This is a genomic window from Microbacterium sp. H37-C3 (assembly GCF_027157935.1).
GTDB lineage: Bacteria > Actinomycetota > Actinomycetes > Actinomycetales > Microbacteriaceae > Microbacterium > Microbacterium plantarum.
Genome location: NZ_JAPVLR010000006.1, coordinates 113,635 through 157,807 on the forward strand (window position 1 = coordinate 113,635; position 44,173 = coordinate 157,807).

The 44,173-nt window shown below is 66.0% G+C and carries 41 protein-coding genes and 2 pseudogenes (1 of these 43 cut by a window edge); 19 read left to right on the plus strand and 24 right to left on the minus strand.

Translation table 11 applies throughout. From position 1 onward, the window contains the following. Positions 1-267, plus strand: the 3' end of a protein-coding gene (locus tag O1W71_RS14880) for an AAA family ATPase (protein ID WP_269268615.1). The gene continues 1,752 nt to the left of window position 1, outside the view; only the last 267 of its 2,019 coding nucleotides appear in the window; the start codon falls outside the window, past its left edge; it ends in the stop codon at positions 265-267. Between the two features lie 3 nt (positions 268-270). Here the strand turns inward: O1W71_RS14880 and O1W71_RS14885 are convergent, their stop codons facing one another. The 4 genes from O1W71_RS14885 to O1W71_RS14900 form a co-directional block, all read right to left on the minus strand. Continuing rightward, positions 271-1,548, minus strand: coding sequence for a hypothetical protein (locus tag O1W71_RS14885; RefSeq protein ID WP_269268616.1), 1,278 nt, complete (start codon positions 1,546-1,548; stop codon positions 271-273). Positions 1,549-1,842: 294 nt separating this feature from the next. Next, positions 1,843-5,130, minus strand: coding sequence for a helicase-related protein (locus O1W71_RS14890; protein ID WP_269268617.1), 3,288 nt, complete (start codon positions 5,128-5,130; stop codon positions 1,843-1,845). 354 nt (positions 5,131-5,484) lie between these two features. Beyond that, on the minus strand, positions 5,485-6,228 hold the full coding sequence (locus O1W71_RS14895; protein ID WP_269268618.1) for an HNH endonuclease family protein: 744 nt from the start codon (positions 6,226-6,228) through the stop codon (positions 5,485-5,487). After that, positions 6,225-6,515: a hypothetical protein gene (locus tag O1W71_RS14900; RefSeq protein WP_269268619.1), complete on the minus strand. Its 291-nt coding sequence runs from the start codon at positions 6,513-6,515 to the stop codon at positions 6,225-6,227. Before O1W71_RS14900 ends, O1W71_RS14895 begins: the two co-directional genes overlap by 4 nt. Positions 6,516-6,883: 368 nt before the next feature. Between O1W71_RS14900 and O1W71_RS14905 the strand changes: the two genes are divergently transcribed. The 5 genes from O1W71_RS14905 to O1W71_RS14925 are packed head-to-tail and all read left to right on the plus strand — an operon-like array spanning position 6,884 to position 11,346. Further along, complete coding sequence (locus O1W71_RS14905) at positions 6,884-7,687, plus strand: hypothetical protein (protein ID WP_269268620.1); 804 nt, start codon at positions 6,884-6,886, stop codon at positions 7,685-7,687. A 1-nt stretch (position 7,688) separates the two neighbouring features. Next, complete coding sequence (locus O1W71_RS14910; RefSeq protein ID WP_269268621.1) at positions 7,689-7,880, plus strand: hypothetical protein; 192 nt, start codon at positions 7,689-7,691, stop codon at positions 7,878-7,880. After that, on the plus strand, positions 7,877-10,681 hold the full coding sequence (locus O1W71_RS14915; protein WP_269268622.1) for a hypothetical protein: 2,805 nt from the start codon (positions 7,877-7,879) through the stop codon (positions 10,679-10,681). The genes O1W71_RS14910 and O1W71_RS14915 overlap by 4 nt, the downstream gene beginning before the upstream one ends. Then, the gene (locus O1W71_RS14920; RefSeq protein ID WP_269268623.1) at positions 10,678-11,022 is read left to right on the plus strand and encodes a hypothetical protein; all 345 of its coding nucleotides are present in this window, start codon (positions 10,678-10,680) and stop codon (positions 11,020-11,022) included. The genes O1W71_RS14915 and O1W71_RS14920 overlap by 4 nt, the downstream gene beginning before the upstream one ends. 12 nt (positions 11,023-11,034) lie before the next feature. Beyond that, entirely contained in the window at positions 11,035-11,346 is a 312-nt protein-coding gene (locus O1W71_RS14925) for a hypothetical protein (RefSeq protein ID WP_269268624.1), read from the plus strand. Positions 11,347-11,351: 5 nt separating this feature from the next. Here O1W71_RS14925 and O1W71_RS14930 read toward each other — a convergent pair whose 3' ends face one another. Then, the gene (locus tag O1W71_RS14930; protein WP_269268625.1) at positions 11,352-11,717 is read right to left on the minus strand and encodes a hypothetical protein; all 366 of its coding nucleotides are present in this window, start codon (positions 11,715-11,717) and stop codon (positions 11,352-11,354) included. A 13-nt stretch (positions 11,718-11,730) separates the two neighbouring features. Next, positions 11,731-12,084 carry a DUF3846 domain-containing protein gene (locus O1W71_RS14935; RefSeq protein ID WP_269268626.1) on the minus strand — a complete coding sequence of 118 codons (354 nt, stop codon included), beginning with the start codon at positions 12,082-12,084 and terminating at the stop codon, positions 11,731-11,733. A 299-nt stretch (positions 12,085-12,383) separates the two neighbouring features. Here O1W71_RS14935 and O1W71_RS14940 point away from each other — a divergent pair, with 299 nt between their 5' ends. From O1W71_RS14940 to O1W71_RS14950, 3 genes are read left to right on the plus strand one after another with little or no spacing between them, the layout of a single operon-like run. Then, positions 12,384-12,815 carry an HD domain-containing protein gene (locus O1W71_RS14940; RefSeq protein ID WP_017831627.1) on the plus strand — a complete coding sequence of 144 codons (432 nt, stop codon included), beginning with the start codon at positions 12,384-12,386 and terminating at the stop codon, positions 12,813-12,815. Then, entirely contained in the window at positions 12,808-13,632 is an 825-nt protein-coding gene (locus tag O1W71_RS14945; RefSeq protein WP_269268628.1) for a hypothetical protein, read from the plus strand. Before O1W71_RS14940 ends, O1W71_RS14945 begins: the two co-directional genes overlap by 8 nt. Before the next feature lie 39 nt (positions 13,633-13,671). Further along, on the plus strand, positions 13,672-14,217 hold the full coding sequence (locus O1W71_RS14950) for a hypothetical protein (protein WP_269268629.1): 546 nt from the start codon (positions 13,672-13,674) through the stop codon (positions 14,215-14,217). A gap of 87 nt (positions 14,218-14,304) precedes the next feature. Here the strand turns inward: O1W71_RS14950 and O1W71_RS14955 are convergent, their stop codons facing one another. From O1W71_RS14955 to O1W71_RS14985, 7 genes are all read right to left on the minus strand, one after another. Beyond that, positions 14,305-15,012 (minus strand): DNA polymerase, encoded by a 708-nt coding sequence (locus O1W71_RS14955; RefSeq protein ID WP_269268631.1) that lies wholly within the window; start codon positions 15,010-15,012, stop codon positions 14,305-14,307. Beyond that, entirely contained in the window at positions 14,999-15,475 is a 477-nt protein-coding gene (locus tag O1W71_RS14960; RefSeq protein ID WP_269268632.1) for a hypothetical protein, read from the minus strand. The genes O1W71_RS14955 and O1W71_RS14960 overlap by 14 nt, the downstream gene beginning before the upstream one ends. 796 nt (positions 15,476-16,271) lie before the next feature. After that, the gene (locus O1W71_RS14965; protein ID WP_269268633.1) at positions 16,272-16,643 is read right to left on the minus strand and encodes a hypothetical protein; all 372 of its coding nucleotides are present in this window, start codon (positions 16,641-16,643) and stop codon (positions 16,272-16,274) included. Between the two features lie 145 nt (positions 16,644-16,788). Continuing rightward, positions 16,789-17,310: a hypothetical protein gene (locus O1W71_RS14970; RefSeq protein ID WP_269268634.1), complete on the minus strand. Its 522-nt coding sequence runs from the start codon at positions 17,308-17,310 to the stop codon at positions 16,789-16,791. Between the two features lie 1,265 nt (positions 17,311-18,575). Beyond that, positions 18,576-18,905: an L-rhamnose mutarotase gene (locus O1W71_RS14975; protein ID WP_269268635.1), complete on the minus strand. Its 330-nt coding sequence runs from the start codon at positions 18,903-18,905 to the stop codon at positions 18,576-18,578. Further along, complete coding sequence (locus O1W71_RS14980) at positions 18,902-19,888, minus strand: aldo/keto reductase (protein ID WP_269268636.1); 987 nt, start codon at positions 19,886-19,888, stop codon at positions 18,902-18,904. Before O1W71_RS14980 ends, O1W71_RS14975 begins: the two co-directional genes overlap by 4 nt. Next, positions 19,888-20,760, minus strand: a complete 873-nt coding sequence (locus tag O1W71_RS14985) for an amidohydrolase family protein (RefSeq protein ID WP_269268637.1) — start codon at positions 20,758-20,760, stop codon at positions 19,888-19,890. The genes O1W71_RS14980 and O1W71_RS14985 overlap by 1 nt, the downstream gene beginning before the upstream one ends. Positions 20,761-20,809: 49 nt before the next feature. Here O1W71_RS14985 and O1W71_RS14990 point away from each other — a divergent pair, with 49 nt between their 5' ends. Continuing rightward, entirely contained in the window at positions 20,810-21,550 is a 741-nt protein-coding gene (locus O1W71_RS14990; protein ID WP_269268639.1) for a FadR/GntR family transcriptional regulator, read from the plus strand. Here O1W71_RS14990 and O1W71_RS14995 read toward each other — a convergent pair. From O1W71_RS14995 to O1W71_RS15005, 3 genes are all read right to left on the minus strand, one after another. Further along, complete coding sequence (locus tag O1W71_RS14995; protein ID WP_269268640.1) at positions 21,514-22,848, minus strand: L-fuconate dehydratase; 1,335 nt, start codon at positions 22,846-22,848, stop codon at positions 21,514-21,516. The genes O1W71_RS14990 and O1W71_RS14995 overlap by 37 nt on opposite strands. Before the next feature lie 87 nt (positions 22,849-22,935). Further along, on the minus strand, positions 22,936-24,471 hold the full coding sequence (locus O1W71_RS15000) for an alpha-L-fucosidase (RefSeq protein ID WP_269268642.1): 1,536 nt from the start codon (positions 24,469-24,471) through the stop codon (positions 22,936-22,938). Then, positions 24,468-25,904, minus strand: a complete 1,437-nt coding sequence (locus O1W71_RS15005; RefSeq protein WP_269268644.1) for a sulfatase family protein — start codon at positions 25,902-25,904, stop codon at positions 24,468-24,470. Before O1W71_RS15005 ends, O1W71_RS15000 begins: the two co-directional genes overlap by 4 nt. Before the next feature lie 153 nt (positions 25,905-26,057). Here O1W71_RS15005 and O1W71_RS15010 point away from each other — a divergent pair, with 153 nt between their 5' ends. The 5 genes from O1W71_RS15010 to O1W71_RS15030 all read left to right on the plus strand — a co-directional run bounded on the left by O1W71_RS15010 (position 26,058) and on the right by O1W71_RS15030 (position 33,162). Beyond that, complete coding sequence (locus O1W71_RS15010) at positions 26,058-27,368, plus strand: ABC transporter substrate-binding protein (protein WP_269268645.1); 1,311 nt, start codon at positions 26,058-26,060, stop codon at positions 27,366-27,368. A gap of 27 nt (positions 27,369-27,395) precedes the next feature. After that, positions 27,396-28,358 (plus strand): carbohydrate ABC transporter permease, encoded by a 963-nt coding sequence (locus O1W71_RS15015; protein WP_269268647.1) that lies wholly within the window; start codon positions 27,396-27,398, stop codon positions 28,356-28,358. Next, positions 28,358-29,263, plus strand: coding sequence for a carbohydrate ABC transporter permease (locus tag O1W71_RS15020; RefSeq protein ID WP_269268648.1), 906 nt, complete (start codon positions 28,358-28,360; stop codon positions 29,261-29,263). The genes O1W71_RS15015 and O1W71_RS15020 overlap by 1 nt, the downstream gene beginning before the upstream one ends. A gap of 96 nt (positions 29,264-29,359) precedes the next feature. Next, on the plus strand, positions 29,360-31,828 hold the full coding sequence (locus O1W71_RS15025; protein WP_269268649.1) for a glycoside hydrolase family 2 TIM barrel-domain containing protein: 2,469 nt from the start codon (positions 29,360-29,362) through the stop codon (positions 31,826-31,828). A gap of 2 nt (positions 31,829-31,830) precedes the next feature. Further along, a complete protein-coding gene (locus O1W71_RS15030; RefSeq protein ID WP_269268650.1) occupies positions 31,831-33,162 on the plus strand; it encodes a sulfatase-like hydrolase/transferase in 1,332 nt (443 codons plus the stop codon). A 55-nt stretch (positions 33,163-33,217) separates the two neighbouring features. Here O1W71_RS15030 and O1W71_RS15035 read toward each other — a convergent pair whose 3' ends face one another. Genes O1W71_RS15035 through O1W71_RS15060 form a run of 6 tightly spaced genes read right to left on the minus strand, consistent with a single transcriptional unit; the run spans position 33,218 to position 37,379 of the window. After that, on the minus strand, positions 33,218-33,451 hold the full coding sequence (locus tag O1W71_RS15035) for a hypothetical protein (protein ID WP_269268651.1): 234 nt from the start codon (positions 33,449-33,451) through the stop codon (positions 33,218-33,220). Next, positions 33,420-34,103: a FadR/GntR family transcriptional regulator gene (locus O1W71_RS15040; RefSeq protein WP_269268653.1), complete on the minus strand. Its 684-nt coding sequence runs from the start codon at positions 34,101-34,103 to the stop codon at positions 33,420-33,422. The genes O1W71_RS15035 and O1W71_RS15040 overlap by 32 nt, the downstream gene beginning before the upstream one ends. Continuing rightward, entirely contained in the window at positions 34,009-34,974 is a 966-nt protein-coding gene (locus O1W71_RS15045) for a sugar kinase (RefSeq protein ID WP_269268654.1), read from the minus strand. The genes O1W71_RS15040 and O1W71_RS15045 overlap by 95 nt, the downstream gene beginning before the upstream one ends. After that, positions 34,967-35,593 carry a bifunctional 4-hydroxy-2-oxoglutarate aldolase/2-dehydro-3-deoxy-phosphogluconate aldolase gene (locus O1W71_RS15050; protein ID WP_269268655.1) on the minus strand — a complete coding sequence of 209 codons (627 nt, stop codon included), beginning with the start codon at positions 35,591-35,593 and terminating at the stop codon, positions 34,967-34,969. Before O1W71_RS15050 ends, O1W71_RS15045 begins: the two co-directional genes overlap by 8 nt. Then, positions 35,590-36,354 (minus strand): 2-dehydro-3-deoxy-D-gluconate 5-dehydrogenase KduD, encoded by a 765-nt coding sequence (gene kduD / locus O1W71_RS15055; protein ID WP_269268656.1) that lies wholly within the window; start codon positions 36,352-36,354, stop codon positions 35,590-35,592. The genes O1W71_RS15050 and kduD overlap by 4 nt, the downstream gene beginning before the upstream one ends. Next, on the minus strand, positions 36,351-37,379 hold the full coding sequence (locus tag O1W71_RS15060; RefSeq protein WP_269268657.1) for a zinc-dependent alcohol dehydrogenase: 1,029 nt from the start codon (positions 37,377-37,379) through the stop codon (positions 36,351-36,353). Before O1W71_RS15060 ends, kduD begins: the two co-directional genes overlap by 4 nt. Positions 37,380-37,575: 196 nt before the next feature. Between O1W71_RS15060 and O1W71_RS15065 the strand changes: the two genes are divergently transcribed. The 4 genes and pseudogenes from O1W71_RS15065 to O1W71_RS15080 all read left to right on the plus strand — a co-directional run bounded on the left by O1W71_RS15065 (position 37,576) and on the right by O1W71_RS15080 (position 41,633). Further along, entirely contained in the window at positions 37,576-39,024 is a 1,449-nt protein-coding gene (locus tag O1W71_RS15065) for a sulfatase family protein (RefSeq protein WP_269268658.1), read from the plus strand. Continuing rightward, positions 39,021-39,818, plus strand: a pseudogene (locus tag O1W71_RS15070) (SDR family NAD(P)-dependent oxidoreductase). The gene O1W71_RS15065 and the pseudogene O1W71_RS15070 overlap by 4 nt, the downstream one beginning before the upstream one ends. A gap of 28 nt (positions 39,819-39,846) precedes the next feature. Beyond that, positions 39,847-40,668, plus strand: coding sequence for an SMP-30/gluconolactonase/LRE family protein (locus tag O1W71_RS15075; protein ID WP_269268659.1), 822 nt, complete (start codon positions 39,847-39,849; stop codon positions 40,666-40,668). 71 nt (positions 40,669-40,739) lie between these two features. Further along, positions 40,740-41,633, plus strand: a complete 894-nt coding sequence (locus O1W71_RS15080; RefSeq protein WP_269268660.1) for an aldo/keto reductase — start codon at positions 40,740-40,742, stop codon at positions 41,631-41,633. A 44-nt stretch (positions 41,634-41,677) separates the two neighbouring features. On the opposite strand, the gene O1W71_RS15085 is transcribed toward O1W71_RS15080, so the two are convergent. Both O1W71_RS15085 and O1W71_RS16440 read right to left on the minus strand, forming a co-directional pair. Next, positions 41,678-43,513 carry a glycoside hydrolase family 2 TIM barrel-domain containing protein gene (locus O1W71_RS15085; RefSeq protein WP_442924563.1) on the minus strand — a complete coding sequence of 612 codons (1,836 nt, stop codon included), beginning with the start codon at positions 43,511-43,513 and terminating at the stop codon, positions 41,678-41,680. A 115-nt stretch (positions 43,514-43,628) separates the two neighbouring features. Then, positions 43,629-44,171: pseudogene (locus O1W71_RS16440) on the minus strand (glycoside hydrolase family 2 TIM barrel-domain containing protein); the annotation flags it as partial. Positions 44,172-44,173: the final 2 nt, after the last annotated feature.

The window sequence follows — 44,173 nt, forward strand, 5'->3', positions numbered from 1 at the left end:
CGCGCTGAGATCGAGGATCTGCTGCGGCAGACACTGGCTCAGGTCGCCCGCGACGAACTCGGATGGGACAGCCTCGCGACGGTACAGCAGCAACCCGCTCGCCCTCTCATGGAGATCCTCGTCGCCGAGCATCCTGGAGCTTCCAAGTGGAAACTCGCTCGCGCATTCGCGAAATGGTTGAGCGCGAATGGAACTGCAGCACTTGATGCATCGGAACGCGAAGCGTGGCGATCGCTCTCAACTGCCGTCAACAAGGCGCTCGGCTGACCGCTACGCGGCCAGATAGAACTGCCTTGGCGCGCTCGATTCACTGTCTCGTGAGACATCCGACTTGCGCATAATCACCGGGTCGATGACGCGTATGGCGGTGAGGATCTGCCACGCGGCCAGCGCTTGCTCTGGGGCGTTCAGCTGGTCGATCGTGTCGACCGCGAGCTGCTCGAGGTCGATGTTTTCGGTGACTGCTCGGTCTACGGAGTCGATGTGCCCGGACTTGGCTGCAGCGAGTAGCTTGGCGTGCTCGTTGCGCCGCCGGTCGGTTTCCCACCAGGTCTCTCCCGGGAGCCCGAGATCTTCGCTGGCGGGACCGTCCCACAGAGGTCGGCGCCGAGCCGTGCGCTGCGCCTCAATCTCGGCCGGCAGCGGCTCGTCGGTCCCCCATGCCAGGCTTGACCAGATGTACCGTTCGGGAGCTTCGCGAAGGTAGCGCCATGGGTTGACTCCGGTGCGGTCAATCAGGCGCTCAAGGAACACGGGCACGATGGCGTTGCTGGCCATGAAGTGCGTGACGTCTTCCTTCGTGTAGTAAGCGCCTTTGTCGGAGCCGCGGTTGTCGAGGCTGTCCTTCTCGTTGACGAACTGCTCGAAGATGTAGCCGAGCACGTCGGGATTGATCTCGTTCTGAGAAGCTGTCGGGCGATCGTCGAGATGCCACTGGAAGCGGTCGAACAGGTCGAAGATCGAGGTGAAGATCTCGTCGGGGATCTCAATGGTGTTGTCGTGTTCGAGCTTGTGCTCGGCGAAGATTCCCCCGTTGATGTAGGGCACGTCTCCGACCAAGTCGGCGACAACATCGTTGGGATACCTCCGTGAATCAGCCTTCTGGCCCAGCCCCTCGTGGAACATCGGGAGCAGGAAGTCGCGATAGAACCCGTAGAACTGGCCTGTGCCGACCAGATCGCGGAGCTGGTTGAGTCGATTCCGCAGATAGTCGGTGTCCTGGTCCATGAACGACTTCTTCTGCATGAAGTAGATGAACATCAGTCGGTTCATCATCAACGATGAGTACCACTCCCGCTCGCTGTCGTCGGGGATGCCCTGGATGGCGACGGTGAGTGCGCGCTGCCTGCGGACGAACTGGTCGTAGAACCGCTTGGTGACGATGTCGGCATCGAAGGCTGCGCGCATCTTGCGCAGCACCTCAATGAGGGTGGGACTCTCGTCGATCTTGATCTCGATGGTGCCGAGTCGCTGGCTGAGAGCCTCGTTGGTTGTGCCAACGGTGTGCCGGTGCAGAGCCAGGCGCGGCTGGCTCTGCACCGTCGGCATCCGCCGATTGCAGCCATCGCCACTCCTGCCGGGTGTGATCGGCGAAGATGAGCAGTCGCGCATCGGAGACCTTGCGTACCTGCTGGTCGATCAGTCGTTGCGTGCGTGAATCGGGCAGTTCGTTGCAGAGCCACACTCGCAGGCCCGAGTAACCGGCGACCTGCTGCAACGTATAGGTCTGCTCGTCGACGGTGATGCGTAGTGGTGCGAGGTCTGGCTTGTCCCAGCCGAGCTCCTCGAGGAAGAGGGTCTGAAAATCACCCGAGTTGACGAGCTTCATCCTGGTTGACGCGCTCATGATGCCACCCCCATTGAGCACACGATGTGGATCGGATCGGCTGCGGCGATGTCGATAACGAGCCGCTTGTCGCGATGGAGTAGCACGAGAAGGTCTGCCAGGTCGTCGACGTCGCTGCGCGCAGCCAGCGCGGTCGTGAATCGCTTCTCGGCCTCCTTGGTGAGAGGGCGGGTGAAGATGGCCTCGAGTGCGTCGGCGACATCGCCCTTCCCGGCCACCAGGGCGCCGTTGAGACGGTTCCATACTCGCTTGCGAACACCGCTGAGGCGGCCTTCGATGTTTCCGCTCTGGATGAGATTCCCTTGTGCCATCTGAATCAGGAGCGGGAAGTGGTCCGCGCGGGCGGGTAGCGCCGGGGTGTCGATTTCGCATCGGAATCGGCTAAGCGCCTCTTGCCCGGTGAGCAGACGGATACCCTCGGCGGATCCGAAGCCGAACCCGTCGTTGTCGTTTTCAGTGCGGACGTAACAGACCACGCCGTCGACGTCTCGGTCGGATAGTGATGGCCTGGTCGCGTAGACGAGGTCGGGCAGTGATTTGACGCGGTCGGCGAGCTCGGGGTGCTCTTGCTCGGCGGAGTTCCACACCTCATAGGCGAGGCTGGATGCGTCAACCTCGTTGTCGATCTCGTTGTCGTCGAGCTTGCCCTTGTAGAGATCCTCGATGATCTTCACCTCGTCCTCTGAGCCGAAGAACTGTTCGTCCGATCCGAATACCTCGGCGTTGGCGTGGAGGCGGTCAGCGATGCGCTGGCGGAGGTTCAGCACCTGCTCCACGCCGTCGTGCCATAGCGAGTAGATGATCACCTCATCCGACTTCTGACCGACGCGGTCGACGCGGCCGGCACGCTGGATCAGACGGATGATCGCCCACGGGAGGTCGTAGTTGACCACGATGTGCGCGTCCTGGAGGTTCTGCCCTTCGGAGAGCACGTCGGTCGCGACGAGCACTCTGTACTCGGCTGCGGGGTCGATGATCTTGTTGAGCTCGATGTCGGTGAGTGTCGCGGAGCCGAGCATGTTGGACAGGGGGGCGAATCTGCGGGCGACGTCGGTCGGGTTGTTGGTGTCGCCGCTGGCGATCCCCACCCGGTCGACACCTGCGGCCTTGATCGCTTCGGCGACGTAGTTGGCTGTGTCTTTGTACTCGGTGAAGATCAGCACCTTCTCGTCGGGGTGCGTCTCAGTCAGAAGCTTGAGGATCTCGGCCAGCTTCGAGTCCGCATCCGCCGTCCACGCGCCGAACTCGTTGAGCAGCCCAGTGAGCGTTGCCGTGTCGGCCTTAAGGTCGTCGAGCATGTTCGGGGTGAAGATGGAAGGGCGGATCCACCGCACCGACTTTGGTGCAGATGCGCGAAGTGCTTCGTATTCGCTCTGGCCATCCCCGGAGGTCGGCGGCTCGATGTCCTCGTAATCCTCTTCGGCGTCGTCGTCGCTCTCGGACGAGGTGAGCATGACATCCAGCAGTGTGCCCAGCGGGAGGTCGAGGTCGTTCTCGACGGCGTAGATGTACAGCTGGTTGCGGGCGATGTGGCGCTGCAGCGACAGCATGAACGAGTACCCGCAGCTGGACAGCCGCTTGTAGAGCCCACTGCGTACGAACCCGATCAGGTGGCCGCTGCCGCGTTCGAAGCGCTCAACGATCACCTTCTCCTCGGGCGTGAGCGTGAGCGACTTCCGGAGATATGCGGACAGGTTGTAGCGCGGCAGGTTCAGATTGTCGATCGCGTCGAGGGTCTCGACGGACTCCATCTTGGCTGCGGGGTCGTGCTCGCCGAACGAGTGCACGAGCGGCTTGGGCACACGGGCCGGGAACGTGAACCTCGTCCCGTTCGCGAAGGTGAGGTACTCCTTGCCCTGCTCGTCGACGAGCGCATAGTTCTTCCGCACGAACGAGCGGGTGCGGCGGATTAGGTGCTCGCTCATCAGCCGCTTCCAGTCATCGGGCTCCTCGCTGCGCTTGAACGCCTCGAGCGTGCTCGTCTTGCCGTCGAGCCTCTCCGCGAATCGGTCGTCTAGCGTCATCGCGACCACGGGCTGCAGCCCGAGATCGTCGTCGGGGTCGATGTACAACCCCAGCTGATTTCCGACGTCCTTGAAGCGGATGTTGTATGGCGTCGCGGTGAGTAGCAGCACCCGGCAGTCGTAGTTGCGGATGTAGTCGTAGAGCGCCCGGTAGTCCTGGCGGGTGTCGTTGCGCAGCGTGTGCGACTCGTCGACGATCACGAACTGGTAGCGACCGAGGTTGGGCAGGCGCTTGGCCGCCATGCTGTACGGGACGACAGTGGCGTTCAGCGCGTAGCGCTCTTTGTATTCCTCCCACATCTTCACCAGGTTGACGGGGCAGACGATGAGCGTGCGGTAGCCCTCAGCCTCATTGAGCATCATCGCGGTGGCCGTTGCGGTGATCGTCTTGCCGAGGCCGACGACGTCGCCGAGCATGGCACCGCCCTTGGTCATGATGCGACGGGACAGCGTCTTCACGGCGCTCTCCTGATACTCAAGCAACTGGTCGCGCATTGACGGCGGCAGTGTGTACTCGATAAGACCCTCGCGCACATCGCGGGAGAGGTGCCAGCAGACCTTGAGGTAGACCTCGTAGGGGGTCAGCGGTGTCTCGCTTGCCCAGGACTCGTCGATGATCTCGATGAGGTCGGCGGTGACGTCGATGGAGAACTTGTCGTCCCATCGATCCTCGAACCAGCCGTCGAGTTTCGCGGCTCCGTCCGAGTCGACCACATCGACGTTGAGCTCGTAGTTGTTCGCGAGGCCAGCGATCGTGAGATTGGATGAACCGACGTAGGCGACGATCGGTGTGATCTTGTCGTCCCGGTGGCAGATATAGGTCTTGCCGTGGAGGGGGCGGCGGGTGAACAGCTTGATCGCGACCCGACCGTCCGCCAGCTGCGCGCGAAGTTCCCGAATGGTGGCCTCGTCCTGCGCGGTGGGCGCCCCGCGCATCAGCTGCTGCCGGAACTTGAGCTTGGCCTGCTGCTGACGTGCCTGCGCGGTCTTCCGATCGATCACGTCCTCGAGTGGGCCTCCCTCGAGTGTGCGCTGCAGGTGGTCAAGCACCTGTTCCTCTGGCTCGCCATGAACCATGCCGATCAGCACTCGAGCGATCGGCGGGCCACCAGCGGAACGTCCGTGGACGACGTCACCGAACAGCTTCCAGCCGCGGATATTGAAGTACCCGACAGCGGCATCGATGCGGTTGGACTCGGACAGCGTTTCGACGAGGTGGCCACCGAGGTTCAACTCGATGTTGTCGAAGATTCGGGTCATTATGCTCCTAGCTCATTGAAGGGAGCCAGAACGCGAGATCCTCATCCTCCTCATCGTCCTCAGGCTATAGGCCGGCAGTCGACTGTCCGGAAGCGCCGGCGGCGTCGCGCAGGATCGGCCACGATCGTACGCATGACGGCGCCCGGCGGGAATGGCGGGAGTTGGAGGAGCGTCTTGTCAGGGATCACTTCTCAACCGCCACACCCAGCCGGGCGTCTTCCGAAGACAGTACTGCACGCCCCCGACATCTCGCTCGCAGGCTAAGCCGCGAGCCTCAGCAGGGGTGCGTTTGCAATGCGGATTTCGTGCTTCGGAGGGATAGTCGGCGCCGCCTGGTCGCCGCAAGGTGAGCGCTTAGCTGCAGTCGGCGAGTGCCGAGTAGAGAGACAATCGGTCGGCCTTCGTCAGCTCAATCCCGTAGGTGGCGGCGACGAGAACGAGCCGTGCCGCGTATGTGCAGCGGTAGCTCTGATTCGGGGGGAACCACTCCGGCCCGCTGTCGCTCTTGGACTGATTCGTGGGCCCGTCGACGGGTGTGAGGTTGAGAGGGTCGTTCGCGAACTCGAGTCGCTTCTGGTCGCTCCATCCGTCGGCGCCGCGCTGCCAAACCGCAGCCAGGGGCCAGAGGTGATCGATCTGCACTGCCTCGCTGGTTCCCTGCCCCCGGGTAAAGGTGATCGTCTGACCGGTGAAAGGGTCTTCGAGCGTGCCGTTAAGGACAACGCAGTTGTTGGTCTGGGGCTTGAAGGTGATGTCACTCATCCATGCCGCGAGCTCGTCGTTGCGGGTGTCGCAGCCATTGCGATCGACATCCGCCCACCGCTGGCCGAAATAGTCCCGGTCGTAAGGGCCCGTGGTCTCTTCGGTCGTATCGACGGGGAGTTGTTCGAGGGCGGCAGTGATCGCCGTGGTCTCGTAGGAGACAGCATCATTTTCGATAGTCACGTAACCGGCGTCCGTCAGTGCCCGGAGATCGGGGGCCGGCACGACCTGATCAACCTCGGGGGTGAACTGCGTGACGGCGAGAGCGATTGCGGCCGCCGCCGCTGCGGCCGCTGCGGAGTAGATCGTGAACGCACGCCGTCGAGTTCGCATCATGCTGCGAGTCGCCGACCATTGGGGATATCGTCGATGAGTTCCTGGAAACCCGCCGCGGCGTCGAGCATGATCTGAGCGTCGTCGGTCAACCGCTGGACGGCGACACCATCCGTTTCTGCAGCGGAATGATTCAGCTGAACAACGAGGGCGGCCGCGTTGTTCAGCGCCAGCAGACGAGACTTCTCCAGGCGTCGCGCCTCGATCTCGGGAGTACCGCGCTTGGTGGCGGTGGGGTTGGCTTGCTTGTGCAGCACCTTCATCACCTGCATCGCTGTCTGATTCGCCATCTCAACACCTCCTAGTAACTATCCCTGTCAGTTACATTCTAGCGCATTTGGGTTGATGATGCACGCCAATGCTGCGCTCGTCAACGCGAGGGCTTGCGGTCGTCGAGAGGCAAAGCAGGCGGTTGGACTGCGCCAAGGCGAGCATCGAGATCCGGCCGGTGTTCCGCGATCCAGAGGCAGACCTCGGCCCATTCGACGGACGGGTAGGAGCCACGATCGAGCATGCGGTGAGCATAAAGGCCGGCTACGACGGGTCAGGACTGTCGTGGCCCGGGCGGAGGATGCACCTGGGTAAAGAAGCTTGCGACCGAGGTCGAAAAATGCCTAATATGTAACTAACAAAGATACCAATAAGGGGGTCTGGGAGAGTGACTACTCAAGCAACGGCCGGACGTCTGGAATCCGTCAGCTCCTACATCGACCCGTACCCGGGCAGGAAGGGCCGTGAACGCATCGTTGAAACGTGCGGAAGATGTGGCGGTACGGGCGTCTACAACGCCCCTAGCAGGGTCACCTTCTACACCTCTGCAGTCAACGACATCACGACGGGGTGCTTCTCCTGTGCCGGCACCGGTGTCCGTTCCTTCCTCGTCTCCTCCGCACGTCAGACCGCCCGACGCCGCGCCAAGGAGGCCGATCGTTCTCGTGGCATCGCCGCACAGATCGCCTACGCGCGAGAAGCGTTCATGGCCCGCCACGGCGCAGTCTACGAATCGCTCGCAGAACAGCATGCGCAGCTTCGACACAACGACCCACTCCGCAGTCGCATCGGCCTACTGCTGGAATCGGCCGAAGAATCACACACGGGCAAGACCGACATCAACGATTGGCGGGCAGCAGCTGAGGCGGTCCTTGAGGAGATCGCCATCCGCGAGGAAGCAAAACGCCCAGTCCCGACCGGCCGCATCGAAATCGAGGCTGAGGTTCTCTCCACGAAGTGGGTAGAGAACGACCACGGCGGGTCGCTGAAAATGCTCCTCGCCGGCGCCGGATGGAAGGTGTGGGGCACTGTCCCGAGATCTCTGGACTTCAACGACCGCCCCCCACGCGGCCACCGGATCGCCCTGACCGCGACCATCGAAGTCAGCGCCGACGATGAGGCGTTCGGGTTCTTCTCTCGCCCGACGAAAGCACGCATCGTCGCGGTCCCACACATCGCCGAGGAGGACTGACATGGCGCACACATTCACTTTCACCATCACCGTCGAGCTGGAACGCGAGCAAGGAAAGTTCGCGACCCGCGACGAGATGGCCGAGGCGATCATCGAGTGGCTGGAGAACGCCGACGAAGGCTCCATCTACGGCATCGGTGCCGACGGAGACAGCACCTACAACACCACCATGTGGGAAGTCGAGCAGGCATGACCGGCAACGAGCTCACACCGCACGTCGGCTCCGATGCGGTCTCCACCCGGGAGTCGCTCGTCGCTGCACGGACCGAGCTCGCCCGTCAACGTGCGTCGTTGGAAGCTGAGCAGGAACAGCAACGTACAGACCTCGAGCGGCAGCGCAAGGAACTGGAGGCCCAGTTCGACAAGGCGCGCCGTGAGCTCGAGGCGAGGATGGCTCCGCTAAAGGCGCAGCTGGAACAGATGGCGGAAGTGCTGTGGACCGTTGACCTCTACCTCGGCCGAGACGAAGAACTCCAGCTCGTGCGCGACGGCAAGCCGGCGCCTGCAGAGACCCCTATCACGTTGCGCCAGAAGGTGCTCGTGATGGCGGAGGAGTCGCTGATCATGATGGGCGGCACCTGCACCGGCCTGACCGCTGACAACATCCCCGAGTTCATCGACTGGCTCGTCTCCGACGCCGCCCACCTGGACCGTGTTCTCCCGGAGCCCAAGGGCGTCGTCGTGCTGATCCCCACCAAGGTGGAGTCCCGATCGGGGAACCCTTGGGAGGACGTCGGTCGCAACGCCGCGAACCAGCGCAGCTACTGGCTGCTGCGCAACGGCGAGAAGCTGTACCTACTCACGGTGGATCCCGAGCTCAGGATCCGGGACCGCGTGCTCCCGCGCAGGCGGGAGTTCGTCGAGGTCTTCGACCGCGGCCTGTTCGGCTTTGGGCGGGCATCCGGAGACCCCGTCCAACCGGGCAGCGAAGAGTGGTTCGCGATCGAGAAGATCGCCGACGCCCGACGCCGGCACTACATGCGGATCATGCTCGTGCTGCAAGGCCTCGTCGACCGCACGCCCGTATGGCACCCACTCCCACCCGCAGGGGTCAGCTTCCTCTCAATCGCCGACCAGGACGCCGGCAAGATCCAGCTGATCCAGGACGACGAAGACTCCATCCAACTGGGCGAGGGCGGCGAGAGCTTCGAGCAATGGCAGCGACGCCTCAATAGAAAGCTCCGCCCCGGGCTGCGCGTCATCGGCAACTGGGGCGTGCGGGACTTCCGATCCCTCTACGTCGACGGGGACCGCTGGACTCGCGGGTATCACCCCCGCATTCACCCAGGCAACGCCGAGTATCCGGACGCGTACGTACCGCACCTGATCGAAGGGCGCCGTGACGGCGGATTCGTCATCCGCTACGAACGCACTGAGCAGATCTACAAGCGCAACGTGCCCGTTCCTGGCGAGCCTGGCTACATCTACCGCGGCGAAACAGCGGTGCCCGCGAAAGTACGAGCCTCGTGCGTCGTCATGCCCGACGACTCCTGGGTGCTGCCGTTCGATCTGGTCAGCGTCCCCGAGCTCGAACGGTTCCTCTACTCGCGCGATGAGCGCAGCAAGCACTTCCTCTCCATGGTGCCCACCATCCGCGCAGCGCTCGATGCGAAGCGCTCCGAAGCGCAGCAGGAGAAAGACTTCCGCGGCCTCATCGGACAGCTGCTCGTGACAGAGGGTGCGGCCGCCGAAACGATCGACGAGCTCGTTGACGAGCTCGTGCACTGGTGGAAGCTCGCACACACCTGGACCCAACCGCTCAACGGCAGCGGCGCCCACGAGAAACGCGCCGCCGACCAGATCCTCGCCGAGTACCGCTCCCGCCGCGCGAGTGCCGTCGACGACGGAGCCCACCAGATGATCGAGCTGGGCAGTACCCTCCCGGGCGCGATCGCCGTAGCCCGGGACCGGCAGGGCAGATGGTTCGCATACACCCCCTCGCCCGACGACCGGAAGGCGCAGATCTACCTCGACGTGACCCGGCTCTACCGAAGCGGAAAGACCGGCCCCACCTCGCCCTGGCAGATTCTCCCGCAGCGCACCGCATCTGCACTCCACGTCGCCTGGCACACCAAAGCCTGGGCAACATGGACCTTCGGCGCGAACCCCGCTCATCATCTGACCGCACCTGAACGGCGCGCACTCATCGCCGACGCGATCGAGCGCACTCCCGGAAGAACGCTCTGCGTCACCGAACTGTGGGACCACCGCAACCCTGCCTCCCGCAAGCTCTTCACCTACGCCTGGGCGAGAGAAGGAACCCCCGCCGACGCCCAGGTCACCCCCACCCATGACCCGCTCTCATGGCATCAGGCCGACCCCGCCGTGCGCTCCTACGGCTGGGAGGTCACCCGCCGCAACGGAACCGCCACCCTGACTCCGACATCTGATTTCGGAGAAGCCCCATACGCCTTCTCGACCTACTCGGGAGGATCCAAGTGGGGCCACACCCCCTGGTGGCCCTCCGATGCCCACGACTACGGCGAGGCTCGCCCCACACTGGCCTGGGCCGACGAGCAACTCCTCGACGAACTGACCCAATGGCGCACGGCATGCCGCCTCGCCCAGAAGGCCGCAGACGACGATCGCGCCGCATTCGTGGCCGAGGCGAACCGCTACGCCGGCCCTGTCATGGCCCTCATCCAGCAGCAGATCACCGACGCCGCCCACGCGAGATTCACAGAGGACTACGGCACCAACGCCGAAGACCTCTGGCCGGCGCACCTGAAGTCCCTGAAGCTCGACCGCCACCTTCTCCACCCGCGCACCGTACAAGGCCTCATCGCGATCTCACTGCGCGACGCCCACCCCGTCGCCGGGAGAACCCTCGGCGCGCTCGCGGACTACGCCTCCCAACAGGGGAACGCACCCGGCTTCGAATGGCACCCGACCTACACCACCGGCGCCACGCCCGGGAGCCACCGCGTCGATCTCAACGGGTTCGACGCCATCATCGTCCCCGATCCGACCACCGAGGAGACCGGTAGGCCATGAACTACCCCCTGACCTTCACCAAGCAGATCCCCGACGCCCAGCTCATCGACCTGTGCGACCTTCTCGACGGCCGTACCTCGCCATGGCTGATCGCCACCGAAACCGACCTCGAGCAAGCGCAGGTCACCGTGACCCACAATCGCCCAGGCAGCGAGACAGACAGTGCCGTCACCACCGTGATCACCTTCACCGAGATCCTCGCCGCGCTCGCCGCGCTGCACGACGAGGGAGATCTCTGCTGCGCGGCCGCGATGGTCGATGACCACCTCGGCGCCGGATGCGCCGTCGACGCCGACCTCGTATTTCAGCGCGCCCTCTTCGGCGCATCCATCCATCGATAACCAGGAGGAGAAATGAACACCACAAAGACCGCGCCACTCGCAGATGAGCAGGTGGCCACGGCCGTGACCGTCACGGGAACCGTGCGCTCTCCGCTCACACTGATGCGCCGTATCTCCGATCACGTCGCGAGGGTCAGCTTCCGCATCGACGGGGCGGACGGTCCCTACAACGTGCATGCTTCGGGCGCACGCGCGGAGCTGCTCCGGATCGCCGTGCACAAGGGCGACACCGTCACCATCACCGCTGAGCGCGCAACCTTCAGCCACCCCGCACAGACGATCCCCGACCTCGAGGCTGAGTCGGTCAACCTCGAGGTCGCCTGAACGTATCAGGACGAGATCGGCTCAGTGAAGGCGCCGATCTCATCGAGCAGGCACAGGTAGCTGAACGCATCCGTCGGGGCGTCACCCCACGACAGGCCGCCGCTCGCGACGAACATGCGTCCTTCAACAGTGATCACCGTCACATCGCGGCCGAAAAGCCCCCCGTCGCGGATCCAACCATCCAGCGCGGCCGCGATCTCCGCCACGGTAGGCGTGTCCGCATCGACGATGTCCCAGTAGGCCTCTGGATCTACCTGCCCAGCAGTCGCGGCGCTCTGGAACGCGGCCGACGCGCACCGCGAGATCACCTCCACATCAAGGACCGGAGTTCCATCAGCGAGCACAGGAGCCGCGGCGACCGCGATCAACATGTCCGCACCCATCTCACACCGCCTCTCGCAAGACGACCGCGAGTCGCTCGATCTGTCGAGCCCGTTCCTCCGAAAGGCCCCGAGTCTCACCCGCGCCGTCGACACCTCCGGTGAAGATCACCGGCCCGAGGATCGGATTGGCGGCACCGAGATGGGCGAACTGCACCATCTCTGCGAGCGCATTGCGGTCACGCGGGGAGAACTCCGCCCAGCCGTTCTCGTTGGCGAAGAAATCAAGATCGTCGGCCAGTGACACCACCTCGATGTCTCCCTCCACGGCATCCGAGATCACGTCGTACGAGTCATCGCCGAGGTCTACTCGCTGCGTGACAAGTTCGCGCGATACCTTCATCGCCAGCCGCTTCATTTCCCTGCTCATCTCAAACCTCCATCTAGCATCCCTGACAGTTACAAAATAGCAGTAACGTCGGACATTGAGCCGGACAGAGGAGGGCGTCGACCTGCGGGCGTCGATAGCCTGAGCCAGGCGATCTCGATCGAACGAGGTGGGGGAGGGCGACATGGCTGGATTCGCGGACTTCGCGAGAGGGCTTGGGCGGGAGGCCTTGGGGCGAGTGCAGAGCGCTGCCTGGGATGAGCTGATCGTCGCCCGAGCCTGAACGGTGTCGGACCCCTCTCTAAGATGAGGGTAGAGGGGGACACAAAATGAGAGATCAGCTCAGCACACGCGCCGAGGCGATCGCCCGCGCCGCGCACGCCGGCCAGGTTGACAAGAGCGGTCAGCCCTACATCGATCACCCAGCGCGGGTCGCGGCTCGCGTGCAGGGGGATGAGCTGCTGGAGGCGATCGCCTGGCTCCACGACGTCGTGGAAGACACCGACGTGCAGCTGGTCGACCTGCAGGCGGAGTTCCCTCTCGAAGTGGTCGACGCCGTCGATGCCATCACCCACCGGCCCGGCGAACCGCGCGCCGACTACTACGCCCGCGTCAGCCGGAACCCCCTCGCGCGTCAGGTGAAAGACGCCGACATCGACGACAACACCGATCCGGCGCGCACCGCCCTGCTCGACGACGCCACCCGCTCCCGACTGGCCGCGAAGTACGCCGCGGCACGAGAGGCCCTCTCCCGTGTGTAGATCATCTGACGACGGCGGCCGCCGCTGTCTCGACCACCGCCACCTCCGCGAGGTCGACGTCGACGACCTTCGCCCTGCGGCCACCGACGATGCACCCGACGTCGATTGGGGAGAGCACCCGCCGTCGACGGCAGAGCTCTACGACACCTACGGCTCCACCGTCGCCGGCGCCGCGATCCACAAGCTCGAAGAAGTGGCCGCCATCGAGCCGGAGATCACCGCGGCGATCATCGACGCGGCCCCCTCAGGCTGCCGGATGCACAACCTCGAGTACCGGATGAAGTCGCCGGCATCCCTCGCAGGCAAGATCGAGAGCCGGATCCTGGTTGATCCCACCGCGACGCCGGTGGAGATCACGGGGCGCCTCACCGACTTCGTTCGCTACACCGTGGTCGCACCGACTCCCGATCGAGTCGTCCCTGCCGCACAGGAGACGCTGGAGGGTCTCGTCGCCAAGGGGTGGGAGGTGAAGGAGATCGAGCATTCCTTCGTCGACGGCAACCCGTACAAGGGCCTGCACTCGATCGTCGTGCACCACAGCGAGACCGACCAGGACGTAGAGATCCAGTTCCACTCCGAGGCCGGCGCCGCGATCAAAGACCGCTACCACCACGACTACGAAACGCTGCGCGATCAGACGCAGCCCTACCCGACGCGCGCCGCGGCCCACACGACCATGGTCAACGCCTGGAACATTGTCCCGACTCCGCCGGGCCTCGTCGACCTTCACATCGGCAGCGTCGTCGCCGTCGAGAAGGCCTATGGGCCACCAACACCTCCCACCCCGCCCCGCCCCTACCAAGACGGACTAAGATAAACTAAGATGTAGGCAATTGAGAATGGAGCGAGGAACACCATGAACCTCTATCTGGTCCGAAACGCCGCCGGCACCCCGGTCTGGATCGCGCACGAAGACAACGAGCAGCGCATCTGGACCTACGTGCAGAACACGGGCAAGTTCCACCTCAACCAGGGCCTCTACCGCGACTTCTACTTCGAGCACGCGAACACGTACACGCCCATCAGCGCCGACGATGCGCTGCAGCAGATCCGCAGCGGCATCGGCAAGCTCGATGAGCAGACCGTCGGCCACCTCGTCGAACGGTTCAAGCAGGATCCCGCCGCACGAACCGTCGAAGATGTCCTCGGCTCCTCACCGGTCCCCACGGCACGCCAGCAGGCGGAGGCTCGCGTCAACGCGCTCGTGCAGGCTCCCCGGGGGAAGTGGATGACCTGGAAGTCCTACCGGCTCGCAGAGAAGCAGCTCGCGCATGTCTCAGCGCGAGATCTCCGCCTGGGCAGGATCAAGATCGTCAACACCAAGGTCGGTGCCGTCGAGTCGCGCCTCGAGGAGGACGGCGAGAACGTCAACGTCATGGTCGCGCGAGCCGCCAACGGATAGTTCGACCGCACGACACAGCCACAGCAGTAGCGGCCGCCCCCTCGATTCAGGGGGGCGGCCGCTACTGCTGTGTCGGTCGGGTCTGGGTCACTCCACCTCGTGAGCGATCGCGCCGCGGTAGACCAGCAGCTGGTGCAACACGGGATGAGGGTTCGTCTCCTGCAGCTTCACCAGTGCCGCGGTCGCAACCGAGGGGCCACGCGACGTCGACGACGTCGACGGAAGGCCGAGATCTCCGAAGAGCACCTCCTGCAGCTGCCCGCGATCCTCGAGGCTCACCTCACGACCGAGCAGCCGATAGATCTCCTGCGCTGCGGCGAGCGCGGTGGTTCCGATCGCTGCGGCGCGGACGCGGCCCTTCTGGTTCTCTGCAGCTGCGCGTCGGCCGGCGATGAAGACGTCGGCTTCGAGCTTGTTGAACAGGGGAGTGCGGACGCCGGCGGGAGTGACCGGTTCAGGGAAGCCGGTGATGTACTGCCCGCTGGTCGGGGTACCGTACTTGTAGGCGGTCTTGAGTGAGATCTGCAGGGCGTTGGCGAGGTAGGAGAAGTCGACGAGCTTGGCCAGGTCGATCTTGAGCGGCTCGGGTGTGGGGTTCTCGGGTGCTCCGGGCTTGCGGTGCGCGTCGATGTATCGGTCGGCGTCGACGCGACGGAACAGTGGGGAGCGCTGGCCAGGGTTCACTGGTTTCGGGTAATCCTTGTGGCGGTGGCGGTATTCGCGTGCTGCCTTGGTGGTGGCGAGCCCGAGGCCGGCGGCGATGTAGTCGTATCCGACGAGGTCACGGCTGGCCATGGTCATCCTCCTGGGGGTTGGTGAGGTCGTGGTGAGCGTGGAGTGTGGGGCGACGCCAGTCGGCTTCGGTCTCCTCGAGCTCGCTCGAGGTGAGGATTATCCGATCAGGGTCGGTTGTCCCGCGATCGAGTCGCACGCGGATGCTGGCGCCGAGGCGATCGATGTACCGCCGAGCGGGGGTGCTCGCCCATCCTCCGTCGGTGCTGCAGGCGTCGATGTAGGCGAGGCGAGTGCGCTCCAGCTGCAGCACCAGATCGTCGACGAGCGTCGGGGTGAGAAGTTCTGCGACTGGCTGCCACTTGTACAGCTCTACGGATGCGGCGTGTGCGGCGTCGGTGAGGTTCTGGCCGAGGGTGTCGGCGGAGGTGACGAGGCGTTCGTGGTGGGTGGTGAGTTCGTCGTCGTCGCTGAGTGCGGCGACGGCTGCGGTGACGAGGAGGTCGATGCTGTCGCGGTGGAGCATCAGCGGGTGCCTTTCGTGATCGGGGCTGGTGTGCGGGTGATCGACGAGGAAGGCGGCACCCGGCTGGAGCTGTTGGGAATTGTCAGGTTCACAACAGGCTCGGACAACCTTCCCGCGCGGGGCGGCGTGCTCGACAGCCGGGTGCCTTGGCTCATGATATCCGTGGTGCTGCGGCGAGCGCGGCGCGGTACGTGTTCGGGGTAGGTGGGGTTCGTTGAGTTGGTCATTGGCTTTTTTCCCAGATCTTGTGGGTCTGGTGGAATTCGGGGGTGTCGTCTCTGTCTTGGGTGACGAGGAGTCGAGGTGGTCGTTGAGTTCGGCTTGTGACATCTGGCGGGGGTCGGGGTTCTCGCGCTGGTGCAGGCGCGATCGTTCGAGCACTCCCACCCTTCGGTGCCCCAGGGTATGGACCCGCGTGTCCCGATGCGGTGGCAGCGGTGGCATTCGAGGGTCTCGCCCGGTTTGCGATCGCCGGCGCTCGCTGGGGGTGTTCCCTGGATGCGGCGAGCGCGGCGCGGTGACGGCGGGCGAAGGCCGTGTGGTCGGCGCGGCTCATGTGGCGGGAGAGGCGGGCCTGTGCTTCTCGTGGGGTGCGGCCTTCGCTTGAGAAGCCACATCCGGGCTTTTGACAGCCGATCAGTGTCTCAGTCATCGAGGGTGCCTCCTTGGGACGGATGCGGCGAGCGCGGGGTGTCCCAGGTGCCGTCGGGGTTGAGGGGTGGTTTGCCGGCGTCGACCCATCGGCTCACAATTCCCCAGTCAGGGCGGGGGTGGGGAGCGCGTTCGCCGGGAGTGTTCATGCTGCGCTCGCCGGGGTGCCGGCTGCCCAGAGACGTCCGGCGCGGGTGGCGTCTTCGAAGCGGGTGAACCGGTAACGGGTCACGTCGCCTTCGACGTATGTGGCGAGGACGTATCGGTGGTCGGTGGTGGGGGCTGTGGGGTCGGTGCGGTAGGCCGCTGCGGCGGCGTAGCCGGGGCGCAGCCATTCGTTGCTGGGGGAGGGGTCGAACTTCTCGAAGCGGGCGTCGAGGTCGGAGTGGAGGCCGGTGACGGCGAAAAACTGGCCGACGCTGTCGTACAGGCCGGACTGCATGGCGGGGGTGGGATCCGCTGCGGTGATCTCGACGTGAGCGATGGAGTTTCGGAGGGTGATGCTGTGGGCGATCATGGTGTTCCCTTCGTGGTGGTGGTGGCGGCGGCGAGCGCTTGACCAGAAAATCTGTTGTTGTGAACCTGACAGTTACAGTCTAGCGGATGCCGCCGACGTTGGGAACCCCCGGGGAGGAGGTTTGTGGCCTCCTCCCCGGTCGCCGTCAGCTTTCCTCGGTGTCGTACACCTCGGTCTCGATGACGGTCAGCGCTCCCATCCGCGCCTCTTCGGCGATTTCGGTGACGTCGAAGTCGTCGAGGGCGTCGCCTCCGGCTGTCTCGCCATCGACGGCGCGGCGGCCGGTCGTCCACTCGACGGTGATCCGCAAAGTGACGTCGAAGTCGCGCTCGCGGCGCGGGCCGTTCATCGCCTCTGCCATGCGGTCGTACTCCTCGCAGAAGCTAGCGTGATCGGCGATCCGGCCAGCGCGTTCCCAGAACTCCGTGAGGCGGTAGTCGCCGCCATCGGTGATCTGCTCGGTGCGCAGCGCTTCGATCGTGAGGTTGCGCGCGGCGATCACTTCGTCACGCTCGGCGATCGTGCGCTGTGCTGCGGCAAGCTCGTTGCGTGCGCGGTCGAGTTCGCCGCTGAACCCGGCTCGGCGGTCGGTGACCACCGGCGCTGCTGGCAGCACCATTGTCCCTTCTCCGAGAGCGACCGGGGCGGTGGTGGTGATGTCTGTCATGTCATCCTCCTAGATAATGTTGTGAACCTGACATTTACAGACTACGGCGGGCCACCGACATTGGCACGGTCGACGGGGCGCATGGGGAAGCAATCTCGCCACGGCGACGAGCTAGGGTCGACACCGTCGGCGAGCGCTGCACGCACTCGGGCGATCACGGTCGGGAGGTCGCTCGGCACCAGGCCGTTGACTTGCGTGGTTCTGACAGCTGAGTGCTCCCACCCCGATCCCGGGTGATCGGCTGGTTGGCTCATCGGCGTCGCGAGTGTCTCATTCCTCTTTCACGATTGCGATTGCGCAACCGCGAGACATCCGAGATGAATTCGTCGGGGCGACCGTTCGAGTGGCCCTGCACGCGGGGCATGCCGTCGGGCGCGAAGGGTCGAATCTGTTGCATCGGTAGGCGGGTACTGTTCGAGTGTGAGTTCTCGTCGTCAACGACCTAAGGCGTGGTCGCCTGATCAGGAGGATGAGGTCCGATATGGGCGAGACCATGATCATCTCCGGTTCTTCATCAGTTCACGGATGAACGGCTCTCTCGACAGTGAGCGGAAGGTCGCGGCGGAGACAGTTGAGCGTCTCGTGACGCATCGAGCGTGGTGGTGGGAGCGGGATGCGCCGACGGGTGTTCTTCATTCGGAGCGTGAGTGCATCATGTTCGCACAGACCAGTGACGGGTTGATCCTTCTCGTTGCGGGTGAACTGAGCGGCATCGTCTACTCGGAGTATCAGGCCGCGAAGGACGCTTCTGCGGAGCGATACATCTTCATACGAGAAGAGGAAAGCCAACTGCTCCCGGACGATGTGAAGAGGTTTGTGGAGCAAGAACGAGGCACGTCTGTCACACGCAATTTCCAAAACGAGGCGGAGCTCGAGGTCGGCAGCTCTTCCCGTCCTCGACGCAACAGTGCCCGATCAGGGGATCGCGTCAGATGTGGCGGGCGCGGCCGTGGACGATCAGCGGAGTTTGTCGGAATCGGCGGAGGATCCGAAGGGGCTGGTCGTGTCGCAGCACTCGACTCGAGATCGCGGTGACGCGCTCGTGCCGGAACGCGAGGCTCCTACCGACCCGGTGCATGCGACTCGGACCGAGCTCACCTCGCGGTAGCCTCGCGTCGACGCTCATATTGCCGCAGGGTCAACCCCGTCGATCACCGTGCGATTCCGTGACACTTGTCTCGCTGGTGGCGCTCCCGCCATGCTACTGAACCGGTTGATGAAAAATTATCGCTCCAGAGCTTTCACTCGCTCGGCATGGGCACGCGTCAATCGAGGTGGAACACCTCGGGGAGGGTCATCCACCACTCACCCTCAGCACGCTCGGCGAACGGCTGCTGCATGGGGTTCATGATCTCCCACCACCGCTGCGTCTCCGGGTCGGCGGCGATCGCCGCCATGTCAGCGTCGTAGTCGTCGCCGGTGTACTCGAGGTAGCTGAAGAGAGTCGTCCCGTGGCGGAAGATCGAGTAATTCGACATGTGGCTCGCGGTCAGCCGACGGAGCACACCCGGCCACACCTCTCGGTGGTAGCGCTCGTACTCGTCGATGCGGTCCGGGTCGAGCCGGATCACGGCGGCGATACGTCGGGTAATCATCTGTTCTCTCCCAGGGGTCGTATGTGGATGAGCTGCTGGGCGCGCAGCTCGTCCCACAGTGCGTCGGGTACGTCCCGGGCGCATCGCTGCACATTGCTCTGCGCTTGTGGACCGTTGCGCGCGCCCAGGACGACGGAGATCACCTGTGGGTCCCGTAGGCAATACGCCACGGCCGCGGTGGGGAGGTCCACGTCGAAGTGCTCGCAGACATCAGCGATCCGGTTCGCTCGTTCGATCATCGACGTGGGCGCCGGACCGTACTCGAACTGCGCATCGGCGGCGGGGCGGGTCCGACTGAGCAGACCGGAGTTGTACACGCCGGCTGCGACGATCGACGTCGCGGTCTCGGCGGCGGCCGGGAAGAGCTCATCACGCGCGCTGGCGTCCAGAAGCGTGAACCGTCCGGCGATCATCACCAGGTCGAGGGCTCCCGAGCGTGTCAGTTCCGCAGCCGTACCGGCTTCTTTGGTGCCGACGCCGATGGCACCCACGGTGCCTTCGTCGCGAAGCGCGGCCATGGCCGGAATCGCGTTATCCAGGGCGTCACGCTCGTGACCCTCCGGGTCGTGGAGGTAAAGGATGTCGATGCGATCGGTGCCGAGCCGCATCAGGCTGGCGTCGAGGCTCCGACGGATACCGTCTCGCGAGTAGTCCCGCACCCGACGAAGCGCGGCCGGGACGGCAAACCCCTCGTCGTCCTGGCGGTGCGCTGTCTCGGGCGATGGCTGGAGAAGGCGGCCGACCTTCGTCGAGAGGAGATACTGCTCGCGCGGGAACTCGCTGAGGAGGCGTCCGGCGCGTGTTTCCGACAGCCCGAGGCCGTAGTGGGGTGCCGTGTCGTAGTAGCGCACGCCGGCATCCCACGAGGTGCGCACCACCTCCGCAGCCTCGGCATCGGCGGTCACTCGCCCCATGTTTCCGAGCTGGGACAGGCCCAGGCCGAGCCGATTGATCCGCTGGACAGTCTCGTTCGCAGCGCCCATCAGTCGATGTTCATTCCGACATCGTTCCGAGGGCCCCGGGGTGCCAGCCCGTACACATCCGTCGCCGTCTGAGAGAGCACCGCCTCTCGCTCATCATCCCCGAGGTGGAGGAGGCACTGCGAGATGCCATCCCACACTCGGCGGTAGCCGCCGGCGCGGACCGAGATCGGCCAGTCACCGCCGTACATCAGACGCTCGGGGCCGAACACTTCGAGCGCGTGATCGACGATCGGTCGCAGGTCGTCAGGCGTCCACGCCGCGGGGCGTGAATCGTCGTACAGGCCCGACAGCTTCGCGGCGGTGAGGGGGTTTGCGGCGACGGTTCGAATCGCCCTGCGCCACTCTCCGAGGTCACCACCCACGGGGGGCTTACCGAGATGATCGACGACGAGTCGGAGTCGCGGATGCCTCTCGGACACGGTCGTGAGGTTGTACAGATGACGCGAGGAGACCGCGACGACGTCGAACGGCAGCCCGAGGGCTTCCAAGACACCGAGGCCCTCGTCGAAGGCTTCCCTCAGCATCCAGTCCGGGTCCGGATGGTGGTGGATCAGATTACGCACACCGACCACTCGTTCGTGGCGTGTGGTCGGGTCCAGGTCGTGGGCGAGCTGGACCGGGTCCGACACGGGGGAGTACATCACGATCCCGAGCACCTCGGGGTGAGCGTCCGCGGCACGTTCCATCAGTCGGGCGTCGTCAGGGTCGTCAGACGCCTCGACCAGAACGCATCCTTCGACCCCCACCTCGCGATGCAGGGGAAGAGCCTCATCGAGTGCGAAGGCGCGGTCGATGGGGTGGAGATCAGAGGTGAGCCACGGGTACGACGCCTGAGCGGGGTCCCAAATGTGCTGATGGGCATCGATGACCATGATGTTCTCCAATCTCGGTCGAGATCACGCTCGACCCTACAATGGTCAGATGACTGAGGAAACGGTGCGTGCGAGTCGGTCGCAGACGGATGTCGTCGTGGAGGGCATCAAGGGCATGATCCTGGCCGGCGACCTTCGGCCGGGCGATCGCCTTCCCATCGAACGGGATCTCGCGGAGCGGCTCGATGTCTCGCGCGGGCCCCTGCGGGAGGGGGTGCGCGCCCTGTGCATTATGGGGGTCTTGGCAACCCGGCAGGGTGACGGGACGTACGTCACCTCTCTCGATCCCGGGTTGCTGTTGGCGCCCATGAGCTTCCTCGTCGACCTGCAGAGCCCCGACGGGGTGCGCCACTTGCAGGCGGTTCGCCGGGTTCTCGAGGCCGAAGCCGTCGTCCAGGCGACGCTGCACATCGACGACGCGGCGCTCGCCGAGGCGTCGAAGCTCCTGCGCGATGCCGGTGCTCTGCTCGACGAGCCGGCCGCCGACCATGAAGCGTTCATGGAGGCCGACATCGCCTTCCACCGCATCATCGCGAGAGCCTCCGGCAACCCCGCGCTCGAGGGAATGATCGATGCGCTGGCCGGGCGTACCATCCGAGCCCGACTCTGGCGTGCGATCAGCGAAGAGGGCGCGGAGGCTCGTACGCACGCCGATCACATGTCGATCTTCGCCGCGATGCGTCGGCGGGACCCGGATGCCGCACGAATCCGGATGTCGGCCCACCTGCTCGGCGTCGAGGACTTCCTGATCGATCACGACGAGAGCGACGCCATCTCCCGGCTCTCCTGAAGCCTGGCGCTCCACCGCGGTCCGTCGGGGTAGGTGTACTCCGCGACCGAGGCGGCGTGCATCTGGGCGCTGTAGCCGGGCTGCGAGGGGAGCCGGTACGCGCCGTTCTCCACGATGCAGGGGTCGACGAAGTGTTCGTGGAGGTGGTCGACGAACTCGGTGACGCGGTTCTCGAGGGTGCCGGAGACGGCGACGTAGTCGAACACCGACAGGTGTTGGACCAGTTCGCACAGGCCGACTCCGCCGGCGTGGGGGCACACCGGCACGTCGAACTTCTTGGCCATGAGGTACACGGCGAGGATCTCGTTGATGCTCGCCAGGCGGGCCGAGTCGAGCTGGCAGAAGTCGATCGCTTCGGCCTGGAACATCTGCTTGAACAGGACCCGGTTCATCCCGTGCTCGCCGGTGGCCACCCCGATGGGGGCGACGGCCTTGCGGACGGCCGCGTGTCCCAGGACGTCGTCGGGGCTGGTGGGCTCTTCGATCCACAGGGGTTTGAACTCCGCCAGTCGCTGCACCCACTCGATGGCCTCGGGCACATCCCACATCTGGTTCGCGTCGATCATGAGCGTCGCCTCCCACCCGATGACCTCCCGCGCGATCGAACAGCGCCGGATGTCGTCGTCGATGTCCGCTCCCACCTTCAGCTTCACATGCCGGTACCCGTCGTCGACGGCTTCCTTCAGCAGCGTCCTGAGGCGGTCGTCTTCGAACCCGAGCCATCCTGCGCTCGTCGTATAGCACGGGTACCCGGTGCGCTCCAGCTCGGCGATGCGAGCCGTGCGGCCCGGCACCATCTCCTCGAGCATGTGCACCGCCTCGTCCGGGGTGAGGGCATCCGTGATGTACTGGAAGTCGATGATTGAAACGAGCTCGCTCGGCGACATGTCTGCGAGCAGTCGCCACAGCGGCTTCCCGGCCGCCCGCGCGGCCAGATCCCACACGGCATTCATCACGGCCGCCGTGGCGAGATGGATCACGCCCTTCTCGGGCCCGAGCCAGCGAAGTTGCGAGTCGGTCTTGAACTCGCGGTAGACGCCACCGAGATCACCGACGACCTCCGCCACCGATCGCCCGACCAGCGTCGCCGCACGACGCTCCGCGGCGAGCACGCACACATCGTTGCCTCGTCCGATCGTGAAGGTGAAGCCGTAGCCGGCCAGGGTCGGGTCGTCCGTTTCGAGCACGACGTACGCAGCGGAGTAGTCCCCGTCCTTGTTCATCGCGTCGGAGCCGTGCAGCTCGTCGGACGTGGGGAATCGAACGTCGCTGACACGTACCCCGGTGATGGTCGTCATATCTCTACTCCTGTTTTCGAACGTTCAAGGCGCTTCATCACGCCAGAACGAGTAATTCCTCAGACCTATGATACATAGATCAGATCTTTATTGCCCCTCGATGATGGGTGGGATTCGGGCGGCGTCCGGATCCTTGGGGAAACGAAGGCGGACCACCGGAACCGCTGCCGAGTCGTCGGGCAACGTGACGTGGACACCCTCGTGGTCCTGTCGCCAGTCGACGTCCTGCGCCGATGCCATCGACTGCACGCGTTCGACCGGCGACGCGTGGGGGGCGCCCCATGCCAGCGATGTGATGGTCACGGTCTCGCCGCCTTTCGCGCCGAGGAAGATGGCGTAGAGGTCGCCGCGCGCCGTGGTGAAACGGATGTCCTCACGCACGTACGGGTCGCGGGCGACATCGTTGAAGGTCCCGGGCACGATCCTCGTCGGCCCCTCTCCGGCAATGCGCCACGGGGTGGTGCCGTAGATGGCTTCACCGTTCGCGTGGAGCCAATCGCCCACTTCCGTCAGGATGCGCTGCTCGTCGTCGGGGATGCGGCCGGCGGCATCGGGTCCGACGTTGAGCAGGAGCGCCCCGTTCTTGCTGACGACGTCCGCCAGATCGGCGATCAGATCGCGCGAGCGCTTGTAGTCGTGTCCGTCGACGAACCCCCACGAGTTCTTCGATACCGCCGTGTCGTTCTGCCAGAACCGCTCGGAGATGCCCTCCGTCTGACCGCGCTCGACGTCGAGGACGGCGGCGCCGGGCGCGAAGGCGTCGAACTTGTAGTTGATCGCCACCTCCCGGCCCCACTCGTGTCCCCGGTTGTAATAGAAAGCCGCGAGTCGGCGAAGGTACGGTTCGAACGCGGGCTGCTCGATCCACCAGTCGAACCAGAGCAGCAGCGGGCGGTACCGATCGATGATCTCCGCCGTTCGGACGAGCCAATCCTCGAGGAATGCCTCGTCGGGCTGAAGAGTGTCCGGGGCCGCGGGGCCGTACAGCGATCGCGTCGGACCGGGGGTCAGGACGTCGCTGTCAATACCGGCACCGCCGTGGAAGAACCACCAGTTCTCCGCACGATGGGACGAGGCGCCGAAGCTCATCGATTGCCTGGCCGCCGCTGTCGCCAGCTCGCCGAGCACATCCCGCTTCGGACCCATCGTCGAGGCGCGCCACGGGGTGAAGGAGCAGTCGTACATCGCGAAACCGTCGTGGTGCTCCGCGACGGGTACGACGAATCGCGCCCCCGCTCTTCGGAACAAGCGCATCCACTCATCGGGGTCGAAGGCCTCGCCCGTCAGCTCGGGGATGAACCTCTCGTACCCGTGCTCGTCGACGGGGCCGTAGCGCGCCACGTGGTGACGGTGGGTCTCGGTCCACGGCAGGTACATCTTCCGGCCGTACCAGTCGCCGCCGCCCATCTCTCCGAAGCTCGCGTCGCAGTGAGCGGGCACGGCGAAGACACCCCAATGGATGAAGATCCCGAACTTGCCCTCGCGATACCAGCGGGGGACGGGCACATTCCGCAGGCTCTCCCACGTGGCGTCGTACGGGCCGGATGCGATGACCTGGGCGACGGTCTCGAGGTAGTCGTGGTGAGCGGGAGTGTCGAGATCGCCTAGCCGCGGCGACGTCACGACAGGCCCGCCGGGATCGGCTGGCGGGAGTCTGGCTGATCGCCTACGCGGGCCTGTGCGTTCCACAGGGCGCGAGTGAGTCGATCCCGCGTTTCCCGATAGGCGGGATCGTGATAAACGTTCCGCAACTCGTCGGGGTCCTGCTCGAGGTCGTACAACTCCCACTCCCCGCTGTAGACGAAGCCGGTGGTCCCGGGCAGATCGTATCCATCGTTGTAGTAGTAGATGAGCTTGTACTGCGCATCTCTCCAGCCGTAGTGACCGGGGGTGTTGTGACTCACATCACCGTGTTCCCAGTAGCGGTAGTACATCCCCTCGGCGGGCGCATCCGGTTCGCGCGTTCGGGAGATCGGTTCGAGGTCGGGCCAGAAGCTCCGCCCCTGCATGCGCGCGTGGGGAGCGACATCGGCGGCCTCGAGGATGCTGTGAGCGAAGTCGACGTTGGTGACGATGCCGTCGTGCACTCGCCCGCCTGGAATCTCGCGAGGATAGCTGACCAGCAGCGGCATCCGGATGGAGGGGTCGAACATGAGCCGCTTGTCGAACCAGCCGTGGTCCCCGAGGAAGAAGCCCTGGTCGGAGGAGTACATCATGAGGGTGTCGTCCAGGTCGCCGCGGTCACGAAGCCACGACGTGAGCCGACCGACGTTGTCGTCCACCGAGGCGACGCACCGGAGGTAGTCCTCCATGTAGCGCTGGTATTTCCACAGCGATTCCTCTTCGTAGGTCAGGCCCTCGGGAGGGTCGACCTTCAGGTCATTGCGGTCGAGGTGATCGGCGACGCGCATGGCCGTGCGGCGAACGGAGCTTGTGCGCGTGTCGTAGTCGTCGTGGTAGGTGCCCGGCACCGGAATCGGGTCGGAGTACATCGTCGCGTGGGCCTCGTCCGGCTCCCACGAGCGGTGCGGCGCTTTGTGCCACACGAGCATGCACCAGGGGGCGTCGTCGTCCTGCGCGTCAGCCCACTCGATCGCCAGATCGGTGATGATGTCCGTCGCGTACCCCTCGACGGTCCGAACGCCGTCCGGCGAGAGGAATCGGGGGTTGTGGTACTCGCCCTGTTCGATGAGCACGTCCCAGTAGTCGAACCCTTCGGGGTTGTGGCCCTCACCGTCTCCCATGTGCCACTTGCCGATCATGGCGGTCCGGTAGCCGGCTTCCCGCAGTTGCGAGATGAAGGTCGGCTGCGACGCGTCGATCGGTGTGTAGAGGGTGCGAACACCGTTCACGTGCGAGTGTGTTCCGGTGAGGATGGACGCCCTTGACGGGGAGCAGAGCGCGTTGGTGGCGAAGCAGGAGTCGAAGCGCCACCCTCGCTCGGCGATGGCGTCGATATGCGGCGTGCGGTTCACAACGGATCCGTACGCGCTCACGGCGTGCGCGGCGTGGTCGTCGGTCAAGATCAGCACGATGTTCGGTCGACGCGAGGTCATCTTCGCTCCTCTTCTCGGTTTGGCTTAATCATCATATGATGAAAGCGCTAGTTCACGCTAGGACGCGCAATCTTGTGAGGAGCTTGCGCCACAACGCCAGAATGATATGATCAATCCCGCCTGCTGGATCATGCATACGAAGGAGTAGCAGCAATGATGAAACAACGACGTATCGGGGCCGCGGTCGCCGCGGTGGCCGCGTTGACGCTCGCCGTTGCGGGGTGCTCGTCAGAGACCGGTGGAGACGCCGGCAACGACGGCGAACCGGTCGAACTGGAATTCATGGCGTGGGCGCCGGGCATCGAGAAGCCCATCGAGGTCTGGAACGAGCAGAACCCCAACATCCAGATCAAATTCACGCGCATGCCCAACGGCGAGGAGACCAGCGTGAAGATCAGCTCGTCGGTCGCGGCGGGGAACGCCCCGTGCCTGGCGCAGCTCGCGAACACTCTCACGGCCGGATATGTCGCCAACGGCTACCTCGAGGATCTCAGCGAGTACGCCGCAGACGTCGAAAGCCAGTTCCTCCCTTGGGCCTGGGCCGAGTACTCGTTCGGGGACGCAGCATACGGAATCCCTCAGGACACCGGGCCGATGATGTTGTACTACCGCACCGACGTCTACGACGAGCTCGGCCTGACCGCGCCCACCTCCTGGGAGGAGTACGCCGAGCAGGCGGCGACGATCAACGCCGCGAACCCCGAGATGTACGGCGCGTTCGTCGGCACCAACGATCCGGGCGGCTTCGCGAGCTTCTCGGCGCAGAACGGTGCGGAGTGGACCTCGGTCGACGGAGAGTCGTGGCGCGTGGCCGTCGACTCGCCCCAGACCATCGAGGTCGCCGAGTACTGGCAGGGGCTGCTCGACGACGGCATCGCACTGGCCGGTCCGCGGTACGACCCCAGCTTCTTCAAGCTCCTGTCGGACTCGACCCTCGTCAACTACGTCGGCGCGGCGTGGAACGCGGGCCTCATCTCGTCGAACGTCCCCGACCAGGCCGGCAATTGGGCCGTGGCCCAGATGCCGACGTGGGCCGATGGAGCGACCGCCAACAACGGGGGAAGCGCGGTCGGCGTGCTGGCCGGCTGTGAGCACATCCCCGAGGCCGTCGAGTTCGCCACCTGGCTGAACACGTCCGAGGAGTCCTGGAACTTCATGGCCGACCCCGAAGAGGGCGGCAGTCTGTACCCGGCGGCGATCGAGGCGCTCGACTACGAGATCTTCGATCAGCCGAACGAGTACTTCGGCGGGCAGGTGCTGGGGGACGCGTTCGCGGAATCGGCGAGCAACGTCGAGGGCTACTGGGCATGGGGTCCCAGTGCGAATGAGACCCTGACGGCATTCCGGGACGGACTCGCAGACGTCTCCCAGGGGCGCATGACCCTTCCCGAGGTCGTCGAAGAGGCGCAGGCGGACACCGTCGACGCCATGGAAGAGCGCGGGCTCTCGGTCGTCACCGACTAGTCGCCACCGACCACAGAAAGACCAGACATGACGCTTGCCACCGAGCGCTCGGCCAGCGGTGTCTCTCGTGCAGGGCGCGACGTGAATCCCACACGTCGCGCCCTCACCACGGCAGGACACCGACGCCGCGCCATCGCCCTGTTCACACTTCCCTTCCTCGCCTTGTTCCTCCTGACGAACGTGGCGCCGCTCGTCTTCGCCATCGTTCAGAGCTTCTTCGCCCGCAAGTCCAGCGGACTGGGGCTGACGGCTCCGGAGACGGTCTTCGTCGGGGTCGACAACTATGCACGCGTGGTGACCGACCCGGACTTCTGGGGCTCCTTCGGTCACATGTTCGGTATCGCCATTGTGCAGGTGCCGGTCATGTTGGGGGGTGCGCTGGTGTTGGCGCTCCTTCTCGACTCGGCGGCGGCGCGGGGAGTGCGTGCGTTCCGCCTCATCTACTTCCTCCCCTACGCGATTCCCGGACTGATCGGAGCGATTCTCTGGTCGTACCTGTACTCACCCACTCTCAGCCCGATCGTGGACGCTGCGGCGAACGTCGGGATCGATCTGGACTTCCTCGCTCAGGGAACGGTGCTCCTGTCGATCGGGAACATGATCACGTGGGGGTGGATGGGCTACAACATGCTCATCATCCTGTCGGCGTTGCAGTCGATCCCGCGGGAGATGTACGAAGCGGCGCGCCTCGACGGCGCGTCCGAGTGGCAGCTCGCGCTGCACATCAAGCTTCCCCAGGTCGGACCGGCGCTCGTTTTGACCGGCACGCTCGCGATCATCGGCGCGATTCAGATCTTCAACGAAGCCAAGGTCCTCGAGACGATCTCGGACAACGTGAACTCGACGTTCGTCCCCACCATGTTCGTGATGCAGGCGGCGTTCCAGTCTGACGACTTCAACTATGCTGCGGCGGCCTCGGTCGTCGTGGCGGTCATCGCAGGAGTGCTCTCCATGGTGTACTACCGACTGACCACGCGGAGGGCTCAGTGATGGCTACCGCGACTCTCGTCACCGCGAACCGACGAAAGACGGCGGCACCGGCGCCCTCTCCGGATGCTCTGCACGTCTCCAAGGCATCGACGGTCCTGACCTTCGGCGTTCTCCTCCTCAGCGCGTTCTACTTCCTCGTTCCGGTGTGGTGGCTGATCGTTTCCGCCACGAAGGACGACGGCGACCTGTTCGCCACGAACGGGCTGTGGTTCGGGGAGTTCAACCTCTTCCAGAACATCGCCGACGTCCTCACCTACGAGACCGGGGCCTTCCCCCTGTGGATGGTCAACTCGGTCATCTATGCAGGTGTGGGCGGTGCGGTTGCGACCCTCCTCGGAGCGGCGTGCGGGTACGCGTTGGCGAAGTACGACTTCTGGGGGCGAGGAGCGCTATTCGCGTTCGTCATCGCCGGTGTGCTTCTTCCTTCCGCCCTGCTGACCATCCCGCTGTACCTGATGTTCTCGTGGATGGGCATCGTCAACACCTACTTGGCCGTCCTCCTCCCGGCGTTCGTCAGCCCGTTCGCCGTCTATCTCTGCCGCGTGTATGCCGCAGCGAGCGTGTCGGACGAGCTGATCGAAGCCGCGCGCATCGACGGTGCGAGCGAGCTGCGGATCTTCTTCTCCATCTCGCTACGGATCATGTCCCCGGCGCTGGTGACCGTCTTTCTCTTCACGTTCGTCGCGGTGTGGAACAACTTCTTCCTCCCCCTGGTGATGCTCTCCAGCACCGACCTCTTCCCCGTGACTTTGGGCCTCTACCAATGGTTCTCCCGCCAGAACGAACCGGTGTACAGCCTCGTGATCACCGGCGCCTTCCTGTCGGTGATCCCGTTGGTCATCGCCTTCCTCGCCCTGCAGCGGTTCTGGCGCGCCGGACTGACCGCAGGAAGTGTGAAGTCGTGAGGCCTGGCGCCGGTCGGCCGAGCCGCGGTCGATCGGCGCCATCCTCCGACGAGGCCGGCTCCCCCCCCTCCACCATCGTTCCTCGAAAGGACCCACATGACCCGCCGCACGACCTCGCTCAACGGAGACTGGCGCTTTGCTCTCGACGCCGACATACCGGCGGAAGCACGCATCCATGGGAACGTGCAGATCATCGCCAATGAGACCAGCCTGTGGCAGAAGGCCGGCAACCACGGGCTCTCGCGCACAGGGAACCCCGCGCTCGAAGAGTGGCGAGAGGTGCGCGTGCCCCACGATTATGCGCTGGATGGCGAGTTCACCGTCGAGGTGGATGCGAAGGTCGGCGGTCTGCGGCGCGAGCCGGCCGTTTACGCCCGCGTCTTCGACCTCGACCCGGTGGGCGAGCACGAGCGGGTGCACATCGAGTTCGATGGGGTGTTCCGCGACTCCCGCGTCTTCGTCAACGGCCACTTCGTCGGTCGTCACCTCAGCGGATACACCTCGTTCGCCTATGACATCACCGAACTGTGCGAGACCGGTGCGAACACGGTCGTCGTGCACGTCGACCCGACCGATAACGAGCTCTGGAGCTATGAGGGGGCCGGCGTGTACCGCGAGGTCCGGCTCGTACGCACCGCCGACGTGTACATCGATGCCCGGACTCTGCATGTGCGTGCGAAGGTGGATGGATCCGTCGCCGTCGACCTGCCCGTGGCGAACATGGGCTTCGACCCGGTGGACGCGGTCGTGCGGTGCGCGGTGTCCGACGGATCGGGCGCTCTCGTCGCGGAGTCCGCGGCCACGGCCGTATCCGTGGGCGATGTCGCCACCTCCTCGACGACGGTGTCGATGACCGTTGCCGACCCGCACCTGTGGAGGCCCGAGGACCCCGCGCTGTATGTCGTGCGCAGCGAAGTCCTCGTTGACGACGAGGTGGTCGACAGCGTCACCACCGTCACGGGATTCCGGGACATCCGGTTCGACCCGTCGGAGGGCTTCTTCCTCAATGGCGTCGGCATGAAGCTGAAGGGCGTGTGCATCCACCAGGACCACGCCGGAGTCGGCATCGCGGTGCCGCCGGCGCTCCAGGAATGGCGGATGCGTCAGCTGAAGGAGATGGGGTGCAACGCCATCCGCGTGAGTCACAACCCGCCCGACCCGGCGCTGCTCGACGCGTGCGATCGCGTCGGAATCATGGTGATGGACGAGGTACGCATCCCCGGGATCGGCGACGAGCTTCTCGGACAGGCCGAGGACCTCGTCCGCCGGGACCGCAACCACCCCTCGGTGATCATGTGGAGCATCGGCAACGAAGAGATGCAGCTACACGGTCGGCGCGTGGGCAAGGCCATCCTCAAGCGCATGCGCCACGCGGTCAGTCGTCTGGACGACCGGCCGACGACCTACGCGATGAACCAGACCTGGGCGGAGCTGGTGGACTTCCATGCCGAGGACGGGCCGTTCGTCGATGTGTTCGGCTCGAACTACCGGTCGGGTCAGCGCAGCGAGAACTACGACGATGTCCACGCGAAGTATCCCGACTGGCCCAAGATCGCGACCGAGACCTTCGGTGGCGCCGCAACGCGCGGCCTGTACATGCCCGACCGCGGTGCAAGCCTGCCGATGAGCATCGGCGATCGCTGGGAGGACCCGGAGAACTTCCCGGACGAGCGCTTTCCGCGCATCGCCAGCGCCTACGGGACGACCCACACGCCATGGGGCTACACGATCGAAGAGACCTGGCGCGACTGCGCATCCCGCCCGTTCCTCTCGGGAACCTTCATCTGGACCGGCTTCGACTATCGGGGCGAGACCTTCCCGTACGACTGGCCCTCGGTGATCTCGCGTTTCGGAATCCTCGACTACTGCGGGTTCCCGAAGGAGATCGCCCACTACCTTCGCGCGTGGTGGCGACCCGAAGACCCGTACACCTTCCTCATGCCGCACTGGACCTGGTATGGCCGGGAGGGGCAGCAGATCGATGTGCAGTGCTACAGCAATGCCGCCCGTGTGCAGATCCAGGTCAACGGTGAGGTCGTCGCCGACGAGGCCATGCCGGTGAACGGACGCGTCGACACGAGCGTCACGTATGCGCCCGGAGAACTCACAGCCATCGGTTTCGATGCCGACGGTGTGGAGGTCTCGCGAGACACCCGCTCGACCGTTTCCGCGCCTGCGGGGATTCAGTTGGCCGTCGATCGCGATCGTCTTCGTGCCGGTGGTGACGATCTTGCCATCGTCGTCGCGCGCGTGGTCGATACCGAAGGCCGGCTGCACCCCTTGTCGGACGAGACTTTGTTCTTCGAGGTGTCAGGCCCCGGTGCGGTGCTCGGAACCGGGAACGGGGATCCGAACTCGCATGAGTCCGACCGGGCTCCGCAGCGTCGGGCGTTCCACGGGCTCGCCGAGGTTCTGGTTCGCACGACCGACGGGGAAGGCGAGATCGCGGTGTCGGCTTCCGGCTGGAACCTCGGAACCGCGACCCTCACCCTGCAGAGCGTGGCCGATCCGGGCGTTCCCGCCTTCGACGGGGTCGCGTGGAAGGCCACGATGGAGCGGATGTGAGCGTGGCCGAGCGCCCGAACGTCGTCTTGATCTTCATGGACGACATGACACATTGGTCCCTCCGTAGCGATCAGGTCTCGACGCCGAACCTCGACGCGTTGCGCGCGCGGGGCCTCACGTTCACCCACGCGGACAATCAGGGGTCCACCATCCCGGCTGTCTGTACGCCGGCGCGTCGCATGCTGCTGACCGGAATGACGGTCTTCGACTCCGAGCCGGCCTTCGACGACGTCACGCGACTGGGGAGGGCGCTGACCGGCGCCGGATACGACTCGTACTTCACGGGCAAGTGGCACAACCGCGAGTCGGCCCTCGAGGAGGACTACGCCGAGGTCGGACCGTGGGGTGGCGGCATGCTCGGGACGACGGAAACCTCGGACGAGGCCTATCACCGACCGAGCGAGACCGACGCCTGGGATCCCGCGGACGCCTCGCGAGGCGGCCACTGGATGCCGCGGGACGACGGGCGGATCGAGCACTCGTCGGAGCGATGGACCGATGCCGCCGTGGACTTCGTCGCGCGCGACCACGGTTCGAGGCCGTACTTCCTCCACCTCGCCTATCACGCACCGCACGACCCCCGACAGGCTCCTCGCGAGTTCCTCGACCAGTACCCTGCGGAGCAGATCCGCATCCCCCCGAACTTCCTGCCAGAGCATCCGTTCGACAACGGTTCGTTGCGTCTGCGTGATGAACAACTCGCGCCTTTCCCCCGCACGGAGGCGGCGGTTCAGCTGCACCGTCGGGAGTACTTCGCGATGATCACTCACGTCGACCGGGAGATCGGCAGACTGTTGCAGGCGATCGGCGAAGCGGAAGCGCGCTCGAACCGCGACACCGTCATCGTCTTCTCCGGCGACCACGGTCTCGCCCTCGGTGAGCACGGGCTCCTGGGAAAGCAGAGCCTGTACGACCACAGCACCCGTGTGCCGCTTGTCATCGTCGGCCCCGGGGTCCCCTCCGCGCAGGAGCGGACCACCCCGGTCTACTCGGGGAGCATCTACGCCACCATCTGCGACCTCGTCGGCGTCACCGCCCCGGAACACCTGCAGTTCCCCTCGCTCGTCCCGATCATCGATGGTCTCGACGACTCCCGCGACGTAGAGGTATTCACCGCATACGGTATGGACCAGCGGGCAGTCCGTCGCGGGCGGTTCAAGCTCATCTCCTACTCGGATCTCGCGCACGATCAGTTGTTCGATACCGTCGACGACCCGTGGGAGTTGCGGAACCTCATCGCCGATCCCGCGAACGCGGACCTGGTCAAGTCGATGCGCGAGCAACTCCGGCAGGCGCAGATCGCGCTGCACGACCCCGCCCTCGAGCCGGTATGAGCCATGGACTCGGTACGGCGCCCGTGCCGAGTCCACGCGCGCGTTTCCTGAGGGCTCAGTTCGACGGGGTGCCCGTGATCGGAGCGCCGACGCGGAGATCCGGCTCGGAGGAGGCGAGGTTCGCGGCTGCCTGCCGTGCGGCGTCGCGCGCATCGCCCGAGACGACGGCGGTGTACAGCGCTCGGTGCGAGGCCGCCCCATCGCGGCTGTCGCGCCCCTGCGCGAGGAATCCGCTCATACTGCGCCGGAAGCTGTCCTCAAGCGCCGCGGCGAGGCCTTCGACGAGCACCGCGAGCATCCGTTTCCGCTGAGGAGCGCGAGGGCTCGTGGAAGGCGACGTCGGCGGCGTTGTACGCCGCGATGTGCTGATCGCTGCCGTCGAACCGTTCTGCGATCCTCTCCATCTCCGCCACGGTGGCCTCGAGTGCGGCGAGACCGGCGCGGCCGGCGTTGCGCGCCGCCTCGCCGGAGGAGAGGACCTCCAGAGAGCGGCGTACGACGAGGAGCTTGTTCGCGGCACGTGCATCGCGCCGGACCGCCAGCGACAGGTCCCGCGCGATCACCGACCCATCCGCCGCGCGCACCGTCGGTCGCTTGCCCTTGGCCAAGTCGATCAGCCTGCGTCCCTCGAGGACCTTGAGAGCCTCACGCATCGTGAGGCGGCTCACCCCGAGCTGCTCCGCCAGGCGCGGCTCGCCATCGAGGCGGTCGCCCGGGTCCATCTCCACGATGCGGGCTTCGAGGGCGCGAACGGCGTCGCTGAAGAGTGCCCTCCGAAGCGGGCCTGCGGGCGGGCACGGGCATGGCCGACATGCTAGCCGACTCGTCGACGCGCCTGCCGAGGTTTCACCGGGAGACGGGTTCGGTGGCAGAGAGTGCCTCGACGTCCGCGGGGCGGGGGAGTCCTTCCCAGTCGCCGGCTGCCGTGCACGCCAATGCACCCGAGCGGATTCCGGCCTCAAGCGCCTGCACTCGGTCGGCCCCGGTGACCAGTGCGGCGAGAAAGCCCGACACGAACGCATCGCCGGCCCCCACGGTGTCCACGACGTCGACCGGGATCGCGGGGCGGTGGATCCGTCCTTCCGCGTCGGAGAGCAGTGCTCCATCGCCACCGAGCTTGATGACGACGGTGGCCGCCCCGAGCCCGTGCAGTTCCGCACAGGCGGCCTCGGCGTCGAGGAGATCGTCGTCGAGGATTAAGCGGGCCTCGTCCAGCCCGGCGAACACAAGGCCTGATGCGGCGACGAGATCGCGGTATGCGGGCCGCGCACACGACGCGGACCACAGCCTGCGTCGGTGGTTCACATCGAAACTCACAAGCACACAGGCCGCTGCGGCGCGCTCGATGGCGGCACGCACCGTCGCGTGTGCGTCGGTCGACAGCGCTGGCGTGATGCCCGTCAGGTGCAGGACGCGGGCGCTCTCGATGAGTCCGTCCGGCACGTCGGCCGGTGTCAGACGGGAGGCCGCGCTACCCGCCCGGTGATACCACACGTGCGTGGCGTTGCTGCTGCGTCGCTCTTTCAGCATCATGCCGGTGGGGAGATCGGGATCGACACGGGCGCACACGGTCACGCCCTCCGCGCGCAGATCGCGCTGGATCCGCAGGCCGGCGCTGTCATCGCCGAGTCGACTGACCCAAGCGGACGGCACGCCGAGTCGTCGGGCGCCGATGGCCACATTGCTCTCAGCGCCTCCGATGCTCACATCGAGCGCGGCAGCCATCTCGAGCCCCTCCGCCCGTTGGCTGTGCAGGAGGAGCATCGTCTCGCCGATGGTCACGATGGCGGGTGTCTCTGCGTCCTCAGGCATCGAGCGCCGCCATCGTCGTGCGGGCCAACGTCGTGATCGTCTCGAAGTCCCCGGCGCGGATCGCCTCTGCCGGCACCATCCAGCTACCGCTGACTGCGAAGATCGCAGGGTCCGCGAGGTACTCGGCGGCCTTGGCCTGGTCGACTCCGCCGCTGGGCATGAACCGCATCTCGGGAAACGGCCCGTGCAGTGCGCGAATGAAGGGCAGTCCGCCGAGCACTCCCGCTGGGTAGACCTTCACGTGGTCGAGTCCGGCGCGACGAGCCGCTTGCGCATCCGTCGCGCTTCCGATCCCCGGCACCGGCAGCACGTCCGTTTCGCGTGCGGCGTCGACAAGGTCCGCGTCGAACCCCGGACTGACCGCGAACCGGGCACCCGCCGCGCGCACATCAGCGAGCTCTCGCTGGGAGGTGACCGTCCCGGCGCCAACGATCAGGTCGTCTCGCGATGCGAGCGACGCGAGCGCATCGAGGCCGGCCGGAGTTCGGAGTGTGATCTCGATCGCGCGGATGCCTCCCGCGACGAGAGCGTCGGCCAACGGCTCGGCCGTGGCGGCGTCGTGGAGGACGACGACCGGTACGACGCGGGCGGCGATCAGGGCGTCGAGGGGGGTGTTCATCGGCCGAGCCACCCTCCGTCGACCGGAAGGGTCACACCCGAGACGTAGTCCGACGCCCGCGACGCCAGGAACACCGTCGCGCCGCCGAGGTCGTCGGCCCGCCCCCACCGTCCGGCGGGGATCCGCTCGAGGATGCTTCGTGAACGGTCCGGGTCGTCCTGCAGTGCCTGGGTGTTGTCGGTGGCGATGTATCCGGGGGCGATCGCGTTCACGGTGACTCCTCGCGCGGTCCACTCGTTCGCGAGGGCTTTGGTCAGGCCCGCGATCCCCGACTTGGACGCGGCATATCCCGGAACGGTGATGCCGCCCTGGAAGCTGAGCAGCGACGCGGTGAAGATGACCTTGCCGTACCCGCGTTCGAGCATGTCCCGACCCAGCGCTTGCGTGAGCGCGAACTGGCTGGAGAGATTCACCTCGAGAACGTGATCCCAGTCAGCCAGGGCGTGCTCGGCCGCGGGCGCGCGCCGTATCGTCCCGGCGTTGTTGACGAGGATGTCGATGGGACCGTGGTCGGTCACGACGGTCTCGGCGAAGGCGAGGACCGCGTCGCGGTCGGCGAAGTCGACGGCGTAGCCGTGGAACCGCCGACCGTGCGCCTCTACCCGGCTTCGCACCTCGCTTTCCGCGGTTGAAAGCGTCGCGGAGACGCCGACGATGTCGGCGCCGGCCGCGGCGAGCGCTTCGGCCATGGCCAGTCCGATTCCGCGCTTGGCGCCGGTGACGACGGCCGTGCGGCCGGTGAGGTCGAAGAGATCGTTCATGCGGGAGCTCCTTCGGCAGCGACATCGACGAGGACCTTCATCGCCCCTGAGCCCAGCTTCGCGAACGCGTCCTGGATGTCCTCGAGCGCGGCGATGTCGGTGATGAGGGCATCGGCGGGAATGACTCCGCCATCGAGCAGTTCGACGGCGCGCTCGAAATCGGTGCGCTGGTACACGCGCGCACCGAGCAGACGCAGTTCGCGCCAGAAGACCTGCTTGAGGTCGATGGGACGCGGGTCCGGGTGGATCGCGACGACGACGATCGTGCCGCGGACCTTCGCCAATGCCGTGGTCCCCAGCACGGCTGCGGCCGCGCCGGAGACTTCGAACACCACGTCTGCGCCGGCGCCGGAGGTCCACTCCTGCACGGCGGCGACCTGGTCGGTGGCGAGCGGGTCGAGGGTGCGGAATCCGAGAGCCTCGGCCGCAGCGCGTCGTGATGCATCGACTTCGATCAGGACGATCTCGGCGCCGACGTCGCGGGCGACCGTGGCGATGAGCACGCCGATCGGGCCACCGCCGACGACCACCGCGCGATCTCCCGCTGTCAGTTCGGAGCGCCGGACGTCGTGCACCGCCACCGCGACGGGTTCGACGAGCGCCGCGTCGCGAAGAGGAAGGCTCTCCGGGAGGGCGACGAGAGCGCGGGCGGGTACGTTCCACCGTTCCTGCAACGCCCCGGTGGAGTCGATGCCGATGAAGTCGAGGTTCTGGCAGATGTGCTGGTTGCCGGCATCGCAGGCGGGGCACTGGGAGCACCAATCGAGAGGCATTACAGTCACCGGGGCTCCGATCGTCCACCCACTCACGCCGTCGCCCACGGCCGCGACGCGACCGCTCATCTCGTGGCCGATGATCGCGGGGAGCGTCACCCGCGAATCCATCGCCCCGTGCAGGATGTGCAGGTCTGTGCCGCACAAACCGACGTGCGAAACGGCGACCTGAACCTCACCTGTGGCCGGCGGCTGGGCCTCGACCGTCATCGCGACCATCTTCCCGTCGCCGACATACGCTGCTGATCGCATTCGTCCTCGAATCCTTCCGATCGATGTGCCTCATAGGGTGGATGAGCCCTACAGAGAACCGGTTTTCCATAGTAGGTTGGCAACGCCGTCGAGACCACAGCGCACGAACAATGTCGGGCCGCGGCGCAGGGCCGAGCGGTCGACTGCTATAAATAGATTAGATGAATTTGCTCATGGATGCGCAAGGAGGGGACCGATGACTCGACCGAACATCGTCATCATCTACATGGACGACCTCGGCTACGGCGACGTCGGGGCATACGGCGCCTCGGCCGTCGACACGCCCCACATCGACCGGCTCGCCGCCCGTGGATTGCGTTTCACAGACGGCTACGCGACATCGGCGACGTGCACTCCGAGTCGATACGCGCTGCTGACCGGAGAGTACCCGTGGCGCAAGTCGGGGGCGGAGATCCTGACCGGCGACGCCGCCATGATCATCGAGGAAGATCAGATGACCTTGCCGAGCATGCTGGCCGCCTGCGGCTATCGGACGGGTATCGTCGGCAAGTGGCACCTCGGCCTCGGTGACGGGGGCGTCAATTGGAACCGTCCGATCCGGCCGTGCCCCCTCGACGTCGGCTTCGGGGAGAGCTACATCATCGCGGCCACCCAGGACCGCGTCCCGACGGTGTACATCGAGGACCGCTCGGTCGTCGGCCTCGATCCCGAGGATCCCATCGAGGTTTCCTACGAGCATCCGTTCCCGGGGGAGCCGGTCGCCGCTGAGCATCCGGAGATGCTCCGGCTCGCCTCGTCCCACGGGCATGACAACGCGATCGTGAACGGGATCGGACGCATCGGATACATGCGCGGGGGGCAGTCGGCGCGGTGGACCGATGAGGACATGGCCGAACGCCTCGTCGAGCGGGCGAAGGATTTCGTCCGCCGTTCTCAGGAGTCGGGCGAGGACCGCAAGCCCTTCTTCCTGTATCTCGCGCTCCACCAACCCCACGTTCCCCGCACGCCGAGTGCGCGATTCGTCGGCGCCACCGACATGGGCCCGCGCGGGGACGCGATCGCCGAGGCGGATTGGTGCGTTGGCGAGATCCTTGACGAGCTCGAAGCGGCGGGGGTGCTCGACGACACCTTGATCGTGTTCTCGAGCGACAACGGGCCGGTCCTCGACGACGGGTACCAAGACGACGCCGTCGAGCGCGTGGGCGACCACCGGCCAACCGGCCCCCTGCGCGGTGGTAAGTACAGCTTGTTCGACGCGGGTACACGAGTGCCGTTCATCGTGCACTGGCCGGCACGCGTGACCCCGGGGACGAGCAGTGCGCTGGTCTGTCAGATGGACCTTCTCGCGTCGATTGCGGCTCTCGTCGGCGCCGACGTCCCGACCGCTGACTCCGAGAACCATCTGGCGGCACTCCTCGGCGAGACCGAAATCGGTCGGGAGTCACTCGTGGTCGAAGCCGTCCATCGGACGGCGTTCCGGCGGGGCGAATGGGCGATGATCCCCCCGCACACCGGGCCGGAGCGATTGCCGGCGAAGGACATCGAGACGGGAAACGCTGACCGGCACCGGCTCTACAACCTGCGAGAGGATCCCCACCAGGACCACGACCTTGCATCCGCACACCCCGACACACTCCGGTGCCTCGTCGACGAGTTCGCCCGGATCAGGGAGGTCCCGACATGAGCGTCACATCACCGGCGCAACCGAAGAGGATCGGCACAACCCCGTTGCACGAGCACAAGACCGCGATCGTCACCGGCGCCGCTCAGGGCATCGGCGCTGCCGTCACGCGCCAACTGGTCGCCGACGGTGCCCTCGTGTGGGCGGTGGATATCGACGGGGATGCTGGACGCGCGCTCGCCGCTGCCGCACCGGATCGCATCCGATTCGTCGACGCAGATGTCACGGATTCATCGGCCCTATCCGCCGTCGTCGCGGAAGCCGTTCGCGACAGCGGCCGCGTGGACATCCTCGTCACCAGTGCCAGCATGGACGCCGGCCACGATGCGGTCGAGATGTCCCCATGATCGTGGGACACGATCATGGGACTCAACGTGAAGTCCGTGTGGCTGGCTGCACGGGAGGTCCTCCCGACTATGACCGCGGCCGGACACGGCGCCATCGTCAACATCGGATCGCTGCACGGTCGGATGACCGTCGAGGGAGCTTTCCCCTACGGGGTCAGCAAAGCCGGAGTGGAGGCGATGGGGCGAAGCCTCGCCCTGGACTATGGTCCGGCCGGCGTCCGTGTCAACACCGTGATCCCGGGGTGGACGCGCAGTGAGCGGGTCGAGCAGCACTTCGAACGCATCGGACCGGACGAGGTCGCGCGCATCGACGCGACGCACGCCCTGAGACGGACGGGAACCCCGGCGGAGGTCGCCGACGCGGTGTCGTTCATCGCGAGTGACCGCGCGTCGTTCGTGACGGGGGCGACCTGGATCGTCGACGGGGGATTGGGGGCTCGCTTTGCGTGACCAGGACATTCGACGAGTCGGACGGGGCGTGCACGCGCTCGCTGAGGGCCCGGTCTGGGACCCGACACGTGACCGAGCGCTCTGGGTCGATATCGACGGCCGCCGAGCGTGGGCGGCGACGTGGCCCCGGCTCGACCCCGCGTCGTTCTGGGAGTCTGAGCGCAAGGTCTGTGCGGTCCTCCCTGCCGATGACGGCGGGATGCTGGTGGTCGAGTCCGACCGACTCGTCCACCTGGACGCCGACGGCGTCGTCCAGAGTGCGCGCGTGGTGCCGCTCGAGGAGGGGCGACGCTTCAATGACGCGACGTGCGATCCCCGGGGGCGGCTCGTGCTCGGTACGCTGCGCGGTGACGGTGAGAGCTCGGAAGAGTCGCTTATGCGACTGGACTCCGACGGTCGGCTCCGCACCCTACGTGAGGGGCTCAGCCTCTCCAACGGGATCGGCTATTCCCCGGACGGGCGCACGATGTATCACGTCGACACCTTGCGCCATCGCGTCGACATTCTGGACGACGACGGGCAGAACGTGGTCCTCCGCGGCTCGTTCGAGGTGATCGGCGGCTACCCCGATGGGATCGCTCTCGATGTCGACGGCGACATCTGGGTCGCGCTCTGGGGCGGCGCCGAAGTGCGCCGATACCGCCCCGACGGGACGGTGCGCGAAACCCGGGCGCTCCCCGCACAGCACGTGTCCTCGGTCGGGTTCGTCGGTCCCGGGCTCGATCACCTGCTCGTCACCTCGGCGACCGCCGGTCTTCGGGACCCGGGGGGCGAGGATGGTGCGGTGTTCCTCCTGGACCCGGGTGTGTGCGGCGTGCCGGTCCCGGCCTGGGTGCCGGTGGTCCTGTGAACGGCGGCGAAGGGGCAAGGGGCGACTCCCGGTCGCGCGCGTTCCCGTCCCCTCGTCCTTCGGCTCTCACGTTGGGGACATCCGGTCTCGGCCGGGCGGCATGGGAGGGGACCGCCGAGCGCAAGGTCGCGGTCGATCTCGCCGTGGCCATGCTCGAGAGCCGTCACGCGCTCCTGGACACCGCGAACGAATACGACGGTGGCCGCTCGGAAGAGGTCATCGGAATCGCACTGCGCCATTCCGGAGTCACCGGCCCTGCTCCCGTGGTGACCAAGGTCGATCGTGATCTCGACACCGGGGTGTTCGACCGAGACCGTGTCCTCCGCTCCTACGATGAGAGTCTGGCGCGATTGGGTGTGGACCGGGTCTCGCTGTTGCACCTGCACGATCCGTTCACCATCACCTTCGCCGAGGCGTCGGCGCCCGACGGAGCGATCGCCGGTCTGATCGAGCTCCGCGATGCCGGCGCGGTCGACGGCATCGGAATCGCGGCGGGGCCGATCCCCATGGTCCGACCGTTCGTCGAAACCGACTTGTTCGACGCGGTTCTCGTGCACAACCGGTTCACGATCGTCGACCAATCCGCACGGCAACTGTTCTCCGACGCCAGATCCCGCGGGATGACCGTGTTCAACGCGGCCCCCTTCGGCGCGGGGTTGCTGGCGAAAGGTTCCGCCTCCGGTGCGCGCTACGGCTACAGCGACACCACCGCGCAGCTGCGCGCCTGGGTGGCGCAGGCCGAAGATGTGTGCAGACGGCATCGGGTCGACCTCAAAGCCGTCGCGTTGGCCTTCTCCCTCCGCGCACCGCTGATCGACTCCACCGTGGTGAGCGCGTCGTCGACGGCGCGTCTCGCGCAGCTTGACGAACTGACCGCGACGCAGATCCCCGACGCGGTCTGGCACGAGCTCGACGCCCTCGGACCCGCCCCGACGAATCTCGACGACGGGGACCCTGACGACTGACGTGCGGCCGGGGCCCTGGGCGCGGTCGCGCCAGGGCCCCGCTGTCACATGCTTCGGAATCTGTAGGAGAAGGTCCGAGCGCCTGGCCACAGGGCGTGGCGCGGTTCGACATCCGGTCCGCACGCGCGCGAGCCCAGACCGTGCACACCATCGTCGAGGTAGAGATGATGGCGCTCGGGAACGGGCAGCTCGAAGGGATGCGACGCGCGGTCAAGTTCGTGACTGCTCCACCGACTCAACGTGAATCCGCCCGTGCCCGGCAACCGACGTCCCGCGGGCGTGATGCGCAGCACGCTGTCGTCGGAGGAGAGATCGAGTCGCCGCAGACCGGAACGGTGTCCCGACTCCTGCGGGCGTGCGTGCATCGTGTTCATCTCCGCGATCGTCGCACGGTGCGTTCCGAGGAACGCACCGTCCCGCATGTCCGGATACGACTCGCCGGGCCCCTGACCGATCCACTCCACGGTGTGCCATGACGCGGGCACAGTGAAGTGCACCCCGATCCGCGGCCACGAGGTGTCCCATCCGTTGCTCGGAGCGACGTCGACGACGAGTTGGGGTTCGTCGCCCGCCAGTGCGCTCCACTCGTACCGCACACGGAGCGTCGGGGCTTTGTCCGCCGGCGCCACCACGGTGTCCACGATGAACGTGTCGGAGCCCGCCTCGATCGCAACGACACGGTGCCGGAGGCGGTCCAGCCCGCACTTCCGCCACCGCTGCTCGCTGGGATCCGCGGGCACCATCCCGAGACCACGGGGAGTGGATTCCGGGGCGGCGATCTCGAACGACCCCGCACCGCGGCCGCGGTCGTTGTCGGTGGGGGCGCGCCACAACTCGAGCCTGCCGCCGGTGATCTCGTGACCGAGGAGCGCGAGGAGTTCACCGCTTTGCGGGTCGAATCGCGCTGCCGGGTAGGAACCCTCGGTTCGCGTAGGGCGGGTTCTTCCAGCCGGCGCAGCCGGTACCGGGGAGGCAGGATCCGCGGAGTGGTCGGCATGAGCGACGACGTGGCCGCTCGATGCCCACGCCGTGGCGTCGCGGACCACGGCGCGGGCCGAGAGCCATCCGCCAGCGGGCGGGGTGGCATCCGTGGGAAGGGCAACGACGCGCGAGCGACCCGGTGGAACGTCTTCCAGGACGGTCGAAATCACCCGCGAGCGGCCCTCATCATCGACGGACTCGACGATGATGTCGAGCCACTCCGTGCCCCGCGAGTGCTGCCGGTTGTGCACCGTGAGCGCGTCGGCGTCGAGGGAGAGGCGTACCGGCGCGGACATCGCAGCGAACTCCACGAGGCCCGAGGTGGGAGTCCCGTCCGAGAGGACGAGGCCGTCGATGACGAAGTTGCCGTCGTGGACGTGCTCCCCGAAGTCCCCGCCGTACGCGAAGTAGGTCGTGCCGTCGGCGGTGCGGTGCTCGAGACCGTGGTCGCGCCACTCCCAGATGAACCCGCCATGCAGGCGGGGAGACGATTCGACGGTCTCGTCGTACCAGTCCAGCCCTCCGGGGCCGGTTCCCAGGGCGGCACCGTACTCGCACATCACCATCGGCCTCGAGCGCACGCGTGCCGCCTCGGCCGGCGTGCAGCCGAAGATGTCGCCCTCGTCGGAGGCGATCGTCTGAAGCTCGGCGGGCGTGGGGTACATCCGCGAGTAGACGTCCGTGTAGGCGCCGGTGTAGTCGCCCTCGTAGTGCACGGGTCGTCCCGGATCTCGACGGTGCACCCAGGACGACATTGCCGCGAGGTTCTGTCCGGTTCCCGACTCGTTTCCAAGCGACCACATCACGATCGACGGATGGTTCTTGTCTCGTTCGAGCGTGCGATGCATGCGGTCCAGGTAGGCGTCGCGCCAGCGAGGATCGTCGCTGGGGTTGGCCACCCAATCGACGAAGAAGAACGCGTGCGTTTCGAGGTCGCATTCGAGGATGACCCAGAAGCCCGAGCTCGTCGCAGAGGTCGAGCGTTCGCGAATGCGGCGGGTAGTGGCTCGTGCGGATGGCGTTGACGTTGTGCCGCTTCATGGTGAGCATATCGGCACGCACTGCCTTCTCGTCGAACACACGACCAAGCTGGTGGTGGAACTCGTGCCGATTGACGCCGCGAAAGGTCACGGGGCGGCCATTGACGAGAAACCGGTCGCCATCGATGCGGACGGTGCGGAAACCGAGGCGCAGACGCACGGTCTCGCCGACACCAGTCACGGATGCCTCGTACAGACGTGGTTCCTCTGCCGACCACGGCTCCACCGTTCCGACATCGAGCGGCGCGGCGGCATCGAGCGAGGCGCGGTCCGCGAACGTTGTCTCCACGTCGAGCTCGGGGATGCGCAGGGTGAGCGGAAACGCATCGTCGGTCGCATCGACGCGCGTGGTGAGGAAGCCGCGCCCGCGTGTCTCGTCGAAGTCCGCCTGCAGCCACACATCGTTCAGGCAGCCCGCTGGGCGAGCCAGCAGTGCTACATCGCGGAAGATTCCGGGGAGCCACCACTGATCCTGATCCTCGAGGTAGGTCCCTGCAGACCACTGATGCACGCGCACCG

Bases quoted from the DNA above. Each gene is read 5' to 3' on its own strand.
- O1W71_RS14885 (WP_269268616.1), bottom strand. From the start codon at position 1,548: ATGCCGACGGTGCAGAGCCAGCCGCGCCTGGCTCTGCACCGGCACACC.
- O1W71_RS14890 (WP_269268617.1), bottom strand. From the start codon at position 5,130: ATGACCCGAATCTTCGACAACATCGAGTTGAACCTCGGTGGCCACCTC.
- O1W71_RS14895 (WP_269268618.1), bottom strand. From the start codon at position 6,228: ATGATGCGAACTCGACGGCGTGCGTTCACGATCTACTCCGCAGCGGCC.
- O1W71_RS14900 (WP_269268619.1), bottom strand. From the start codon at position 6,515: ATGGCGAATCAGACAGCGATGCAGGTGATGAAGGTGCTGCACAAGCAA.
- O1W71_RS14910 (WP_269268621.1), top strand. From the start codon at position 7,689: ATGGCGCACACATTCACTTTCACCATCACCGTCGAGCTGGAACGCGAG.
- O1W71_RS14915 (WP_269268622.1), top strand. From the start codon at position 7,877: ATGACCGGCAACGAGCTCACACCGCACGTCGGCTCCGATGCGGTCTCC.
- O1W71_RS14920 (WP_269268623.1), top strand. From the start codon at position 10,678: ATGAACTACCCCCTGACCTTCACCAAGCAGATCCCCGACGCCCAGCTC.
- O1W71_RS14925 (WP_269268624.1), top strand. From the start codon at position 11,035: ATGAACACCACAAAGACCGCGCCACTCGCAGATGAGCAGGTGGCCACG.
- O1W71_RS14930 (WP_269268625.1), bottom strand. From the start codon at position 11,717: ATGTTGATCGCGGTCGCCGCGGCTCCTGTGCTCGCTGATGGAACTCCG.
- O1W71_RS14935 (WP_269268626.1), bottom strand. From the start codon at position 12,084: ATGAAGCGGCTGGCGATGAAGGTATCGCGCGAACTTGTCACGCAGCGA.
- O1W71_RS14940 (WP_017831627.1), top strand. From the start codon at position 12,384: ATGAGAGATCAGCTCAGCACACGCGCCGAGGCGATCGCCCGCGCCGCG.
- O1W71_RS14950 (WP_269268629.1), top strand. From the start codon at position 13,672: ATGAACCTCTATCTGGTCCGAAACGCCGCCGGCACCCCGGTCTGGATC.
- O1W71_RS14955 (WP_269268631.1), bottom strand. From the start codon at position 15,012: ATGGCCAGCCGTGACCTCGTCGGATACGACTACATCGCCGCCGGCCTC.
- O1W71_RS14960 (WP_269268632.1), bottom strand. From the start codon at position 15,475: ATGCTCCACCGCGACAGCATCGACCTCCTCGTCACCGCAGCCGTCGCC.
- O1W71_RS14965 (WP_269268633.1), bottom strand. From the start codon at position 16,643: ATGATCGCCCACAGCATCACCCTCCGAAACTCCATCGCTCACGTCGAG.
- O1W71_RS14970 (WP_269268634.1), bottom strand. From the start codon at position 17,310: ATGACAGACATCACCACCACCGCCCCGGTCGCTCTCGGAGAAGGGACA.
- O1W71_RS14975 (WP_269268635.1), bottom strand. From the start codon at position 18,905: ATGATTACCCGACGTATCGCCGCCGTGATCCGGCTCGACCCGGACCGC.
- O1W71_RS14980 (WP_269268636.1), bottom strand. From the start codon at position 19,888: ATGGGCGCTGCGAACGAGACTGTCCAGCGGATCAATCGGCTCGGCCTG.
- O1W71_RS14985 (WP_269268637.1), bottom strand. From the start codon at position 20,760: ATGGTCATCGATGCCCATCAGCACATTTGGGACCCCGCTCAGGCGTCG.
- O1W71_RS14990 (WP_269268639.1), top strand. From the start codon at position 20,810: ATGACTGAGGAAACGGTGCGTGCGAGTCGGTCGCAGACGGATGTCGTC.
- O1W71_RS14995 (WP_269268640.1), bottom strand. From the start codon at position 22,848: ATGACGACCATCACCGGGGTACGTGTCAGCGACGTTCGATTCCCCACG.
- O1W71_RS15005 (WP_269268644.1), bottom strand. From the start codon at position 25,904: ATGACCTCGCGTCGACCGAACATCGTGCTGATCTTGACCGACGACCAC.
- O1W71_RS15010 (WP_269268645.1), top strand. From the start codon at position 26,058: ATGATGAAACAACGACGTATCGGGGCCGCGGTCGCCGCGGTGGCCGCG.
- O1W71_RS15015 (WP_269268647.1), top strand. From the start codon at position 27,396: ATGACGCTTGCCACCGAGCGCTCGGCCAGCGGTGTCTCTCGTGCAGGG.
- O1W71_RS15020 (WP_269268648.1), top strand. From the start codon at position 28,358: ATGGCTACCGCGACTCTCGTCACCGCGAACCGACGAAAGACGGCGGCA.
- O1W71_RS15025 (WP_269268649.1), top strand. From the start codon at position 29,360: ATGACCCGCCGCACGACCTCGCTCAACGGAGACTGGCGCTTTGCTCTC.
- O1W71_RS15045 (WP_269268654.1), bottom strand. From the start codon at position 34,974: ATGCCTGAGGACGCAGAGACACCCGCCATCGTGACCATCGGCGAGACG.
- O1W71_RS15050 (WP_269268655.1), bottom strand. From the start codon at position 35,593: ATGAACACCCCCCTCGACGCCCTGATCGCCGCCCGCGTCGTACCGGTC.
- kduD (WP_269268656.1), bottom strand. From the start codon at position 36,354: ATGAACGATCTCTTCGACCTCACCGGCCGCACGGCCGTCGTCACCGGC.
- O1W71_RS15060 (WP_269268657.1), bottom strand. From the start codon at position 37,379: ATGCGATCAGCAGCGTATGTCGGCGACGGGAAGATGGTCGCGATGACG.
- O1W71_RS15065 (WP_269268658.1), top strand. From the start codon at position 37,576: ATGACTCGACCGAACATCGTCATCATCTACATGGACGACCTCGGCTAC.